This window comes from Tomitella biformata AHU 1821, assembly GCF_000524475.1.
GTDB lineage: Bacteria > Actinomycetota > Actinomycetes > Mycobacteriales > Mycobacteriaceae > Tomitella > Tomitella biformata.
The window spans coordinates 1-57,234 of sequence record NZ_BAVQ01000005.1; the positions used below are offsets into that span (position 1 = coordinate 1).

Here is a 57,234-nt window from a genome sequence, read left to right on the forward strand (position 1 = left end):
ATTGCCTACGAGGTAGCGTCAGTCGCAGTCGCTTCTGCGGCATAACCCCGTCCACTTTTCCGGGGGAACCTCACACCTCCGCCGCCGCGTTCAGGCGGGCCCGCAACCCGAGGCGGTTCGCCAGGACGAGTCCGGCCACGGTCGCCATCGTCATGATGCCGAACCCGCCGACCTGGATCAGGCCCAGGATGATCGCCTGGCCCAGACCGGACCAGTGGGTGGCGGTGTCCACGACGATGAGACCGGTCAGGCACATTGAGGAGGTCGCGGTGAATAGCGCGTCGAGCACGCTCGTGTCCGACCCCGGCAGGCTGGCGGCGGGGAGGAGGAGCAGTCCGGTCCCGATCAGGATGGCGGCCGCGAACCCCAGCGCGACCATGCGCACCGGTGTCAGCGCCGCGCCTCGCCGCCAGGGCTCTGGCCGCGGGGCGAGGGGAGGCGTCACCGCTCAAACAGTAGTGGCCGCAGTTCGTCGGCCCGGCTATTCACGGCCCGGCGCGTCCACCCGGACCGCGAAGCGGGACTCTCGCTCAAATCCCGAGCGAGCGCGCCAGGGTGGGCCAGGACTTCGGCAGCTCGTCGCGCCAGTATGCCCAGGTGTGCACGCCCGAATCGTTGTAGACGAAGGTGGCCGGGATGGACAGGGACGAGAGTCTGGCGTCGAGGTTGCGCGTGCACGCATAGGACACCGCCTCGAGGGGGCCGCCGACCGCGACGAGCTCGAGCAGGTCGGGGTTGTCCAGCGTCTCGTTATAGCCGGGCAGGCCGGTGGCCGTCGAGACGTAGATGTCCATGCCGCGGAGCTGCTCGGCGTGCCGGAACACGTCATGCGCGGCCCAGTCCGGGTCGCCCAGCGGACCCCACATGTTGTGGATGTTGCCGTCGTAGCTGTCGATGATCAGCCCCATCTGCGCGAAGCCGATGGGGTTGTCTGTCTCATAGCAGCCGCTGAACGCCGCGACGCCCGAGTACAGCTCCGGGTTGCGGAACGCCAGCATCATCGCGGAGTGCGCGCCCATCGACAGGCCCACGAGGGACTGCGCCCCGTTGCCGTTGAAGCGCGCGTCGATCAGGGGCGGCAGCTCCTGGGTGAGGAACGTTTCCCACTTCATGTGCCCCAGCACGGGGTCGGTCTGCTGCCAGTCGGTGTAGTAGCTGGCGCGCCCGCCGGTGGTGATCACGGCGTTGACGGGCTTGTCTTCGAAGAACTCGACGGCTTCGCCCTGCTCGATCCAGTTGTTGGTGCCCGGGGTCGCGGAGCGGCCGTCGAGCAGGTAAACGGTGGGGCGCGCGGTGGTGGCGTCGCGGGGGAGCAGCACCTGCACCTGGACCTCGCCCTGCATGGCGGGGGAGTCGATGAACACGCGCACCTGGCGGTCGGTGATGGGCTCGACGCGGGTGATCACCGCGGTAGAGGTTTGGGCGGTGGCCGGCGACGCGACGGCTGTCGGACCAGCTGCGAGCAGCGAGCCGAGAACGACGGCGGCCAGCGCGGTGGCGCGCAGGCGGCGACGGAACTGTAGGGCCTCGGACCTCATAGTGGAGCTCACTTTCAACCAAAGGGCCGGAGACAGGGAGTCGTCACTGACAGCCACAATGGATGATAGCCGACGGATGCTGGCTGCCACTGTGGGATGGCTGAATCAGAATCGGGTGGCGAGCGCGCGCACTCCCGGGCTGGCGACACGCCGGACGAAGGGGGTGTCTGCGAGCTGGTCCGCAGCGCCCAGCCTGACCATCAGATCCACGGACTCCGCCAGCCGGTAGGGGCGGCTCTCGACGACCCCGCCGAGCGTGCGGCGCAGCCGGGAGATCTCCGCGCGGACGGTGACGACGTGGTCGGGGTCCCCGTAGATGGCCTGGCTGAGCTCCGCCGCGGTGAGGCCCGCCGTGCCGCGCACATGCAGTAGGACCAGCAGCTCCGCGTGCCGGGTGGGCAGAGCGCTGCGCCACGACGCGTCCGCCCCGGACACCTCGATCGCCGGCTCCCCCGAGAGGTCCAGCGTGAGCAGGAATCTGGTGGCGTCGCCGGTGGCGCGGATCAGCCAGCCGTCGGTGATCGGCTCGGGCATGCACAGGCCGAGGCCGGGGATCTGCAGGGCGCGGCCGAGCCGGGGCACGGCGATGCGATCCGCCGCGGAGACGCCGGTGGCGTGCGCTACCCAGCCGTGCTCGTCGACCAGCAGCACGGGGCCGCGGGTGGAGGCGAGAGCCGGGGCGGAGGCGGTGCGCAGGCGCTCGAGCCGCTGCTCGTGGTGGCGCCACAGTTGCGACTCGGCCATCCGCACGGCGGTCTCGACCAGCGCGTTGATCATCGGGTGGAGGGTGAGGGCGGGCCCGCTCACGTCGACGACGCCCAGCAGCTCGCCGGTGCGCGGGTCGTGGATGGGGGAGGCGGTGCAGTACCACGGGTGCTGGGATTGCTCGAAGTGCTCGGCGGAGAACAGCTGCACCGGCGCGGCCTCGGCGAGCGCGGTGCCGATGGCGTTGGTGCCCACCCGCTGCTCGGTCCACTCGCTGCCCTCCAAGAATCCCAGCTGGTCGGCGCGCTGGCGGATCCGCGCGGAGCCCATTCGCCACAGAATGATGCCGTCGGCGTCGGCGACGACCATGAGCAGGTGCGACGCGTCGGCGATGGCCGCGATGACCTGTCCCAACTCATCCACGACCAGTGCCAAGGGGCTCTCGCGGCGGCGGCGCTCGATCTCGGTCAGAGGCAGCGGGTGGCGGGCATTCTCCGCACCGGGCGCCAGCCCTGAGGCGAGCACCCGGGACCAGGAGCGGGAGACCACCGGTCGCGGCGCGGACCCGGCGGTGCTGCCGCCCAGGACCGCGTCATGGACCCGGGCCAGCTCGCGGGCGTATTGCGGCAGGTCGACGCCAGCCGCTATCGCACTGAAGCCGCTTCGCCCGTGTCCCACACCACAGTTCTACTCGACGGGGCCCGCGGGGTCGAGTCCGATGCAACGCGATGCAACCATTGTCGTCCTCCGTGATCGGGTGTGTGCTCTGTGTCACAACAGCGATCAAGGAGTTGCCATGACCGAGATGCTCACCAGGCCCGACACGCAATTCACGGAGCCCCAGTCCATCGAGCACAGCCCGCAGGCCCGCGTCGACGCGTGGTTGGCCGAGTTCGAATCCGCGCTCGCCGCCCGCGACATCCAGCGTGCTGCCGGACTGTTCGCCGTCGACAGCTACTGGCGAGACCTCGTCGCCTTCACCTGGAACCTCAAGACCGTCGAGGGGCGTGCGCAGGTCGCGGACATGCTGTCCGACAGGTTGGCCGATGCGAACCCGTCGGGCTTCAGCGCCACGGCGACACCGGACGAGGCCGACGGTGTCGTCAGCGCGTGGATCGCGTTCGAGACTGCGACCGGCCGCGGCGAAGGGCATCTGCGGCTGAAGGCTGCCGAGTCGGGAGATGGCGCCGGGGATCAAGCATGGACCCTGTTGACCACGCTGCAGGAGCTCAAGGGTTTCGAGGAGTCGCGGCCGCGCGGCGCCAAACACGGCGCGGACAAGGCCCGCATCACGTGGGCGGAGGAGAAGGAGATCGAGGAACGCGAGCTCGGTCGCACCACCCAGCCGTACGTCGTGATCGTCGGCGGGGGGCAGGGCGGCATCGCGCTCGGCGCCCGCATGCGCCAGCTCGGCGTGCCGGCCATCGTGATCGACAGCCACGCCCGCCCCGGCGACCAGTGGCGCGGTCGATATAAGTCCCTGTGCCTGCACGATCCCGTCTGGTACGACCACCTCCCGTACCTGCCGTTCCCCTCCAACTGGCCGGTGTTCGCGCCGAAGGACAAGATCGGCGACTGGCTCGAGATGTACACCAAGGTCATGGAGGTCCCGTACTGGAGCTCGACCACGTGCACCTCCGCCTCCTATGACGAGGACTCCCAGGAGTGGACCGTCCAGGTGAACCGCGACGGCGAGGAGCTGACGCTGCGACCCAAGCAGCTCGTCATGGCCACGGGCATGTCCGGCAAGGCCAACGTGCCGGTGTTCACGGGCGCGGACATCTTCGAGGGCGATCAGCACCACTCCAGCAAGCATCCCGGGCCCGATAAGTATGTCGGCAAGAAGGTCGTCGTCATCGGCGCCAACAACTCCGCGCATGACATCTGCGGGGCGCTGTGGGAGAACGGCGTCGACGTGACGATGGTGCAGCGCTCGTCCACCCACATCGTGAAGTCCGACTCGCTGATGGACCTGGGCCTGGGCGACCTCTACTCCGAGCGCGCGCTGGCCGCCGGCATGACCACGCACAAGGCGGACCTGACGTTCGGCTCGCTGCCCTACCGGATCATGCACGAGTTCCAAATTCCGGTGTACGACGCGATCCGCGAGCGGGACAAGGACTTCTACGACCGGCTCGAGGCCGCGGGCTTCGACCACGACTGGGGCGACGATGGCTCCGGGCTGTTCATGAAGTACCTGCGGCGCGGCTCGGGCTACTACATCGATGTTGGCGCGGCGGAGCTCGTGGCCAACGGCGACATCAAGCTGGCGCACGGCAACATCCGCGAATTGACCGTGAACTCCGTCATTCTGGAGGACGGGACCGAGCTGGCGGCGGACGTCGTCGTCTACGCCACCGGCTTCGGCTCGATGAACGGCTGGGTGGCGGACCTCATCGGCCAGGACGTCGCGGACAAGGTCGGCAAGGTGTGGGGCCTGGGCTCGGACACCACCAAGGACCCCGGGCCGTGGGAGGGCGAGCAGCGCAACATGTGGAAGCCCACCCAGCAGGAGGCGCTGTGGTTCCACGGCGGCAACCTGCACCAGTCCCGGCACTACTCGCTCTACCTCGCGCTGCAGCTCAAGGCCCGATACGAGGGGCTGGCAACCCCCGTCTACGGGCTGCAGGAGGTGCACCACCTGAGTTGAGGCCCAGCCCCAGTGAGTGTGGAGCGAACTGTACGGCTTTCCCGCGTACAGCTCGCTCCACACTTCTCGCATTTCTGGCCGTGGCGCTTACCGCCCCAGCGCCTGGCGCAGCGAGACCTTGCTGCCGGTCTGCAGGACGGAGCGCTGGTAGATCTTGGCGGCCACGATCGACAGCGCGAAGCAGGCGGCGATCATCAGCAGCACGGTCACCACGATCTGCACGGGGTCGGCCAGCCCGGCGGCGATCCGCATCGGCATCACCGTCGCGGAGAACGGCGGGATCCAGCTCATCACGGTCATGAACGTGCTGTCGAGGCTGTTGATACCGAAGAACGCGACGTAGACCATCGCCATGACCAGCAGGGTGATCGGCATCGTCGTGGAGTTGACCTCCTCCTGGCGGGAGACCATCGAGCCGCCGGCGGCGTAGAGCACCGCGAAGAAGATGAAGCCCAGGACGTACCAGACGAGTACCGCGATCAGCACTGCCGTGGCCGTGCCGGTCACCGTGATGAGCCCGGTGGCCAGGCCGGTGACGAGGCCCGCGACGCTGACGAGCGCAACCTGCAGCAGGCCGATCGCGCCGAGCCCGAAGATCTTGCCCCACAGCAGGTGCAGCGGCTTGATGGTGGAGAGCAGCACCTCCACAACGCGGCTGCTCTTCTCCTCGACCACGCCGACGCCGACCGCGACGCCATAGACCGTGATGCCCATGAACAGCAGGCCCGCGCCGATCGCGGCGAGGATCAGCCGCTGGCCCTCGTCGGCGTTCGGCGGGTTGATCGCCTCGACGGTGACGACCGCGCCCTCGGTGTCGGACTGCAGCTTGGCCTGGTCGACGTTCTGCGCTGTCAGCGCCGCGTCGGTGGCCTGAGCGCGGACGACGCCGTCCAGCAGCGAGTGCAGGTCGGTGTCGAGGGACTTGTCGGTCAGCGCGGTGACAGCGCCGTCGTCGGCCGACACCAGAGCGACCGCGACAGTCTCGTCCCCGGCCTGCGTGCGGGCCTCCTCCGCGGAGAGGTCCACAGTCTGGATGTCAAGGCCCAGTGCGGGTCCGGCGGCGGTGAGGGCGGGGCCGAACTGCTGGGCGCTGCCGACGAGGCCCACCTTGGTCACGTCAGGCTTGCTGTCCCCGCCGACGAAGATGGAGGTGACGATGAGGCCGCCGATCATCAGCGCCAGGATGAGGGCGTTGCTGATGAGGAAGGACTTCGTGCGGGCCCGGGTGGTGAACTCGCGCTGGGAGACCAGGGCGATGGTGCGCAGCGCGCTGGTGTTCAGGGTGTTGGGGGTGCTCATGCGGACACGACCTCTCGGAACAGTTCAGTCAGGGACGGGCGGCGCGCGGCGAAGTGGCGGACAGGGCCGGTGGCGAGCGCGGCGGCGAGGACGGCCTGGTCGTCGGCCTGCGATTCGAGCTGCACGACGGTCACGCCGCCGTCGTCGCCTTCGCTGAGCACGGTGACGCCGGCGAGCTGATCGGCCCAGCCCCGCGGGGCCGCCGTGGCCTGAATCTCGAGCTGGCGCGGGCCCTTGGCGCGCAGTGCGTCGACCTCGCCGATGTCCGCCATCGTGCCGGCGCTGACGATGCCGACGCGGTGGCACAGGCGCTCGACGAGCTCGAGCTGGTGGCTCGAGAAGATCACGGGCACACCGGTTTTGGCCTTCTCGACCAGCACCTCGCTCATGACGTCCACGGCCACGGGGTCGAGCCCGGAGAAGGGCTCGTCGAGGACCAGCACGGCCGGATCGTGCACCAGGGCGGCGGCGAGCTGCACCCGCTGCTGGTTGCCCAGGCTCAGGTCGTTGACCATGTCGCCGGCGCGGTGGTCGATGCCGAGCCGCTCGGTCCAGCGCCGCACGGAGGCGTCGGCGTCTGGCTTGCTCATGCCATGCAACCGCGCCAGATATGAGAGTTGTTGTCCCACCTTCATTTTCGGATAGAGCCCGCGCTCCTCGGGCATGTATCCGATGGTGCGGCGCACGTCGAGGTCCACCGGCTTGCCGCCCAGGCGGACCTCGCCGGAGTCGGCGGAGAGGACGCCGAGCGCGATGCGCATGGTGGTGGTCTTGCCCGCGCCGTTGCTGCCGACGAAGCCGAAGATCTCGCCGGGGCGGACCTCGAAGCTCATGTTGTCCAGCGCTTGCACCGCGCCGTAGCGCTTGGAGACCTTGTCGATGGTGAGGGTGTTGTCGGTCATGGTCATGCCGCTTCCGTGAGGTAGTCGTCGGGTTCGGGGTCGGTTCGGGTCCAGGCCAGGATCATTGCCGGCGTGCAGGCTCCGATGATGAGAGCGGTCAGCACGAACATGCCTGCCGAGTAGGTGGGGAACGTGATGGCGCCGTCGCTGGAACCGGCGACGATCAGCGCGAAGGCCGGGACCATGGCAAGGCACTGGGTGACGGTCAGCCCGATGGAGCGGGCGCTGTCACGCTGGCGCAACTCGCGTTCATCGAGGGCGTCGCGCGGTGCGTCGCTCTGCCGGCCGGAGACCACTTGAAGGGTCGTCCACACCGGCAGGAACACGACGACCACCGGTAGCCACAGCACCGCGCCGAGCATGTTCACCAGGCAGATCGCGGCGACGACGATCATGCAGGCGAACGTCGCGCACAGCGTCACCACCAGCGCGCGACGGCGTTTCTGGATGCGCCAGCCGGGCAGCCAGTGCTGGAATTTCTCCTCGTTCCTCAGGAACCGCCGGGTGCGGAAGTCTTGGTATCGGTCGATGACGTCAGGCATCGGTCTCTCCAGACGGGAGGGTTGGCGGGTACAGGGGCCCGAACTCGGACCGGGCGAACACAGCCTCGACGGGTAGGCCGAAGACCTCGCAGACGCGCAGCGCCAGGTCCAGGCTGGGGGAGTGGTCGCCGCGTTCCATCGCCCCTATCGTCTGCGGGTTGACGCCGACGATCTCCGCGAGTTGGGCCCTCGACATCTTCCGGTCCGCGCGCAGCACGCCGACACGGTTGAAGAGGGGAAGCTTCTGCCCCTTACGGGCTGTGTTCATGTGTTGAAGTGTTGTGTAAACACAACGGTTTGTCAAAATATGGCAACAGGATGAGTTCATCCTCTGTGATGGCGATCGTGTGCTCGCTATGCGACGTCCGCGATCCCATTTGCGGACAGGATGGCCTCCCGCGTCGACCTTCGCGACGCCAGCCATCGCGACGGTGGCCGGGCAGGCTCGAGGCATCTCCGGCTTCGGCCGCTCCGGAGGCCGCGATGGGGAGCCTGTGCGGCCCCTACGTTCCGCGGGCACCAGGCGCCCGCTTTGGTCGGGAATCTAGGTGATGGGGACGGGGTTCTGCCCGCTGGTGCGGTCAGAGACGGTCCGTGTTCGCTGCGACCTGGGCAAACGGCCCAATGGTGTGGTCAGGATTTTGACCAGCGGGCACCTGGCCTGCGATTGTTGTGAAGGAACGGCCCAGATCCCCCCGTTGGTGAAGGCTGACCAGCCGCCACCACCCGGTCGACCTGGGCCTTTCCCGCAGCACTCGATTCGAGGCTCGTCCACCGGGGGATTTTCGGTGTCTGATGCTCCCGATCGAGGTGATACGGGCACCATCTACCCGCGCAACGTAGGCCCGCGGCAGGACTATCCGCAGAGCTGCACGCCGAGCGACAGCCTCTGCAGCGGTGGCACAGAGAATTCGGTGCCACCGCTGCAGAGGATGCTCGGTCGAACTGATCGCTTAGGCGTCGGCTCCCACGGGCTCGGCCAGCGGATCGTCCTCGTCAGCCGACGCATCTGGGGCCGGAGCCGCCTGCCGCGAGACCTGTAGCACCCGCAGCGAGGCGATCAGCCCCAGGATCAGGAACGCGAGCCCGCCCATCAGCGCCCACTGGGTCGCAGAGGCGAACGCCTCGGACAGATCTCGGATGACGCCTTCGGGGCCGTGGCTATCGCGCAGTCCGGCGATCGCGCCGCCCGCGGACTGGCGGGTCGCATCGGAGAACTGCTCCGCGGGGCCGGTCATCTTACCGAGGTAGTGCGCCAGCCCGACCGACAGCACCGCGCCGACGACAGCGGAGCCGAGTGCCGAGCCGATCTGCCGCACGGTGCTCTCGGTCGCGGAGCCCTGTCCGGACAGCGCCACGGGGAGGTCTTCGAGCACCGTGCTGGTCAGCTGCGCCGCGGCGAGGCCGAGGCCGACGCCGTAGATGATGAGCACCCCGCCGATGGTGATAGGGGAGGCATCCGCGCTGACGACGAACGCCAGCGTGATCACGCCGATGATCTCCAGGGACACGCCGACAACCACGGTGCCCGCCGCGCCGATCAGCGCGGCCAGATGCCGGGCCATCGCGCCGGAGATGAAGGCGCCGGCGGCCATCGTCGCGAGCACGAAGCCCGCGCCGAGCGTGCCGAGGCCGATGGCGTTGATCAGGAACAGCGGCAGCACGAAGATCAGGCCGAACTCACCGACCGCGATCATCATCGCCGCGACATTGCCCCAGCTGAACGTGGGGGTGAAGAACATGTGCAGATCCAGCAGCGCGGACCGCTTGACCTTGGCGCGGTGCTTCTCCCCGAACACGAACAGAGTCAACGCGACAGCGGCGACGACGAGCAGGATCGGGACGATCGAGATGGCCATGTCGGTGCCCCAGGTCAGGCCGAACAGGCGCAGCTCCGCGATCGGCTTCCACCAGCCGATGGATGCGCCTTCGATGATCGCGAAGACCAGCGCGCCGAAGCCGACGGCGCTGAGCAGCAGCCCGTCGATGTCGAAGCCTGGACTCTTGTCGCCGGAGCGGGTCTCGGGCATGGCGATCAGCGCGGCGACGATGAGGAGCAGGCCGACGGGGATATTGACGTAGAAGATCCACTGCCAGCTGAACGAGCTGGTCAGCCAGCCGCCGAGGAGTGGGCCGAGCGCGGCCGCGCCGGACATCACCGCGCCCCACACGCCGAACGCCGCCGCGCGGTCCTTGCCGCGGAAGACCGCGTTCACCGTGGAGAGCGTCGAGGGCAGGATGCACGCGCCGCCGATGCCCTGCAGGGCGCGGGCGGAGATCAGCATCTCCGCGCTGTTCGAGCGTGCCGCCCAGAGGCTGCCAGCGAGGAAGATCAGGATGCCGATGATGAAGATGTTCCGCCGGCCCAAGCGGTCGCCGAGGTTTCCGGTGGTCAGCAGCAGCGCGGCGAACACGATCGAGTAGAGCGAGTTCACCCACTGCGCGTCGGTGATGTCTAGATGCAGGTCGTTGATGATCGTCGGCAGCGAGACGGCGACGATCGTGCCATCCATCACGATCATGGCTAGGCCCAAGGCGACTACAACGAGTCCCCACCACTTGGACACGCGTGGGGCAGGGGAGAGCTCTGAGGACACCGGGGTTTCAGTCACAGTGGTGACCATATGGCACACGGTGGACGGCCCGCATCAATCTTAAGTTGTACGTCCAGTTCAGTTTAGAAGCGCACGACCATTTTTCCGATGTTCTTGCCGTCCATCATCTGGAGCAACGCGTCGACGGCCGAGTCGACGCCGCCGTCGACGAACGTCTCCCGATACTGGACCTGCCCGGACTTGAGGTAGCCGCCGACCTCCTGCGCGAACTGCCCTTTCAGGTGCGGGAAGTTGCGGACGAGGAAGCCCTGGATGCGCAGCTGGCTGGCCACCACCAGCCACATGTTGCGCGGCCCCACCGCGGGCACAGTCGAGTTGTACTGGGAGATGGCCCCGCACACGGCGATTCGGCCCCCGACGTTGAGCGTGCCGATCGCGGCCTCGAGGTGCTCGCCGCCGACGTTGTCGAAGTACACGTCGATGCCGTCGGGCGCGGCCTGAGCCAACTGCTCGGCGATGGGGCCGTCCTTATAGTTGAAGGCGGCGTCGAAGCCGAGCTCGTCCACCAGATAGCGGACCTTCTCCGCGCTGCCGGCGGAGCCGATGACCCGCGCCGCGCCGCGGGCCTTGGCGAGCTGCCCGACGAGCGAGCCGACGGCGCCGGCCGCGCCCGAGACGAACACGGCGTCGCCCTCCTTGAACGACGCGGACTCGGTGAGCCCGCCGAACGCAGTCAGCCCCGTCATGCCCAGCACGCCCAAGTAGGCGGTGGCCGGGGCCAGGTCGGTGTCGATGATCTGGGCGGAGCGGGCGGGCAGGACCGCGTGGTCGCGCCAGCCGAGGCCGTGCAGCACCATCGCGCCGACGGGCAGCTCGACATCGGGCCCGACCGCGATCACCTCGCCCACCGCCCCGCCGTCCATCGGCTTGTTCAACTCGAAGGGCGGGACATAGGACTTGCGGTCGTCCATCCGCCCGCGCATGTAGGGGTCCACGCTCATCGCCACGTTGCGGACCGTGATCTCGCCGGGGCCGGGCACCCGCAGCTCCTCCTCGACGATCGCGAAGTCGCCGGGAGTGGGCGCGCCGTGGGGGCGGGCGACCAGGTGGACGGAGCGGGCGGTGGCGAATGGCGTCATGGGGCCACTATGCCTGACTAGTCCGACGGCGGGAAAGACTCATGCAGCTGGCCATCCGCGATCTCCCAGCGGGCCGTGGCGCGCACGGTGGCGAGCATCCGCCGGTCGTGTGTGACCAGCAGCAACGTGCCCTCGTAGGACTCCATCGCCTGCTCCAACTGCTCGATGGCGGGCAGGTCGAGGTGGTTGGTCGGCTCGTCGAGGACCAGCAGGTTCACCTCGCGGGCCTGCAGCAGCGCGAGCGCCGCGCGGGTGCGCTCGCCGGGGGACAGGGACGACGCGGGCCGGCCGACATGCGCGCCGCGCAGCCCGAACTTCGCCAGCAGCGTGCGCACGTCCGCGTCCGGCCAGTCCGGCACGGCCGCCCCGAACGCGACGGCCAGGGGCTCCTCACCGAGGAACAGCCCGCGGGCCTGGTCGACCTCGCCGAGCGCGACGCCCGAGCCCAGCGACGCGGTGCCCTCGTCGGGTGTGAGCTTGCCGAGCAGCAGCGCCAGCAGCGTGGACTTACCCGCTCCGTTCTCGCCGGTGATCACGATGCGGTCGCCCCAATTGACCTGCGCGGTAATGGGTCCCAGGGCGAACTCGCCGCGGCGGATGACAGCCTGGCCGAGCGTGGCGACGATGCTGCCGCTACGCGGGGCCGCGGCGATCTCCATCCGCAGCTCCCACTCCTTGCGTGGCTCCTCGACCACCTCGAGGCGTTCGATCCGCTTCTGCGTCTGCCGGGCCTTTGCCGCCTGCTTCTCCGACGCATCGGCGCGGAACTTGCGGCTGGCCTTGTCGCTGTCCTTGCCCGCCTTCCGCCGAGCGTTGCGGACGCCGTCGGAGAGCCAGTTGCGCTGCATCTGCGCCCGGCCCTCCAGCGATGCCTTGGTGTCCGCGTACTCTTCGAAGTTCTCACGGTCGTGGCGGCGGGCGACCTCGCGCTCCGCCAGATACGACTCGTAGCCGCCGTTGTAGATGTCCACGCGCTGCTGCGCCAGATCCAGCTCCACGATCCCGGTCACGGTGCGCGCCAAGAACTCTCGGTCATGGCTGACCACCACGAGCCCCACGCGCGTCTCGGTCACGAACTCCTCCAGCCGCTCGAGTCCGGCGAGGTCGAGATCGTTGGTTGGCTCGTCGAGCAGCAGCACGTCGTAGCGGGAGAGCAGCAGCGAGGCCAAAGCCGCGCGGGCCGCCTGCCCACCGGAGAGCGCGGTCATCTTGGTGCCCAGATCCACGCCCAGACCCAGCTCCGCCGCGACCTGCTCGGCGCGCTCGGCGAGGTCCGCCCCGCCCAGCGCCAGCCACTTCTCCAGGGCCGGGGTGTAAATATCCTCGGCCGCGTCGGGGTCCGAGAGCGACTCCGCCGCGGCATTCATCTGCGCCTCGGCCTCAGTCACGCCGGTGCGCCGGCCGAGGAAGTCCAGGATGGTCTCGCCTGCGCGGCGGTCCGGCTCCTGGGCGAGGTGCCCGACGGTGGCGTCGGGCGGGCTGAGCGAGACCGTGCCGTCCGCATCAGCCGTCGACTCCCCGGCAAGCCTGCGCAGTAGTGTCGACTTGCCGGCTCCGTTGACGCCGACCAGCCCGATCACGTCGCCCGGGGCGACCACAAGGTCGAGGTCGGAGAACAGGGTGCGTTCCCCGTGCCCCGCGGAAAGTCCACTGGCCTGCAAAATTGCGCTCACAGGCTCCAGTATGACGGAGCGGCCGCGCTGCGAAGAACGCTGCACGCCCCGCCAAGCGCCCCGCTCGCCCTGCCAAGATCGCCGCGGCTTCGTGGAGCGGCCGTGGTTGCAACGACGGTGCGGCTACGAAGCCGCGGCGAAATCGGCGGGGACGCGAGCCGGTGGTGACTAGACCCCGCTGAGGCCTGCAAGGCTGATGCTGATGCTCGGGGCGAAGCTGGAGCCCAGTTCCAGGGCGGGGGCGAAGTCCAGGACGGGGGAGATGACGGGGGCGAAATCGCGCATCTCGGTGACGTTCTCGAACATTGTGTCCTCCAGGGCTTTTCGTGTTGCGGGCGGTCGCTCGCCCACCAATAATGAGGTAAGCCTTACCTATTTAGCAAGCGTGCAGCCGGGTGATGATAAACACAATGTTTCTGATTTGAATGACGATCATCGTCGGGGGATGCTTGAGCGTTACAGGTGGTGCTCAGCTGCCGCCCGCGTAGCCGTGCTGGCGCCAGGCCTCGTAGCAGGCGACGGCCGCAGAATTGGACAGGTTCATCGAGCGTCGACCGGGCAGCATGGGGATGCGGACTTGGCCGGTGATGTGGGCGTCGGCCAGCACCTCGTCCGGCAGTCCGGTGGGCTCGGAGCCGAACATGAGCACGTCGCCCGGCTGGTAGGCGACGTCGGCGAAGGACCGCGTCGCCTGCGTGGTGAACGCGTAGACCCGCTCGGGCTCGATGGCCTCCCAGGCGGCTTCCAGGCTCTCATGCACAACGACGGTCGCCAGGTCGTGATAGTCGAGCCCCGCCCGACGCAACTTGGACTCGGACAGGTCGAAGCCCAGTGGGCCCACCAGGTGCAGCTCGGCCCCGGTGCCGGCGACCATGCGGATCGCGTTGCCGGTGTTGGGTGGGATCAGGGGCTGGTGGAACATCACTTTGAACACAGCACACGGTAGCAACGCCGGGACGGTCTTAGTCGCGGACTGGCGCTGACATCCGCCTCGGTATCACGAGGCCTGAGCCCGGCCAGCTCCATGACGCGGAGCCCCGTCTGTGTCGACACATTCTCGTTTGTAGGTGCTGCCTGGAGCTAGCAGTACAGGTCACGGCAACCCGAGGTGTGTGCCAGGTCTCTATTTGGGAGGCGAGTCGATTCGCGTCACGAAAAGCGGGACAATGTCAGGCGACTGAAAATTTCGATAGTTCCACAAGAACAACGATAAGAATGAGGTTGCCACCGATGGCCTCCAAAGACCAGACGATCATCTACACCCTGACCGACGAGGCGCCCCGCCTCGCCACCACCTCGTTCCTGCCGATTATTCGCACCTTCACGGAGCCGGCCGGAATCGACATCCAGACCCGGGACATCTCCGTCGCCACCCGCATCCTGGCCACGTTCCCGGACTACCTGACTGAAGACCAGCGCGTCCCGGACACCCTGGCCGAACTGGGCGCGAGCACGCAGGATCCGACGACCAACATCGTCAAGCTCCCGAACATCTCCGCTTCGGTCCCACAGCTGAACGCCGCGATCCGCGAACTGCAGGAGAAGGGCTACGCGATCCCGGACTGCCCCCAGGATCCGAAGACCCCCGAAGAAAAAGAGATCGCACTCCGCTACGGGACCTGCCTTGGCAGCGCCGTGAACCCGGTGCTCCGCGAGGGCAACTCCGACCGCCGGGCGCCGAAGGCGGTCAAGGAGTACGCGCGCAAGCACCCGCACAGCATGGGCAAGTGGTCGATGGCGTCGCGCTCGCACGTTGCGCACATGAAGCACGGCGACTTCTACGCCGGCGAGAAGTCGATGGTCGTCGACCACGACTGCGACACCCGCATGGAGATCATCACCAAGAGCGGCGAGACCATCGTCCTCAAGGAGAAGGTCAGCCTCGACGCCGGCGACGTCATTGACAGCATGTTTATGAGCAAGAAGGCGCTCCTCGAGTTCTACGAGGAGGAGCTCAACGACGCCCGCGACACCGGCGTCATGTTCTCCCTGCACGTCAAGGCGACGATGATGAAGGTCTCGCACCCGATCGTCTTCGGGCACGCGGTCCGCGTCTTCTACAAGGATGCCTTCGCCAAGTACCACGAACTGTTCGAAGAGCTGGGCGTCAACGTCAACAACGGCCTCGTCGACCTGTACGACAAGATCGACAAGCTGCCGTCGTCGACCCGCGATGAGGTCCGCCGGGACCTGCTCGCCTGCCACGAGAACCGTCCCGAGCTGGCGATGGTCGACTCGGACAACGGCATCAGCAACTTCTATTCGCCGAGCGATGTGATCGTCGACGCGTCGATGCCCGCGATGATCCGCTCGAGCGGCAAGATGTACGGTGCCGACGGCCGCCTGAAGGACACCAAGGCAGTGATGCCGGAGTCGACCTTCGCCCGTATCTACCAGGAGATCATCAGCTTCTGCAAGACCAACGGCGCGTTCGACCCGACCACCATGGGCACCGTGCCGAATGTCGGACTGATGGCTCAGAAGGCCGAGGAGTACGGTTCGCACGATAAGACCTTCGAGGTCCCCGAGGCCGGCATCGCCAACATTGTCGACGTCTCCACCGGTGAGGTCCTGCTGTCGCAGGACGTCGAGGAGGGCGACATCTGGCGCATGTGCACCGTCAAGGACGCGCCGATCCGCGACTGGGTGAAGCTGGCGGTGGAGCGCTCGCGCGAGTCGGGCATGCCCGCGTTGTTCTGGCTCGACCCGTACCGCCCCCACGAGAACGTGCTCATCGGCAAGGTCCGCGAGTACCTCAAGGACCACGACACCGAGGGCCTCGACATCCAGATCATGTCGCAGGTGCGCGCCATGCGGTACACCCTCGAGCGCCTGATCCGCGGTCTCGACACGATCTCCGTCACCGGCAATATCCTGCGCGACTACCTGACCGACCTGTTCCCGATTCTGGAACTCGGCACCAGCGCCAAGATGCTGTCGGTTGTCCCGCTGATGGCGGGCGGCGGCCTCTATGAGACCGGTGCCGGCGGCTCCGCGCCGAAGCATGTCACGCAGCTCGCCGAGGAGGACCACCTGCGTTGGGACTCGCTCGGCGAGTTCCTGGCTCTCGCGGTCAGCGTCGACGACCTCGGCCGCAAGGCCAACAACCCGAAGGCGCGGGTCCTGGCCAAGGCCCTCGACGCGGCCACCGGCACGCTACTCGACAACAGTAAGTCCCCGTCGCGCAAGACCGGTGAGCTCGACAACCGCGGCAGCCAGTACTACCTGGCCCTGTACTGGGCACGGGAGCTCGCCGCGCAGACCGAGGACGCCGAGCTGGCAGCTCACTTCGCTCCGCTGGCAGAGTCGCTGGGGTCGCAGGAGGAGAAGATCATCGCCGAGCTGGCAGAGGTCCAGGGTCACCCCGTCGACCTCGGTGGCTACTACCTGGCCGACGCCGACAAGCTGGACGCTGCGATGCGCCCGAGCAAGACGCTCAACGCGGCTCTCGCCGCGTCACGCGGCAAGTAACTGCTCGCTGAATAGAACACCGAACGCCCGGCCTGCCCAGCGCAGGTCGGGCGTTCGGCGTTGTCCGCGCGCCGGTGTACCGTCGCCGCATGGGAATTCGCGTGGCAATCGTGTGTGCAATCGTCTCGGCGGCGCTCGTCGGCTGTGCCAGCAGCGGGGGCGGCACAGACCCGGCGATGACCACTGAGGCAAGCGTGCTGAGCCCGTCCTCGACAGTCGCGCCGCACTCCGCCGCGACCCCGAGCCAGACTGAGGCATCCGCAGCCAGCGCCAGCACGGCCGCGCCCACAGAGTCTGCGGGCGTTCCGGCGACGTCGTCGGACATGGGGGCCAGTGCCGTAGGGGGCCCGGCGACGGCTGCACTGCAGGCCCGTGCGACCGAGCTGAGCCAGCGGCTCAACGCGAACGACGCCGCCGGCGCCTGGACCTACTATTCCCCCCGCTGCCAGGAACTGGTCGGCGATGTTGACGTGTACTCGCAGCTCATGGCTGCCAACTACGACGGCCGCACCCCGCAGATCACCTCGATCACCGCGACAGTCGACGGCGCCCGCGGCGAGGTTGTGACCATCGACGAGGACCCGAATGTGTCGGCGGCCTCCGCGGACCCCCGCATATGGACGCTCGCCGGCGGTGTGTGGCAGTTCGATAATTGCTGACGGGGAAGGGGGGCGCACAGCGCGCGGGGAGGCCACCTGAGAGAATGGGGAGCGTGACTGCGACGATCCTCGACGGCAAACTGACCCGCGACGAAATCTTCGTCGACCTCAAGACCCGAGTGGCCGCGCTGGCCGCGCAGGGCATCGTCCCGGGACTGGCGACGATCCTGGTGGGCGACGACCCCGGCTCCCGCTCCTACGTGCGCGGCAAGCACCTCGACTGCGCGAAGGTCGGCATCACGTCGATCCGCCGCGACCTGCCCGCGGACGTCTCCCAGGCCGAGCTCGACGCCACTATCGACGAGCTCAACGCGAACCCGGACTGCACCGGCTACATCGTGCAGCTGCCCCTGCCCAAGCACCTGGACGAGAACGCCGCGCTCGAGCGCATCGACCCGGACAAGGACGCCGACGGCCTGCACCCGGTCAACCTCGGCCGCCTCGTGCTCGGCAAGGAGGCGACGCTGCCCTGCACCCCGCGCGGCGTCGTGCACCTGCTGCGCCGCTACAACGTGCCGATCGACGGCGCGCACGTGACCGTCGTCGGCCGCGGCGTCACCATCGGCCGTCCGATCGGCCTGCTGCTGACCCGCCGCAGCGAGAACGCCACCGTCACCCTCTGCCACACCGGCACCAAGGATCTGGCCGCCGAGGTGCGCCGCGCTGACATCGTCGTCGCCGCTGCCGGCGTCGCGGGCCTGATCACCGCAGACATGGTCAAGCCTGGTGCCGCGGTGCTCGACGTCGGCGTCAGCCGTACCCCCGACGGACTGCGCGGGGACGTCGCCGACGACGTCCGCGAGGTTGCCGGCTTCATCTCCCCGAATCCCGGCGGCGTGGGGCCGCTGACCCGCGCGTTCCTCCTGCAGAACGTGGTGGAGCGCGCCGAGCAGCTGGCGCGCGCGTAGCGGCCATGACCGATCCCGCGGACGCGCGAGCGGACTGGCCGGTGGACCGGGCCGGGCCGGTCCACATCCTGCCGCCCGCCGGCCCGCCGACCACGCTGCTGCACCGGCTCTACACGATCCACCTGCCGCTGATCCTGATCGGGCTGGGTCTGTTCGTCGCAGTCGTGCTGGTGGCGATGGACCGCTGGCGGCGCGGCACCCTGGTGTTCGGCATCGTCACTGTTGGCGCCGCCGCGATCCGACTGGTGCTCTCGGAGGACCGCGTCGGTGTGCTCGCGGTGCGCAGCCGCCTGTTCGACGTCGCGACGCTCGCCACGTTCGGCGGCCTGGTGATCTGGTTGGGCGCGTCGATCGAGTCGCTCGGCACGGGCTAAGCCCAAGCCCAGCCCAGCCAGTTTCGCTTTGCGCCCGTTGTGCGGCCGTGCGTACCCTGCGGCATGCGTAAAGCCACGTTTGAGGCGCAAAGTTCCGAGCAAAAGGCGCAAAAGGCCAGCCACCCCGAGCAGGGGTGGCCGGCCTTTTCAGTGTTATGAGCGGGCCGCCCGGGCCAGCGCCATCGTCTCGGTCATCAGCTTGCCGACGGCCTCGAATTCGGTGAGGAACGCGTCGTGCCCGGCGCTGGTCTCGATGATCCGCAGTCCGGCGCAGTTCGGCAGTCCGTGGGCCAACTCCTCCTGGAGCCGGATGGGGTAGAGCCTGTCCGTGTCGAAGCCGGCGACGATAGTCGGCACCGTACAGCTCCCCAACGCCGCCTCGATCCCGCCGCGGTCGTAGCCCACGTCGTGGCGGTTCAGCGAGTCCGTGAGGACGACATAGCTGCCGGCGTCGAAGCGCGCGACCAGTTTGTTGGCCTGATGCTCCAGGTAGCTTTGCACCGCGTACCGGCCGCCGGCTCGCGGGTCCTCGCCGCCCTGCCCGTCATTGCGGAAGCGGTTGTCCAACTCCAGCTCGGCGCGGTAGGCCAGGTGCGCGAAGCGCCGGGCCAGGCCGAGGCCGGAGGTGGGGAAGGAGCCGGTCTCGTAGTAGTCGCCGCCCTGCCAGTTGGGGTCGGCCAGAATCGCCTGGATCTGGCTGGACTGGGTGCCGATCTGGTCGGCCGTGGCGCGCGCGCCGACGGCCAGCACCAGGGCCGAGTCCACGCGGTCGGGGTGGGTGATGGCCCACTCCAGCGCGCGGGCGCCGCCCATCGAGCCGCCCATGACGGACGCGACGGAGCGCACACCGAGCAGATCTAACGCCCGGGCCTCGGCCGCGACCTGGTCGCGGATGGAGACGTACGGGAAGCGCGAGCCATACGGCTTGCCGTCGGGCGCGATCGAGGACGGCCCCGTGGTGCCGCCGCAGCCGCCGAGCGCGTTGGTGGAGATGACGCACCACTCGTTGGTGTCGAGGGCCTGCCCCGGCCCGACGAGCCCGTCCCACCAGCCCGCATTGGTGTGGTCCGCGTCCGGCGGGCCGGCGACGTGAGTGTCCCCGGTCAGCGCGTGCAGCACCAGCACCACGTTGTCACGAGATTCGGACAGCTCGCCCCAGCGCTGAATCGCGATGGTGACGTCGGCCAGCTCGGCCCCGCTCTCCAGAGTCATGGGGCCGATCTCGACCGTGCCGAGCTGCCCGTCCGGCGACGGCAACCGCGCCGGACGGGCAGCCTGAACAGGACTCACTGTCAAGATGCCGCCGCCACGAAACCGCTGCGCAGGTCGGCGAGGATATCCTCGATGCCCTCCAGGCCGACGGCGAGGCGGACCTGGCCGGGGGCGGTGCCCGCGGAGCGACGCTCGGCCTCGGAAAGCTGCGAATGCGTGGTGGTCCAGGGGTGGATCACCAGCGAGCGCACATCCCCGATGTTGGCGACGTGGCTGTGCAGCGTCAGCGCGTCGATGAACTTGCGCGCGGCGGCCTCGCCGCCAGCGATCTCGAACGTGAGGACCGCGCCGGTGCCACGCGGGGCCAGCTTGCGGCCCCGGTCGTACCACTTGGACGACTTCAGGCCGGCGAAGGACACGGACTCGACCGCGGGCTCGGACTCGAGGAACTCCGCAACGGCCTGCGCGTTGGACACATGCCGCTCGATGCGCAGGCTCAGCGTCTCCAGGCCCTGCGCGATGAGGAAGGCGTTGAACGGGGCCGGGGCCGCGCCGATGTCGCGCAGCAGCTGCACGCGGGCCTTGAGGGCGTAGGCGGGCGCGCCCAGGTCCGCGAACACGACGCCGTGGTAGCTGGCGTCGGGCTCGGTGAAGCCCGGGTAGCGCGACGCGCCGTCGGCATCGGTGACGGTCCAGTCGAAGTTGCCGCCGTCGACGAGGACGCCGGCGATCGCCGTGCCGTGGCCGCCGATGTACTTGGTGGCCGAGTGGACCACGATGTTCGCGCCGTGCGCGAGGGGGTTGAGCAGGTACGGCGTGGCGATGGTGTTGTCCACGATCAGCGCGATGCCGCTGTCCTTGGCGATGGCGGCGATGCCGGGGATGTCGAGCACGTCGCCGCGGGGGTTGCCGATGGTCTCGCCGAAGAACGCCTTCGTGTTCGGGCGGACGGCCGCGCGCCACTGGTCAAGGTTGTCGGGGTCCTCGACGAACGTGACGTCGATACCGAGCTTGCGCAGCGTGTAGTGGAACAGGTTGAACGTCCCGCCGTACAGGTGCGGGCTGGACACGATGTGGTCGCCGGCGGCCGCGAGATTCAACAGCGCGAACGTGGTGGCGGACTGACCCGAGGCCAGCAGCAGCGCCGCGACGCCGCCCTCGAGCGCGGCGATCCGCTGCTCGACGGTGTCCACGGTGGGGTTCATGATGCGGGTGTAGATGTTGCCCGGCTCCGCCAGCGCGAACAGGTTCTCGGCGTGCTGGGTGTCGTTGAACGTGTACGACGTCGTCTGGTAGATCGGCAGCGCCCGCGCGTTGGTCGCCGAGTCGGGGGACTGGCCCGAGTGGATCTGCTTCGTCTCGAAGGTCCAGTTGGCCGTCGGGTCTGTGACGTTCTCAGTCATTGATGCGCTCCATCAGCAAAGAAATGTGAGTTGACGGCCAGCCCGCACGGTGGGGGCTGCGGCCGGCACGGCAAAAGGCAAGGGGGCCAGTAACTCTGGCGAGTGGATAGGGTGCGTCAGCTCGAGCAACACATCATCAAAAACCTCCGTTGGGGATTAGCCCAGTTCTGTGGGCCCGCCCCAGCGGGCCCGCGCTTGCCATCCGACTGCGGACAACCTGGTCATCACCCGGGGCACCCCACCGCGGTTGGAGGGTTGCCGGCCAGCGAGCCGGGGCTTGTCGCTGACGCTCATGACCTACTGCGATCTTAGACGTACCTATGCGGGGATGATCAAGTGGTGGTTTCCGGCGACGTCCGCGTGGCCTGTTCAGGCATGGCGAGAGGAGTCCAACCGCGTCCCGGCGATTGGGATCGGGACGGATAATTATCACCACCTGGGCTGGGTGGCGCGCTCGCGTATTACCCTCGTCAAAGAAGACTGGGTTAGGTCCGGGCTGTTCACAAGGCACATCGGACTACACGAGTTGATAAGGCTTGTCTAGGAGGACGCGGACCACATGTCCAAGATTAAGGTCGAGGGAACCGTCGTCGAACTTGATGGCGACGAGATGACTCGAATTATTTGGCAGTTCATCAAGGACAAGCTCATCCATCCTTACTTGGATGTGAACCTTGAGTACTACGACCTGGGTATCGAGGAGCGCGATCGCACCGATGACCAGATCACCATTGACTCCGCGAACGCCATCAAGAAGCACGGTGTGGGCGTCAAATGCGCCACGATCACCCCAGACGAGCAGAGGGTCGAGGAGTTCGGCCTGAAGAAGATGTGGCGGTCGCCCAACGGCACCATCCGCAACATCCTGGGCGGCACGATCTTCCGTGCGCCCATCATCATCTCGAACGTGCCGCGCCTGGTGCCGGGCTGGACCAAGCCCGTCGTCGTCGGCCGGCACGCGTTCGGCGACCAGTATCGCGCCACGGACTTCAAGGTCGATCGCCCCGGCACCGTCACCATCAGCTTCACCCCGGATGACGGCAGCGCGCCGATCGAGCACGAGGTGTGCCAGATGCCGGAAGACGGCGGCGTCGTGATGGGCATGTACAACTACAAGAAGTCCATCGAGGACTTCGCGCGCGCATCGCTGGCATACGGGCTGCAGCAGAACTATCCCGTGTACCTGTCGACGAAGAACACCATCCTCAAGGCCTACGACGGCATGTTCAAGGATGAGTTCCAGCGGGTCTTCGAGGAGGAGTTCAAGGCGGAGTTCGACGCCGCGGGCCTGACTTACGAGCACCGCCTGATCGACGACATGGTGGCTTCCTCTCTCAAGTGGGAGGGCGGCTACGTCTGGGCGTGCAAGAACTACGACGGCGACGTGCAGTCGGACACCGTCGCGCAGGGCTACGGCTCGCTCGGTCTCATGACGTCCGTGCTGATGACACCGGACGGCAAGACGGTCGAGGCGGAGGCCGCGCACGGCACCGTCACCCGGCACTACCGCCAGCACCAGCAGGGCAAGCCGACGTCCACGAACCCCATCGCGTCGATCTTCGCGTGGACCCGTGGACTCGAGCACCGCGGCAAGCTCGACAGCACCCCCGACGTGGTGGGCTTCGCGCACCTGCTCGAGGACGTCGTCATCAAGACGGTCGAGTCCGGCCAGATGACGAAGGACCTCGCGTCGCTCGTCGGACCGGAGCAGGCCTACCTGACCACCGAGGAGTTTCTCGGCGCGCTCGATGACAACCTCAAGGCCGCCAACGCCTGAGTCAGCGTCTCTAGGGGACGCCTAGGGCCCTCGAAGATGACGAAGTTGACGTTATTTGACAACGAATGCGTCAACTTCGTCACTTTCGCGGACGCGTACCGCCCCACTGAGACCTCCGTCTCCCACGGCGCGATCTGGGAAGACTCTGGCCCGGCCCGCCGTTGCTCGAGGGGTGAGCACCACTGCGATATCCACCACGGGGAGATCCACGACCCTGCCTATGCTGGCGCTGTCGATGGGCGGTTTCGGGATCGGCACCACCGAGTTCGTCGCGATGGGCCTGCTGCCGGAGATCGCCCACGGCTTCGACGTCACCGAGCCGGTCGCCGGCCACGTGATCTCCGCCTACGCGCTCGGCGTCGTGATCGGCGCGCCGACCATCGCCGCGCTCAGCGCCCGCGTGCCCCGCAAGACCCTGCTGATCGCCCTCATGATCGCGTTCACCCTCGGCAACGCGCTCGCGGTGTTCGCGCCCACCTACGAGATCCTCATCGCCGCGCGGTTTGTCGCTGGCCTGCCGCATGGCGCCTACTTCGGCGTCGCCGCGCTGGTGGCCGCGGAGCTGGCCCCGGCTGGCAAGCGCGCGAAGGCCGTCGCGCAGGTCATGCTGGGCCTTTCCGTCGCCAACGTGGTCGGGGTGCCCCTCGCCTCGGTCGTCGGGCAGCACTTTGGCTGGCGCAGCGCCTTCGCGATTGTCACGGTCCTCGGCGCGTGCACCATCGCCGCGCTGGCCCGCTGGCTGCCCGTGATGCGCTCGATGCCCGCCTCGAGCCCGCGCGCCGAACTCGGCGCGCTGCGGCGCTCCCAAGTGTGGCTGACCCTGGCCGTCGGGATGGTCGGCTTCGGCGGGATGTTCGCGGTGTACACCTACATCAGCACGACGCTCACCGACGTCGCCGGACTGCCGGTGTTGCTCGTCCCACTGGGGCTGATGGTCTACGGCATCGGCATGGTGGTCGGCAACCTCGTCGGCGGCCGCATCGCGGACCGCGCGCTGATCCCCGGCATGTTCGCCATGCTCGCCGCCGTCGCCGTCGTGATGGCGCTGTTCGTGGTGGCCGTGCGCAACCCGTACAGCGCGATGGTGCTGGTGTTCCTGGTTGGCGCGTCGGGCGCGGCCCTGGTCCCGGCGCTGCAGACCCGGCTGATGGATGTGGCCGAGGGTGCGCAGAATCTCGCCGCGTCGCTGAACCATGCCGCCCTGAACGTCGCCAACGCGGGCGGCGCGTGGCTGGGCGGGCTGGTTATCGCGGCGGGCTTCGGCTACACGGCCCCCGCGGCGGTGGGCGCGCTGCTGGCCATCGCCGGGCTCGCGATCTTCGGGGTGGCGATGCTGCTGCAGCGGCGCACGACGGCAGAAGAGCGGGTTGTCGTGGCTGTGCACTAGCCTGCTCGATGTGTCGACCATTATCACCACCGTCAATGTCAATGGCATCCGTGCCGCCGCTAAGAAGGAACACGGCATCCTGGCCTGGTTGGCCAGCACCGCGTCCCAGATCGTGTGCCTGCAGGAGGTGCGCGCGGATGACAAGCAGCTGCACGCCTCGCTGGCGCCAGCGCTCGAGGCCGGTTGGCACCTGGTGTCCGCCGAGCCCGAGGTCAAGGGCCGCAACGGCGTCGCCATCCTCTCCCGCACGCCTGCCGACGCGCACCGCATCGGCTTCGGCGACCCCGAGTTCGAGGGCTCCGGCCGGTACCTGGAGGCCGACTTCGGCGACCTGACCGTCGGCAGCCTCTATCTGCCGTCGGGGGAGACGGGCACCCCGAAGCAGGAGGAGAAGGAGCGCTTCATGGCGACCTTCGGCGAGTACCTCGGCAAGGCTGCCGCGGGCGGTCGGGACACCGTGGTGGTGGGTGACTGGAATATCGCCCACACCGAGCTGGACATCAAGAACTGGAAGGGCAACAAGAAGAGCTCCGGCTTCCTGCCCAACGAGCGCGCCTGGCTCGACGAGCTATTCGCCGACGGCCGCTGGGTCGACGTGCCCCGCAAGCTGCACCCCGAGGTGGAGGGGCCGTACAGCTGGTGGTCCTACCGCGGGCAGGCCTTCGACAACGACGCCGGCTGGCGCATCGACTACCAGCTGGCCACCGCCGACCTCGCAGAGCGCGCGGTGTCCTCGGTGGTCGAGCGCGCCGTCAGCTATGACCTGCGCTGGTCCGACCACGCGCCGGTCACGGTCGAGTACCAGTGAAGGACATGTCCGCGCGCTCGAAGCTGATCATGAGCGTGCTTGTGCTGGTGGTCGTGGGGCTCGGGAGCCTGCTCGGGTTCGAGAGCTTCGGCGGGTCTGATACGCAGTCCACCACCACGGCCTCCCCGTCTTCGTCCTCCACCGCCGTCGCTGAGACGGTCGCACCGAGGGGAGTGACGGCTGTCCCGATCCCGCAGCAGGCGTTCGACACGCTCCAAGAGATCGACAACGGCGGCTGGCCGGACTCCGCCAACGCACCCGGCACCAAGGGTGGCCTGACGTGGCAGAACCGCGGCGGGGACCTGGCCAAGACGACGGCGGACGGCACGCGGATCACCTACCAGGAGTGGGACGTCAACCCGAAGGAACGCGGCCAAGGCCGCGACGCCGAGCGCATCGTCACCGGCAGCGACGGCAGCGCCTGGTACACCGGCGACCACTACACCAGCTTCATCAAGATGCGCTGATGACGACGCTGCGAGAGTTCTACTCCGACGCTGGCCCCGTCGCCGGCCTCCTCCCCGGTAGCCCGCACGACGCGGCCGCGGTCGGCTACACACGGCCGCAGGGCTTCACGCTGCGCGCGGTGCGGGGCTCGCGGATGCCCACCGTGGCCGGGGTTTTCGACGAGTTCGCGGCCGCACTGCAGTTCCCCTACTACTTCGGGGCGAACAAGGACGCATTCGACGAGTGCATGCGCGAGCTCGACGAGACCCTTGGCTCGGCCGTCGGCTATGTGCTGCTGGTGCGCGACGCTGACCTGCTGCTGTGTGACGAGCCCGGGGAGTTGGCGTGGTTCGCCGAGGCGATGGCGTTCTACGCGGAGCACTGGGCGGCGCGGGGCGTGGCGTTCAAGGTGCTGCTGCAAGCCGCGGAGCCAGCCGTCGTCGCGCGGTCGTGGCGAAAGGCGGGCCTTGCCCCGGGCATGATCGGCGCGTAGGTCTGTTAGGCGGGTACGTCCGCCGATCACAGGTTGCCACCGGCTGGGCCAACGAGCCATTCCGGGACCATCGTGAAAGTATGGGTAACCATGTCCAGCCCTGTCTCCGCACCGACGGCCGCCAAGCCCCGGGTGCTCTCCGGAATCCAGCCCACCGCCGACTCGTTCCACCTCGGCAATTATCTCGGGGCGCTGCGCCAATGGGTGCCGCTGCAGGACGAGCATGACGCGTTCTACTTCATCCCGGACCTGCATGCGATCACCGCTCCGCAGGATCCCAAGACGCTGCGCAAGCGCACAAAGCTGTCGGTGGCGCAGCTGCTGGCGATCGGGATCGACCCGGAGCGCTCGACATTGTTCGTGCAGAGCCAGGTCCCCGAGCACGCGCAGCTGGCGTGGGTGCTGAACACGATCACGGGCTTCGGCGAGGCCAGCCGCATGACGCAGTTCAAGGACAAGTCCGCGCGGCAGGGCAACGAGCACGCCGGCGTCGGCCTGTTCACCTACCCGATGCTGATGGCTGCCGACATCCTCCTCTACCGCTCGACGCTGGTGCCCGTCGGCGAGGACCAGCGCCAGCACCTCGAGCTCACGCGGGATCTGGCCGAGCGGTTCAACTCCCGCTTCGGCAAGACGTTCGTGGTGCCGGAGGCGACCATTGTCAAGGAGTTCGCCAAGGTCTACGACCTGCAGAACCCGACCTCGAAGATGAGCAAGTCCGGGGACAACCCCAACGGGCTGATCAACCTGCTCGACGACCCGAAGGTCTCGGCCAAGCGCATCAAGTCCGCGGTCACAGACACGGAGCGCGAGATCCGTTTCGACCGCGAGGCCAAGCCCGGCGTGTCCAACCTGCTGACGATCAACTCGGCGCTCTCCGGCCGCAGCGTCGCGGACCTGGAGAAGCACTTCGAGGGCAAGGGCTACGGCGATCTGAAGTCGGAGACGGCGGACGTGCTCACCGAGTTCGTGACGCCGCTGCGGGCCAAGGTCGACAGCTTCCTGGCCGATCCTGCCGAGCTCGACGGCATCCTCGCCCGCGGCGCCGAGCATGCGCGGGAGGTCGCCGCAAACACGCTGGCCCGAGTCTATGACCGGATGGGCTTTCTCGCGGCGAAGGGCTGAAGTGGGCATGAAACTACGTTTGCGACGGAAGGCCGAGCAGGGGCCAGCCAAGGAGAAGGGCCCGAGCTTTTTAGAGCGACAGCGGGCGGCGCGACCCTGGCTGGATCACCTGGTCCGCACGGGCGTGCGCTACCAGGGCCAGCGCGGCGATTTCTACGCCGCCGGCATCACCTACTTCACGGTCCTGGCGATCTTCCCGCTGCTGATGGTCGCCTTCTCGGTGGCCGGTTTCGTACTGGTCCGAGATCCGCAGTTGCTCGATCGGATTCGCGATGAGATCACCGGATCCCTCCCGGACTCGATGGCGTCGACGGTGAAGGACCTCATCGACACCGCCATCAACTCGCGCGCGACGGTCGGTGTGATCGGGCTGCTTGGCGCCGCATATTCCGGGCTGGGCTGGATGGCCAACCTGCGGGCGGCACTCACTGAGCAGTGGGAGCAGAAGAGCTCCAAGTCGAACTTCCTGCTGACGAAGGTGCATGACCTCGGGGCGCTGCTGGGCCTGACCCTGGCGATGATGGTCTCGTTGGGCATCTCGGTGCTGGGGTCCGGTTCGCTGGGCCAGCGGGTGATCGGCTGGCTGGGGCTTTCCGATCTGCCGGGCATAGGCGCGGCGCTGACGGCCATCACCGTGCTGGCGGGGATCGGGGCGTCCTGGGCGGTGTTCGTCTGGGTGATCGCGCGGCTCCCGCGGGAGTCGGTGGGCCTCCGCAGCGCGATGCGTGGCGCGCTCATCGCGGCGGTGGCGTTCGAGATCTTCAAGCGGGTCGCGGTGCTGTACCTGGAGAAGGTGATGTCGGGGCCCGCGGGGGTGGCGTTCGGTCCGATCATCGGCCTGATGGTGTTCGCCAATATCACCGCGCGGATCGTGCTGCTCGCGACGGCGTTCGCGGCCACCAGCAAGGAGTCGCTGGCCCTCGCGACGGTGCCCGCGCCGGATCCGGTGATCATCGAGCAGCGGGTCCAGGTCCGCGAGGGCAGCGGTCCGGCCGGCGTGGCCTTCGGCTTGCTGCTTGGCGCGTTGGCGGTGCTGGGGCTCGGCCGCCTGGCCGAGCGGCTCAGGAGGAGCTGACTATCGGCGGGAGAGTTGCAGCGTGACCTGGTGGGCGGTCTTGGCCACCAGGGGTGCGAGGCGCTCGAGTGACCCGGGGCTGCCGACCGTCTGGTCCGAGCCCGCGACGGGGCACAGGCTGATGGAGGCCACGGTGTGCGGCACGGCGCGGAAGGCCACGGAGACCGACGAGTACCAGATGGGCGGGTTGGCGCGGCGGTCGATGACGACGCCGCGGCTGCGCCGGATCCGGTCGAGGTCACGATGCAGGCTTGGCAGATTCCAGCCGAGGGATTGCTCTGGATCGTCAAGCCGCCCGGCCAGCAATCCGTTGATCTGCTCGGTGGGCAAGAAGGAGAGCATCGCGCGGGCCGCCGGGGTCTGATGCGAGGGCAGGCGGCCGCCGACGGTGGTTGCCAGATCCTCGCGGTCACGGCCGCCGAGCTTGTCCAAGAAGACTTGGTCGGCGCCGTCGAGGACGGACAGGTGCACGATCATGCCGGTCCGCATATGCAGCTGGTGCAGGCCCTCGGCGGCGGCGCCTCGGATGTCCTCGTGGGTGCGGTCGAAACCGTCCGGGGTGCGCATGCGGTCTCCGGCGTGGTAGCCCAGCGGGGTCTGTTCCACCCAGCCGAGCTTGGCCAACTGCCCCAGCAGACGGTGGGCGGTCGATCGGGGGAGTTGGGTGGCGCGTGCGACCTCTTCGAGGGTCAGCCGTCGCGACGGACGGTCGAAAACGTCGAGGATCACGGTGATGCGGCCGAGCATCGACACCGGCATTTCGGTGTCTCTGCGGGGGTCTGTGAGTGTCAACGGCACCTCCGAGATGGGGCTCGTGGTCGTGGTGTCGTGGGACCGCGACCCGACCGGTAAGTGGCACAACAGTCCCACTGTGATGGTGGGCACAGGTTAGCACGGGCTTTTCTGTCGACTTCCACGGCCAGCGGGATAGAGTCGGCGGGGGAGGCTGCCATGGATTTCGACAGCGTCACATTGGTGGCGAAACTACGCGCGCACGTGGCGGGCGAGGTGCTGGCCGATGCCGGCTCCCGCGCGATCTACAGCGCTGACGCCTCGAACTACCGGCACGTGCCCCAGGCCATCGTGCTGCCCCGCACCGCCGACGATGTGGCCGCCGCACTGGCGCTGTGCCGCGAGCATGGCGCGCCGCTGACGATGCGTGGCGCGGGCACCTCGATTGCGGGCAACGCGATCGGGACCGGGGTGGTGCTGGACACCTCGCGGCACCTGGGCCAAATCCTGGCGGTCGACGAGTCTGCCGCGACGGCGGTCGTGCAGCCAGGGGTGATCGGCGGTCACCTGCGGGCCCGGCTGGCGCCGCTCGGGCTGGCCTTCGCACCCGACCCGTCGACGGTGAACCGCTGCACTATCGGCGGGATGCTCGGCAACAACTCTTGCGGATCGCACTCGGTGGCGTGGGGCAAGACCTCCGACAACGTGCGCGAGTTGGACGTGCTGCTCGCCGACGGCACCCGCATGACACTCGGCCCCCAGGATCTGGAGGCCTTCGCCGCCAATGTCGCTCGGCCGGGTCGGGTTGGGGAGGTCTATCGCGGCCTGGAACAGCTGGCGCAGGAGAATCTCGGCCCGCTGCGCACGGAGCTCGGCCAGTTCCCCCGCCACCTCAGCGGCTATGCGCTCCACCAACTGCTGCCGGACCACCACCGCAACCTCGCCCGGGCCGTGATCGGCAGCGAGGGCACGTGCGCCATCGTGCTGGGCGCGACATTGGACCTGGTGCGACCGCCCGCCCACCGCGCGCTGCTGGTGCTCGGTTTCGATGACGAGGTGCGCTCTGCGGAGGCGGTCCCGGAGCTGTTGACCTGCCAGCCGCTGACGATCGAGGGCATGAGCCGCGCGATGTTCGAGGGGGTGCGCCTGCACGGCGAACGGGCGCGTATCATCTCCGCGCTGCCGCAGACGCCGGACTGGCTGTTTGTGGAGGCCGGCGGCGAGAGCCCGGCAGGGGCGGAGGCGGCTGCGAATGCCATTGCCCGGCAACTAGGTTCGACCCGCCACGTCGTGTTCACAGACCCGCGGACCCAACTCCTGCTGTGGGGTCTGCGCTCGGACGGCAGCGGCCTGGCCACACGCACCGTCGACGGGCGCGCGGCCTACCCCGGCTTCGAGGATGCCGCGGTGCCGCCCGAGCGGCTCGCCGGCTACCTCCGCGATTTCCGCGAGCTGCTGGCCGAGCACGGGCTGTTTGGCATCTCCTACGGGCACTTCGGGGACGGCTGTATCCACATCCGACTGGACGCGGACCTCTCCAGTGCGGGCGGCGTTGCCGGCTACCGGAAGTTCCTGGAGTCGGCGGCGGACCTGGTCGCCGCACACGGGGGCTCCATCTCCGGTGAGCACGGCGATGGGCAGGCGCGCTCAGAGCTGTTGGCGCGCACCTACTCCCCGCATGTGATCGGGCTCTTCGAGCGGTTCAAGGGCATCTGGGACCCGGAGAATGTGCTCAATCCCGGCATCCTCGCGGCGCCCCGCAAGCTCGACGCGAATGTGCGCTGGCTCGAGCTCGGCACGCGGGAAGTCCAGGTCGAGTACGCGTATCCCGACGACGAGGGCAGCTTCCCGCATGCCGTCAGCCGCTGTGTGGGCGTCGGCAAATGCCGGGTGGACCATAGCGCGGCGATGTGCCCTAGCTACCAGGTCACGCGCGACGAGCAGCACTCCACCCGCGGCCGCGCCCGCCTGCTGTTCGAGATGCTGGAGGGCTCCACAATCACCGACGGCTGGCGTTCCACCGAGGTGCTCGAGGCCTTGGACCTGTGCTTGAGCTGCAAGGCCTGCAAGGTCGAGTGCCCCGTCAACGTGGACATGGCGACCTATAAGTCCGAGTTCCTATTCCACCACTACGAGGGCCGCATCCGGCCGCGCGCGCATTATGCGCTGGGCCGGCTCCCACAGTGGGCGCGGCTGGCCGCGCTGGCGCCGGCACTGGTCAACCGGGCGACGGCGAACCCGGCGCTGGCCCGGCTCGGCAAGGCCGCGGCCGGTGTCGACCAGCGACGGGACCTGCCCGCTTTCGCACCGGCCACGCTCCGCAAACTCGCCCGGGCACGCACTCCAGGCCCTGGTGGACGGGGCCAGGTGCTGCTGTGGCCCGACACGTTCACCAACCACCTGTCCCCGCAGGTCGGCATCGCCGCGATGGACGTGCTCGAGGACGCCGGCTTCGAGGTCTTGTTGCCCGGCAAGCCGGTGTGCTGCGGGCTGACCGCCATCAGCACCGGCCAGCTGCCGCTTGCCCGCCGGGTCGCCCGGCGCAGCCTCAAGTTGCTGGAACCGTATCTGGCGCAGGGCATTCCGGTCATCGGCCTCGAGCCCAGCTGCACCGCCGTGTTGCGCACCGAGTTGCCCCGCCTGCTGCCGGACGATTCCCGCGCCCGCCAACTGGCCGACGCCACCCGCACCTTCGCCGAGCAGCTGCACGAGCACACGGAGGGCTGGACGCCGCCACGCGTGGACGCCGATGCCGTCGTGCAGACCCACTGCCACCAATACGCGGACCTGGGCGATGACGCGGACCAAAAGTTGATGGGCCAGGCGGGGATTCGGCCCGCGGAGATGGCGCCGGGCTGCTGCGGGCTGGCGGGGAACTTCGGCTTCGAGGACGGGCACTACGACGTGTCGATGGCGGTGGCGGAGCAGAGCCTGCTGCCCGCGATCCGCGCGGCTGGTCCGGATGCGAACGTGATCGCCGATGGCTTCAGCTGCCGCACCCAGGTCCGCGACGGCGCGGGGCTGGGCGCTCGGCATCTGGCGGAGGTGCTGGCAGACGCGCTTAACCAGGTGTCACCGAGGCGGTGAGCAGGCGGTCTCGTGCGCGCTTGTCGCCCAGCTCCGGCCGGTGCTCGACGAAATCCACCTTGAGGTGCAGCACGCGGCCGCAACGTCGTGCCGTGGCGGGGGAGGAACATATCAGAGGTGCTAGCGCCTGCGCCGCAGTTTCGCCGCGCCGAGCAGCAGCGCCAGCGCGAGCGCCCCCGAGATCCCGATGACGGCGTACCGCATGGCCGAGCTGCCCGCGTCAACCGATCCGCCGGCGTTGAGGTTGGCGGCGGTCCCGGTCAGGGATAGATCGCCGTCGCCCTCGGTGAAGGCGCCGTCGGCCGCGACCTCGCCGGGGGCGACGAGCGTGCCCACCGACTTCCCGGCCGGCAACGCGAAGCCGTAGTCCAGGAGCGAGGCGGCCTGCTCCCACGGCGAGACGGGGATGCGCGTGCCCTGGAGGAGGGTCACCACGAGGCGGCGGCCGTTGCGCTCGGCGGCGCCGATGTAGGTGTGGCCGGCATCGTCGGTGAAGCCGGTCTTGCCGCCGATAGCGCCCGGGTAGTTCGCCAAGAGCGCGTTGTCGTTCGCGACCCAGAAGCTGGCGTGCTCGGTGGGGACGGGCTCGATCGCCGGTGGCTCTGGCGCACCAGCGTTGACCGCCTGGGGGCGCTCACTGGCGATGGCCCGCGCGTAGGAGATCTCCTCCTCGGTCATGGGATAGCCCGGGAACTCGATGGGGCCGTGCGAGACGAGGTCCGTGAATACGGGGTCGGCCATCGCGTCGCGGAAGATCAGCGCCAGATCGTAGGCGGAGGTCGCCATCCCCGGGCCGTCCAAGCCCGACGGCGTCGCGGCCCGAGTGTCCAGGGCCCCGAGCTGGGCGGCCAGGAGGTTCATCTTCACAACGGTGGCGTCGACGCCGCCCAACTGCCCGGCCAGCGCGTGCGCGGCGTCATTGCCGGAGTTCATCATGAGCCCGCGCAGCAGAGTATGGATCGAATACTGGCCGCCGGGGCCGATGCCGACGCTGCTGCCCTCAGCCCACGCGTCCTCCTCGGTGGCGGTGACGACGGTGTCGAGGTCGAGCTTCTGGATTGCCAATGCGGCCAGCAGCACCTTGATGGTGCTGGCGGGTCGGTGGCGGCCGTGGGGGTCCCGCGCGGCGAGCACCTCGCCGGTGTCCAGGTCGGCGATGACCCACGCGGCCGAGGTCGCTTCGAGGGGTAGCGGCGGGGAGCCTTGGGGCTGGATGTCGCCGCACGCCCGCAGCTTGTCGCCGCCGACTGGATGCGCTGGCACCGGCAGCGGGGCCGGCGACGTCTTGCCGGGGGCCGGCGCCTCGGAGGCGTCGACCGGCGGCGCGGGCAACGAACGGTACGGGCAGGTGCCCGTGTCCGCGGCGGCGGCCGGGTCGGCGTGCCCGAGAGCGGCGCCGACGGGGGAGATCGCGATTAGCGAGACGCTCAGGAGACCCAGCATCAGCCGGCGAAGTGATTTCATATCTCGCACAGAATAGACCGTGGCCCGGACGATCAGGCCTCGGCAGGCTCGGATTGGTTGGCGGCGTGGTGATCGACGAATTCTCGAATCACTCGCGCGACCAGAACGGGGTCCTCCACCATCGGCACATGTCCGACTTCCGGCAGGATAATCCGTCGGGTGCTCGCGGGCAGTTCATCGATGAACATTTGTCCGTAGAGCCGCCAGGGAATGACCCGGTCCTTATCGCAGAGCAGCAGTTGGGTGGGCGTCTGCGTGTCTTTGAGTCCCTTGATGCCGTCGTCCCACGCGGCTGCCCACAGAATGGGCAGGATCGAGTTGCACTGCACAGCCGCCCACATGGCGCGCTCGGCCACCGCCGGCGGCACCGCGGCCGGGTTGGCCGCCACCATCGACATCGCGGCCTTCTGGAGCCGTCGGACTCCGGCCGCCCAGCCGACGAACGGCTTGGCCAGCACCATCACCGGCGCCAACGCCAGAAATGTGATGCCCAGCCGGATCGCGGGCACGGAGATCGAGGTCCATCCGCCGGCGGGCGCGATCGCGGTGACGCTGCGGGCCCGCCCACGGCGCTCCAGCTCGAATGCCACCCAGCCGCCGAGGGAGTTGCCCACGACGTGGCAGGTGTCCCAGCCGTGCTGGTCGAGGACCTGCTCCAGCCCATCGGCCATGTCCGAGATGCCCATGTGGTTCCATGCCGCATCGGGCCCACCCCAGTGTCCGGGGAGGGTCACGGCCAACACCTCATGGTCGGGGGCCAGCCGCTGCGCCACCTCGGACCACACCTCGTGGGTCATGAGGAAGGGGTGGATAAGCAAAACGGGTTCGCCCGCGCCGATATGCAGAAAAGGCCCGGGGGCATTGCGCTTAGTGCTCATGGCTTCACTCTCAGTCTCTTGTGCATGACCGACACTTATATAACGTCAACTCGGCCCAAGGCTATTTCACAGTAGCGGGCGCCGCCGAAATAGGAGATTCGCAGGTAGTCCCATGGTGTTGTTGTAGCGTTCTTGCGGGATCGCCCGGGGGCGGCGGTTGGGGACCGGAGGGGAATTATGCGGACTTTGTTGACGGCCGAGCAGTTTCGGCACATTTGGCGGCGCGCCGGCGGTGACACCATCCACCTGCCCATCCAGGCGCCCAGCCGGGGGCGGATGGTCAGTGACCGTGACCGCATCGGGGCCGAGCTGAACGCATGGTGGGACGCGAATGAGGATCCGGACCTCTACGCGGCCGTCCGCGGCCTGCGGCAGAGCCCGTCCTGGCTGCAACTGGCGGGTTTCCCCGTCGGCGGCAAGCCGATTCGGGCGTTGCTCGGCGCGGGCGGCGGCGAGGGCGGGGTGGGGAGCGCGGTGCTGGCTGTGCAGGACGCGACGCAGGCCGTGCGCGACGGCGACAACCCGGACTGGTATACGGACACCGCGGTCGATTCCGCAGGCTGGTCGCTCGAGCGCGGCGGAGATATTCGGCTCGGCGTGGGCCACCCGGCAACCCTGGTCGGCGAGATGATGGCCGTGGTGCCCGAGTTCCAGGAGGGCACGTCCCCGGCGCTGCGCGCAGACTCACCCGGCCCTGACGCGGCGTACACCACTCGGGCCAGCACAACCTCGCGGTCGGAGCGGATCGCGGGGTTGCTCGGCAGGCGCCGGACGCAGCACGGAATCCTCTCCGCCAGCGTGGCGGACGGCGCGGGCCTGCGGGAGATCGCCCGCGTCAGCTGGGTCGACGTGGCGGGGGACGGTGGCTACCTGGTGCATGAGGACGGGCCGCTCAGCCTCAAGCCGGCCGCACATCGTGAGTTGGTGGCGGCCGCGCGCGAGCTGCTCGCGTCAGTGGAAGCGGTGCCGGGCGTCGTCTAGCAGGGCCATTGTCGCCACCGAGTCCGCGAGGCTGGTGGGCATCGGCCGGCCCGCGCGGACCAATTCGGCGAAGCGGCGCAGCTGGTGTTGATAGGTGCTGACGGCGTCGAACTCCGTCACCGACCGGCGCCCGTCGGCGCGTAGGACGGTCAGGGCCCCGCCCAGGTGCGGGAGCACGAAGCCGGCCACGTCGAGCACGCCGCCCTCGCACTCGATGCGCAGGCTGTGCGGAGCGGGGTCCGCGGCGACCATCGACGCGTGCACGGTGCCGGTGGCGCCACTGGGAAACACCAGCCGCACCGTCGACCGGCTATCGACCCCGTCCCGCAGCTCGGCGGCGGCGGCGACCACTTCGGGCCCACCGCCGGCCCAGCGGCCCAGCCAACCTAGGACCTGCAGGCCGTAGCAGCCGAGGTCCATGAGCGCGCCACCGCCGAGCCCGGCGGACCAGCGGGGGTCCTCCGGGGGCGGCGGACGCATCGTGATCTGCGCCGCGGCGTGCCGCACCTTGCCGAGGCCGTCGAGCTCCCGCGCCAACGCCGTGTACAGCGGGTGGCACAGCTGGTGGGCGGCCTCGTGCACATGGACGCCGGCGGCGGCCGCGGCGGCGCGGACCGCGCGGGCCTCCTCGGCGGTGGCGGCGAGGGGCTTCTCGCACAGCACGTGCTTGCCGGCCGCGATGGCGGCCAGGGTCCAGCGCGCGTGCAGGGCGTTGGGCAGGGGGAGGTAGACGACGTCGACCTCGGGGTCGGCGAGCAGCGCCTCGTAGCTGGGGGCGACCCGCTCCACCGCACACAGGTCCGCGAAGAACTGGGCGCGCGCCGGGTCCCGCGACGCGACGGCCACCAACCGATGCCCGAGCGCCCGGGCCGGCAGGACCACGGCGTCCCCGCTGATCCTGGCGACGCCGAGGATGCCGATCCGCAGTTCAGGTGCGGAGGTCACGGCGCCAGGCTCTGGGCCGGCTCGGCCCCGCGGCCCAGCACCAGCGTCAGCCACAGGTGCCGGATCATCGCCACGAAGACCGCGGTCCACGCCAGCATCGCGAACCAGGCCTCGGCGTCGCCGATGGCCCGCACTATCGGCAGGTGGTCGGCCACCCCCAGATAGTGGCTGGCCGCGGCATACATGCCGAGCGGGAAGATGATGCTCCACAGGGTCGCGTCATAGCGCAGCGGCCACTTGTGGATGATATGGCGCCAGATGCCGGCGGCGATCAGGATCGGGATCAGCCAGGTGCCGAACGCCCAGAACACCACGGAGCACCCCGCGATCAGCCCGCGGGTGGCCTCGATCATAGGCGTGTCCGCCATCTCCACGATCTGGGAGCCGGCGAGCACGGTGATGGCGGTCGCGCCCATGGAGACCCAGTAGGCGGGCAGTAGGTCGGCAGGCCGCTGGGGGTAGAGCATCAGCCGGGCAGCCACGAGCACGGCCACACCCGCATAGAGGAACGCGCCCACGGACCAGCAGAACACCGCGAGCATCGCCAACTCCCGGCGGCCGAGACCGTCGTTCGGCTGCAGGATCGCGGCGAGCACCGCCACCGATTGGCTGGCGACGACCCACATGAACCAGGTCCCATTCGCCCCGGAGAGGGTGGACCGGGAGGACGAGTGCAACACCGCGGTCCAGGGCACGAGGTAGCCGAGGAGGAACCAGCTCGCCGCGGCGACCGCCAACAGGCCGGCGGCGAGCGGCCACGACTGCTCCGCCAGCCTCGCGCCCAGGACCCCGGTGGCCGCGGTGAACGTGAAGAAGCCGAATCCACGGCCCGGGTCGGTGAAATCGGCGCGGAACCGCGCCCAGTGCCGCAGGATCCGCCAGCCGGTCAACAGCACCAGCAGCACCCAGGATCCCGCGGTGATCGCCAGCAGGATGGCGGAGACGATGTCGAGGCCCTTGAAATCCATCGCTACCGACAAGATCCCCGTGGCCATCACCAGTGCGAAATAGCCGGGATTGAGCGTCTCGACCGCGCCTGTCACACGCGCTCGATAGCCAGGTTCGGGTGCCAGCTGGTAATTCACCTCTAGAAATCTACTGGCAGCCTAGGCTCGCGGTTTCGCCACGGTCAGCAGGAACGCGGAATCCTCCAGGGCGTCGACGCTATGGCGCTCGTTGGGCACGATCAGGAGGTCTCCCCGCCGGCCCTCCCACGAGTCGGTGGCGGTGATTAGGCTGATGCGCCCGTCGAGCACCTGGACGGTGGCCTCTCCGGGGCCCTCGTGCTCCGCGAGCTGGCCACCCGCGGCGATCACCACGAGCGTTTGGCGCAGCGTCTTCTCGTGCCCGCCGAACACCGTCTGCGACGCGACCTGCCGGGTGGTGCCCGCCACCTTGGCGCGCAGCTCGCGAACCAAGGCGTCCAGCGACATCTTCTGCATCACGCCGCCAGCTGGCGTAGGACGTACTGGAGGATGCCGCCGTGCCGGTAGTACTCGGCCTCCGCGGGGGTGTCGACGCGGACCGTGGCGGTGAAGGAGACATCTCCCGCCTGCACCTGCACAGTGGTGGGGAACGCCCCGGCGTCGGCGCCCTCGATGCCGGTGACCGCGAACTCTTCCTCACCAGTCAGGCCCAGGCTCTCGGCAGACTGGCCGTCGGGGAACTGCAGGGGTAGCACGCCCATCCCGATGAGGTTGGAGCGGTGGATGCGCTCATAGGACTGGGCGATCACGGCCTTGACTCCGAGGAGCAGCGTGCCCTTCGCGGCCCAGTCGCGGGACGATCCAGAGCCGTATTCCGCGCCGGCGAGGATCACCAGCGGGGTGCCGTCGGCAATGTAGAGCTGGGCTGCGTCGTAGATGCTCAGCTGCTCGCCAGTCGGCAGGTGGCGGGTGAAGCCGCCCTCGACGCCGGGGACGAGGAGGTTCCGCAGCCGGATGTTGGCGAAGGTGCCGCGGATCATCACCTCGTGGTTGCCGCGTCGCGAGCCGTAGGAGTTGAAGTTCCGGGGCTCGACGCCATGGCTCTGCAGGTAGGCGCCCGCGGGGCCGTCGCGGCGGATGGAGCCGGCGGGGGAGATGTGGTCGGTGGTCACGGAGTCCCCGAGCAGTGCGAGCACCCGCGCCCCGGCGATGTCCTGGATGGGCTGCGGATCGCGCGTCATGCCCTCGAAGTACGGGGGCTGTCGCACATAGGTGGAGTCCTCCTTCCACTCGAAGACCTCGCCGGTGGACACGTCGAGGCTGCGCCAGTTGTCATCGCCCGCGTACACGTCGGAGTAGCCCTCGGTGAACATCTCGGACTTCACGCACTCGTCGATCACGGCCTGGACCTCCTCCTCCGAGGGCCAGATCTCGCTGAGGTACACCGGCTTCCCGTCGGTCCCCGTGCCCAGGGAGTCCGTGAGGATGTCGGTGAGCATGGTGCCGGCGAGGGAGTACGCGATCACCAGCGGCGGAGACGCGAGGAAGTTCATCTGCGTCTGCGGGTGGATGCGGCCCTCGAAGTTGCGGTTGCCGGAGAGCACCGCGGACACGTTCAGCCCCGCGGAGTCGATGGCCGCGGCGATCTCCGGCAGCAGCGGGCCGGAGTTGCCAATGCAGGTGGTGCAGCCGTAGCCGACGAGGTTGAAGCCCAGCTTGTCCAGATACGGGGTGAGCCCGGAGCGGTTGTAGTAGTCGGTGACCACCCGCGAGCCCGGCGCGAGGGAGGTCTTGACCCACGGTTTGCGGGTGAGCCCCCGCTCGACGGCCTTCTTGGCCAGCAGCGCCGCGCCGATCATGACCGACGGGTTCGACGTGTTGGTGCAGGACGTGATCGCCGCGATGACGACGTGCCCGTGGTCGACGCTGGTCTGCGTGCCGTCCGCCAAGGTGACGGGCGTGGGGGTGGACGGGTAGGCGGCGTCCGGACCGTCCGCGTCGACCTCCCGGGGGGGCGACACGCGGTGGTCGGCGACGATCGCGACGGGGTCGCTGGCCGGGAACGACTCGTACGACGCCTCGTCAAGTCCCACATTGAGGCTGCTGATCTGCGCCTTGTCGACCACGTCCGCGACGGCGGCGCCGGCGAGCAGCTCCTTGACGGCGTGCGAGGCGACGGCCACCGGGATGCGGTCCTGGGGGCGCTTCGGCCCGGCGATGGACGGGCGCACCGAGCCCAGGTCCAGCTCGACGGTGCTGCTGAAGGCGGGCTCATGGTCGGCGTCGTGCCACATGCCCTGCGTTTTCGCGTAGGCCTCGACGAGCTTGACGTTGTGCTCTGGGCGGCCGGTCAGGCGCAGGTACTTCAGCGTCTCCTCGTCGATGGGGAAGATCGAGATCGTGGAGCCATACTCTGGGCTCATGTTGCCGAGCGTCGCGCGGTTCGCGAGGGGCACGTTCGCGACGCCGGGGCCGTAGAACTCCACGAACTTGCCGACGACGCCCGTCTTGCGGAGCGTCTCGGCGACGGTGAGCACAAGGTCCGTCGCCGTGGTGCCGGGGCTGAGCTTGCCGGTCAGCTTCATGCCGACAACCTGGGGGATGAGCATCGACGCGGGCTGGCCCAGCATGGCCGCCTCCGCCTCGATGCCGCCGACGCCCCAGCCGACGACTCCGAGGCCGTTGATCATGGGGGTGTGCGAGTCGGTGCCCACGAGGGAGTCGGGGTAGGCGAGCGTCGTTCCCGTTGTCGGGTCGGGCCGGGTGAAGACGGTCCGCGCCAGGTACTCGAGGTTGACCTGGTGGCAGATGCCGGTGTCGGGTGGGACCACGAGGAAGTCGTCGAACGTGCCCTGGCCCCAGCGCAGCAGCTCGTAGCGCTCGCGATTGCGGGCGAACTCCAGCTCGGAGTTGATGCTGGCGCTATCGGCCATCGCGAAGGAGTCCGCGATCACGGAGTGGTCGATCACGAGCTCGGTGGGGATCAGCGGGTTGATTTTCTTGGGGTCCCCGCCCAGCGCGGTCATGGCGTCGCGCATCGCGACGAGGTCGACCACGCAGGGCACGCCGGTGAAGTCCTGCATCAGCACGCGAGCAGGGGAGAACTGGATCTCGGGGTTCGACGTGGAGGTGGGATCCCAGTCCGCGACGGCCTGGACCTGCGCGCGGGTCACAAGATGGCCGTCCTCGTTGCGCAGCAGGTTCTCCAGCAGCACCTTCAGGCTGTACGGCAGCCGCTCGGAGCCGGGGATCTTGTCGAGCCGGAAGATGTCATAGGTGGCGCCGTCCACCTCCAACTGCGCGCGGGCGTCGAAGCTGTTCTCGCTCATTGCCGTTCACACTCCTCGCAGACCGGGCCAAGGGAGCGGGCTGGATGGTCCGCCCCGAAGAGCAGTCGCGATGGGGTGCAGTATGGGTGAATGCGCCGCCGTCACGCGCTCTGATCTGTAAAGCCACCATAGCCCCGACGGCCGACGCCCGACCATGTTCGCGAAATGCCGAAGGGGCACCCGCGAGAATGCGGGGACCCCTTCGGCATGGTTCGGACGGTCTAGCGGGCGAACAGTAGCGCGCGCTTGACCTCGGCGATGGCCTTCGTGATCTGGATGCCACGGGGGCAGGCGTCGGTGCAGTTGAAGGTGGTTCGGCAGCGCCACACGCCGTCGACGTCGTTGAGGATGTCGAGACGCTCGGCGGCGCCCTCGTCCCGGCTGTCGAAGATGAACCGGTGCGCGTTGACGAATGCCGCGGGGCCGAAGTACGAGCCCTCGTTCCAGTACACGGGGCACGAGCTGGTGCAGCACGCGCACAGGATGCACTTGGTGGTGTCGTCGAAGCGGGCGCGGTCGGAGGCCGACTGGATGCGCTCACCCGTGGGCTCGTGGCCCGACGTCATCAAGTAGGGCTTGATCGCACGGAACGCGTCGAAGAACGGCTCCATGTCCACGATCAGGTCCTTCTCGACCGGCAGGCCCTTGAGAGCCTCGACGGTGATCGTCAGCGGCTTGCCGTCCTTGGGCAGCATGTCCTTCATCAGGAGCTTGCAGGCCAGGCGGTTGACGCCGTTGATGCGCATCGCGTCCGAGCCGCAGACGCCGTGGGCGCAGGAGCGCCGGAACGTCAGCGAGCCGTCGAGGTAGCCCTTGATGTAGAGCAGCAGGTTCAGCAGGCGGTCTGACGGGAGGGCCGGCACCTCGAACGTGTCCCAGTGCGCGCCCTTGCCGTCCTCAGGGTTGAAGCGCGCGATCTTGACGGTGACGATGACCGAGCCCTCGGGGGGCGTCGGCAGCGCCGCGCTGCCCGCCTCGGGACCGGAGATAACGGTGGTGGTGGCCATCAGTACTTACGCTCCATCGGCTCGTAGCGGGTCTGAATAACCGGTTTGGTGTCCAGCCTGATGTCGGAGAGCAGACCCTCGCCCTCCTTGTAGGCCATGGTGTGGGACATGTACTTCTCGTCATCACGATCCGGGAAGTCCTCGCGGGCGTGGCCGCCGCGGGTCTCCTTGCGGTTGAGCGCGCCGACGACGGTGACCTCGGCCAGCTCGAGCAGGAAGCCCAGCTCGATGGCCTCGAGCAGGTCGCTGTTGAAGCGCTTGCCCTTGTCATGCACGACGATGTGGTTGTAACGCTCCTTGAGCGCCCGCACGTCCGAGAGCGCCTGGTTCAGGGTGTCCTCGGTGCGGAAGACCTGCGCGTTGTTGTCCATCGTGACCTGGAGCTCGGTGCGGATGTCCGCGACGCGCTCGTGGCCATGGTCGGACAGCACCAGCTCGAGCCACCCGTCGACCATCTTGGTGGGGTTCTCGGGGAGGTCCACGAAGTCGGTCGAGTTGGCGTACTCGGCGGCGGCGATGCCGGCGCGACGGCCGAACACGTTGATGTCCAGCAGCGAGTTGGTGCCCAGGCGGTTCGCGCCGTGCACGGACACGCAGGCGCACTCGCCGGCGGCGTACAGGCCCTTGACCACGTCCGTGTTGTTGCGCAGCACCTCACCCTGAACGTTGGTGGGGATGCCGCCCATGACGTAGTGGCAGGTGGGGTAGACCGGCACCAGGTCGGTGACGGGGTCCACGCCCAGGTAGGTGCGGGAGAACTCCGTGATGTCCGGGAGCTTCTCCTCGAGCACGTCCGCGCCGAGGTGCGTCACGTCGAGGTAGACGTAGTCCTTGTGGGGGCCGGCGCCGCGGCCCTCCATGACCTCGAGAACCATCGAGCGGGCGACGATGTCACGCGGCGCGAGGTCCTTGATCGTGGGGGCGTAGCGCTCCATGAAGCGCTCGCCGTCGGCGTTGCGGAGGATACCGCCCTCGCCTCGGACGGCCTCGGAGATGAGGATGCCGAGACCGGCCAGGCCGGTCGGGTGGAACTGGTGGAACTCCATGTCCTCAAGGGGCAGGCCCTTGCGGAAGATGATGCCCATGCCGTCACCGGTGAGGGTGTGCGCGTTGGACGTCGTCTTGTACATGCGGCCCGAGCCGCCTGTGGCGAAGATGATCGACTTCGCGTGGAACAGGTGGATCTCGCCGGTGGAGAGCTCGTACGCCACGATGCCGGTGGCGACGGGGCCGTCCTCGGTCTCCGTCAGGCACACGTCCAGCGCATAGAACTCGTTGTAGAACTCCACGTCGTGCTTGACGCAGTTCTGGTACAGCGTCTGCAAGATCATGTGGCCGGTGCGGTCCGCGGCGTAGCAGGCGCGGCGAACCGGCGCCTTGCCGTGGTCGCGGGTGTGGCCGCCGAAGCGACGCTGGTCGATCTTGCCCTCGGGGGTGCGGTTGAACGGCAGCCCCATCTTCTCGAGGTCCATAACCGCGTCGATGGCCTCTTTGGCCATGATCTCCGCGGCATCCTGGTCAACCAGGTAGTCGCCACCCTTGACGGTGTCGAAGGTGTGCCACTCCCAGTTGTCCTCTTCGACGTTGGCGAGTGCCGCGCACATGCCGCCCTGGGCCGCGCCGGTGTGGCTGCGGGTGGGGTACAGCTTGGTCAGCACCGCGGTGCGGGCGCGGGGGGCAGCCTCGATGGCCGCTCGCATGCCCGCGCCGCCGGCGCCCACGATGAGGACGTCGTAACGATGTTCTTGCATGAAGTCTCTGCTCCCTTGATGCTTTAGGTGCGCAAGTCAGTGAAAGTGAAGATGGTGTACGTGCCGACCACCATGACGATGATCATCGAGATCACCAGCAGCGTCGTGAGCCAGAAGCGCGTGGTGTCCTTGCGGGAGTAGTCCGCGATGACCGTGCGCAAGCCGTTGCCGCCGTGTAGCTGGGCGAGCCACAGCATCGACAGATCCCAGATCTGCCAGAACGGGCTGGTCCAGCGATCAGCGACGAAGCCGAAGTTGATGCGGTGCACGCCGTCGTCGACCATCAGCATGATCGTCAGGTGCGTGAGCACCAAGATCAGGAGCGCGACGCCCGAGAGACGCATGAACACCCATGCCATCATCTCGAAGTTGCCGCGGCGAGGGCGGCGCGGCGAGCGGGGATTGTCCAGGCTCGCGGGTCGGTCGTAGTAGCGACCGAGTGACTTCGCTTCAGTGCTCATTTATGACAGCCCCTTCAGAACCTGCTGGATGATCCGGAAGGTGGCGGGGATCATCACGACAATCCAGATGGTCGCGACAGCCCAGAGCATCTGCTTCTGGTACTGGCAGCCCTTCGCCCAGAAGTCGACGGCGATGATGCGCAGGCCGTTGAGCCCGTGGTAGAGCACCACAGCGACCAGACCCAGCTCCATCAGAGCCACGAGGGGGTTCTGGTAGGTGCCAATGACTGCGTTGTACGAGTCCACGCTGACCCGCATCAGGGCGGTGTCCAACACATGGACGAATAGGAAGAAGAATGTGGCGACGCCCGTAATCCGGTGCAGGGCCCAAGACCACATGCCGGGGTCTCCCCGGTAGATCGATCGGGTGCGCTCTCGCGTGAGAGCGACTTCTGGCGTACTGGTCATCGAGCGCTATGCCTCCAACGTCTGTGGTGATTCGACAAGCCGGAGACGATAGGGCCAGGTGGGGTGGTGTTGCTATCCGCCTGGCGGGGCCTCGGGTCTCGGCGAGAACCTGAACCGACAGATGAACTGTAGTCCCACGATAGAGCGGCAACTAATTGGATATGGCCGGAACGGGAAACGCACACGGCAAGTAAGTGCAGCCTAACCAAACGATTTTCGTGTATACGTCGCGCCTCTCCGCCGGAGAATGTGATGGGTGGCACGATGGGTCGTGTGAGTGATATCGATTGGGAAAACCTTCGGAGCTGCGCTTTCGCCGCCTCAGCAGGCGCCTATGCGCCCTATTCCGGCTTCCGGGTGGGTGCGGCGGCCGTCACCGCGGATGGTCAGGTCGTGCGCGGATGCAATGTGGAGAATGTCTCACTCGGCCTGACGCTCTGCGCCGAGACCGTACTGGTGGGTAACTTATTCGCGGCCGGTGGGGGCCGGTTGCGGGCCCTCGTCTGCTGCGACGCGGACGGCGCCCCGTTGATGCCGTGCGGACGCTGTCGACAGGTCCTTTTCGAGCACGGCGGCCCCGAACTCCTAGTCGACGCGGCCGGCGGCCCGCTGACGATGGGGGAGTTGCTGCCGCACGCGTTCGGGCCGGATCAGTGGGCTTCGGGACAGTTAGGTTCAGCCCATGAGTGAAATCGTCCCCATCATCACCGCCAAGCGCGACGGCGGAGAGCTCACCGACGCGCAGGTTGACTGGGTGGTGCGCGCCTACACCGCGGGGCAGGTGTCCGAGCCGCAGATGGCCGCGCTCCTGATGGCCATCGTGCTGCGCGGCATGACGCGTGCCGAGACCGCCCGCTGGACCACGGCGATGATCGACTCCGGCACGCGGATGGACCTGTCGGCGATCACGCGCCCCACCGTCGACAAGCACTCCACCGGCGGCGTCGGCGACAAGATCACCCTGCCCCTCGCGCCGCTCGTCGCGGCCTGCGGGGCGGCCGTGCCCCAGCTCTCCGGCCGCGGGCTCGGCCACACCGGCGGCACCCTCGACAAGCTCGAGGCGATCCCCGGCTGGCGCGCCGACGTGCCGCTGCCCGCGATGCTCCGCCAACTGGAGGATGTGGGGGCCGTCGTCTGCGCCGCGGGGCCCGATCTGGCCCCCGCCGATCGGAAGATGTACGCGCTGCGCGACGTCACGGGGACCGTCGAGTCGATCCCCCTGATCGCCAGCTCGATCATGAGCAAGAAGATCGCCGAGGGGGCGGGCGGGCTGGTCCTCGACGTGAAGGTCGGCGGGGGCGCGTTCATGAAGACGCTGCCCGACGCGCGCGCCCTCGCCCGCGCCATGGTGGACCTGGGCGCGGACGCCGGGCTGCCGACCGTCGCGCTGCTGACTGGGATGGACACCCCGCTGGGCATGATGGTGGGCAACGCGCTCGAGGTCGAGGAGTCCGTGGCCGTCCTCGCCGGCGGCGGGCCCGCGGATGTGCGGGACCTGACCCTTGTCCTGGCCCGCGAGATGCTCGACGCGGCGGGCCTGCCCGACGCGGACCCGGCGGCAAGATTGGCCGACGGCTCCGCGATGGACCACTGGCGTCGGATGATCCGCGCGCAGGGCGGGGATCCCCATGCGGCACTGCCGCGCGCTGTCGAGACGGAAACCCTGCGGGCGCACGAGGGCGGAGTGGTCGAGCGGGTCGACGCGCTGGCCGTCGGGCTGGCGGTGTGGCGCCTGGGCGCGGGCCGGTCCGCGCCGGGGCAGTCGGTGCAGGCGGGCGCGGGGATCGAGCTGCACGTGCGGCCCGGTGACCCGGTGCGAGCCGGGGACGCGCTCGCCACGCTGCACTCGGACACCCCGGAGCGGTTCGAGCCGGCCCTGGCAGGACTGCGCGACGGCATAGTGGTCGGCTCGGCGGTGGCGGACACACTGGTCGGGGTGCTGGACCGGATCGGCGGCTAGCGTCACCAGGTTTCTTTGCCGGGGTGCGCCGTCTGGCAGTGTGGACGGGCGTCTATTCGCTAACCTACGAGGTGAGCGGCGGATCCGGCAGGCCGGGCCGACCAGGGAAGAGGCGCTGGATGCAGCATTGGTTCGATTCGGCGATTGTCCAGACAGGCCGACTTCCGCTGTTTATTTTGCTCGTCGCGTTCCTCGCGGCCTTCCTGTTCATCCGGCTCAGCGTGCGGATGATCCGGGCGGAAGTGCGCTGGTGGCCCGGCAACATCCAGCCCGGCGGCCTGCACGTGCACCACGTCATCTTCGGTCTCGTCGCCATGCTGATCTCCGGGTTGGGCATGATCACGCTGGCGAACTACTCGACACCCGTCGCGAACGCGGTGCTGGCTGGACTCTTCGGCATCGGTGCGGCCCTCGTCCTCGACGAGTTCGCGCTGGTGCTCTATCTGGACGATGTGTATTGGCTGGAGCGCGGCCGGGCCTCCATCGACGCGATCTTCGTCGCCGTCGCCGTGATGGGGCTGTTCGTCATCGGATACCGCCCGCTGGGCTTCGACGGAACCCTCGACGAGCTTCTCAACGACCAGGACCTGGCCACGCTCATCGCGACCGCGATCCTGCTCGCCGCGTTGGCAGGGTTGGCGGTCATCACCTTTCTCAAGGGCAAGCTGTGGACGGGCATGCTCGGATTGTTCCTGCCGCCCCTGCTGCTGGTCGGCGCATGGCGCCTGGGCCGGCCGGGCGCGCCGTGGGCACGCTGGTTCTATGGGACGCGCCCGATGAAGCAGTCGCGGGCGGCGAGCCGGGAGGAGCGGTACCGGCAGCCGGTGGTCCGGGCGAAGATCGCAGTCCAGGAGGCGGTGTCCGGCCGCTTCGGCGAGCCGCTCGTCTCGCCCGCGTCGCCGGCGGAGGTCCGCACCGCCGCACCCGAGGTCCCAGCCCCGGCCGCGCGCCGAGTCCAGGGGGCGGGGGAGCGCCTCGCGAACGCGATCCGCTGGCGGCGCACCCGCCGCCGCCTGCGCCGAGCGCCGCTGTGGCGATTGCCGATGGTGCTGGTGTCGGTATCGGTCCTGCTGGCGTTGGCGATGACCACCTTCGACGGGGAGCTGGTGGATGAGAATGGCCAGATCCTCTCCGGCATGGACACCGGTTCGACGGCGACCCTCCTGAGCGTGATCGCGGGCGGCATGATCACCCTCGCCGGTTTGGTTTTCACCGCGCTCACGCTGGCAATGCAGTTCGGGGCCTCGCAGTTGTCGATCCGCGTGGTGCCGCTGCTGCAGCAGTCGCCGATCATGCGCTGGTCCATCGGCATGTTCCTAGCGACATTCACCTTCGCGTTGATCACCGCCTTCGACCTGGCGACTACGACGGAGGCGGTGCCCCTGTTCTCCACCGTCATCGCCCTGATGATGGCGGTGGTCAGCACGCTGGTGCTCATCGGGCTGGTCACCCAGGTCTCGAATGTGCTCAACCCCGGGAAGCTGCTGGGCCAGATCGCGGACAGCGGTCGCGTCGCCGTGCACCGGATGTTCCCCTCGGACGCGGCAGCGGTCCCTGTGCTTCCCGCCGGGCCCGTGCTGGCGGACGGGCCCACCCGCGTCATCGCGCTGCGGAACACCAGCCCCGACGGCCGGGTGCTGCTGGTGGTCAACAGCATTCGGATCACGCGGCTGGCACGACGGTGGGGGGTGAGCATCGTCGTCGAGCCCGCGGTCGGGGACTTCGTGTCCGTCGGCTCGCCGCTGTTCACCGTGCGCGGGCCGCAGCAGCGAGTCCGGCCCGCGCTATTGCGTCGGAATTTGGTGTTCGGGGAGAGCCACAGCCCGGATGTGAGCCCCGCCGCCGCCATCCAGTCGATTGTCGATATCGCCCTGAAAGCATTGTCCCCGGCGATCAATGATCCGAGCCGGGCGGTGCAGGCGATCGACTTCCTCGAGGATCTGCTGATGCTGCTCGCGTCGAAGGCCCCGGCGACGACGATCGACGAGGTTGGCGAGGTGCGCACCCGCGTTTTTGTGTGGGAGAGCTATGTGGCGATGGCGGTGGACGAGATTCGCAATTTCAGCCCGGACTCGCTGATGGTCCAGCGGCGGTTGCGGGCGCTTCTGGTGAATCTGCTGGCGGTGTGCTCCGAGGATCATCGGGCGCCGGTCGAGGAGCGGTTGGTGGCGCTCAACGACATGGCGGCGCGGCGCTGGCACAGCGACCTCGACACCCGGCTCTCGCAGACGCCGGACATGCAGGGCTTCGGCCGGTCCGCGGGCCTGGATCCCGAGATCGACTGACAGAAATTGTGCGGGGCCGTGAATCGCCACGGAGAAGGCGCCACCTCGGCTAGCGTTTCGCGAAGGCGACTAAAAGTCCTTCGGAGGTGTTCGGGTTGAGCGAGACTCTGGGTGCAGGGGGAGGCAGTGCGGTGCAGGGCTGGCTCGCCCGGCAGGGGCAGGTGCTGTGGCGCGGATTGGTCCGGGTTCCGTTCGCCGCGGCGATCACCACGCTGTTGCTCATCTCCGGGTTCGCGTCCGCCGGCTTCTGGCAACGGGTCGACGAACGCGGGTGGTACGAGTCCATCGCCTATGGGGTGCCGGCAATGCGGGAGGGCCACTGGTGGTCGCTTGTCAGCGGCATGCCGTTTGGCTTACACCCCGCGGTCTTCGTACTGCTGGTGGTGCTGGCCCCGATCGTCCTGGGCTGGACCGAGATACGCCTGGGCACCGCCAGGACGGCGCTGGTGTTCCTCGCGGGGCAGGTGCTGTCGGTCGCGGGCGCGACGGGGCTCCTGTTGCTCGCGGACCAGACGGACTGGCGCTGGGCCAACGAGCAGGCGACGGTGTGGGATGTGGGACTGACCACCGGCCTGGTCGCGGTGCTCGCCGTCTTGACCGCCACCTTCCGCTCGCCCTGGCGGCTGCGGGCACGCGTCCTGCTGTCCGCGTATGTGGCGGTGAGCTTCCTCTTCCTGGGGCGCTTCGCGGACGTGACGCACATCCTCGCGGTGCTGGTGTTCCTGCCGGTGGGGAACAGGTGGCTCTCGGGAGTCGAGCGGGGCTACCGGCCGCGGACCCGCAGGGAGACGCGGCTGCTCGCCTTCGTCGGGCTGCTCGTGATCGCGGCGGTGGAGGTGCTGGTGTACTTCGTGCCCAGCGACGGCCCCTTCGGCCCGACAGAGGCCGACTCGTCGTCGCTGTGGTCGATGCTGCTGTCGGTGGCGATCGTCGCGGCGGTCGCCGACCAGCTGCGACGCGGGCGGCGTTGGGCCTGGTGGGTGACGGTGGTGTACGCCGCGCTGCTCGTCGGCATGACGATAGTGGTGCTGGCGTTCGTCGTCATCACCGACTATGAGTCCATCGGCCTTGTCTCGGTGGGAGTTGGACTGCTGTGGGGCATCGAGCTGTTCCTGCTGGTGATCGGCCGGGCGGCCTTCCATGTGCCCGCGCGCGGCCGCGCCATCGGGGACACCGGTTCGGCGGCGCCGGTGGACCGGGCGCGGGAGTCCCTGGCCGAGCTGGGCGGGGGCACCATGTCCTGGATGATCACGTGGCCGGGCAATGACTACCTGTTCGCCGGGGACGGTGTCATTGGTTTCCAGCGGCATGCCGGGGTCCTCCTCGAGCTGACCGACCCGGTGTGCGCGCCGGGCGAGGTGGGCGAGGCGGTCGCGCGGTTCGAGGAGGTCGCCGAGGGCAACGGCGCGATCCCCTGCCTGTTCTCTGTCTCCGGCGCGACGGCCGACGCGGCCCGCGCACGTGGCTGGCGGTGTCTGCAGATCGCGGAGGACGCGGTGCTGGACTTGCCGGAGCTGGAGTTCCGCGGCAAGAAGTGGCAGAACGTCCGCTCGGCGCTGAACAAGGCCGAGCGGGGCGGCATGGAGTTCGCCATGGTGACCTTGCGGGAGCAGTCTGCCGCGGTGCTCTCGCAGGTGCGGGAGATCTCGGAGCAGTGGGTTGGGGAGAAGGACCTCCCGGAGATGGGGTTCACGCTCGGCACGGTGGAGGAGGCGCTCGACCCGCAAGTGCGGGTGGCGCTGGCGACCGACTCGGCCGGACAGGTCCAGGGGGTGCTGTCGTGGCTGCCGGTGTTCGCGCCGGGGGGCGGGCACCGCGGCTGGACTCTAGATGTGATGCGCAAGCGGGACGGCGAGGGCGCCAATAATGTGATGGAGTTCCTCATTGCGCGCTCGGCCCAGTTGTTCAAAGAGGAGGGGGCGGAGTTCCTCTCGCTCTCGGGCGCGCCGCTGGCACGTGCCGACGCGGACGGCGACGTCACCGGGATGGACCGCGCGTTGGATCTGCTGGGCTCCGCGATCGAGCCGTTCTACGGGTTCCGGTCGCTGCACCAGTTCAAGTCCAAGTTCAACCCCCGGTACGAGCCGGTGTATCTGTGCTGCCGCGACGAGGCGGACCTGCCGCGGATCGCCATCGCGATCGGCCGGGCCTACCTGCCCACGGCGACGCCGCGGCAGCTGCTGGCGATGGCGCGGCAGGGCTAGCTGTGATGGGCACCTCCTCGGACTCAGTGGATTAGCGGGGGCGCCTGCGGGCGTGGCAGGGTTTCAACCCCCAGCAATAGGAGCTCAGATGGCCGAGTCCAATCAGATCGAGAACAGCCGCGTCGAGATCGTGTGGACCGAGGCCGACGCGGCGCAGTCCGCCCACTGGCGCTCCGAGAACGGGATGAACGTGCCCAAGCGGGTGGTCGTCGCCGACGACACGATGCGCGCCGACGACGCCTACCGGCTGGCCTGCGAGGGCACCGGCATCCTGTGGCGCGGCGACTTCCAGAACGCCCGCCAGCTGGTGCAGGCGATGGCTCGGCGCTCGGACCGCAAGCAGCCGCCGCTGGGCGCGACCCCCGCCGAGACCTTCCATCTGCAGCGCCGTGCGAAGGGTCTGCGGGCGCGCACGTTGAGCATGGTGCTGATCGAGGTCGGCGCGGACTTCGGCATCGGGCTGCGCCGCGCGCCGAACCTCGCGCTGGCCTGCGAGCAGGCCTACGGGAAGGTCGACGCGCCGTTCGTGACCTCCCTGCGCGAGCTGCTGGGTGTGGCGAGCGCGCAGCAGTGGCGGCTCAAGGGGGTGGAGGTGACAGCGCTGGGCAGGTCGTCGTCGGGCATGGCCCGGCGCGTGTTCCCGCACTACGGCGTTTTCTCGCCGGTGCGCGGCGAGTACGTGGACCTCGTCGCGCAGGCCCCGCTGCCGGGTCGTCCGGGCAGCGAGTCGAGCCTGACCGCGCTGGACCTGGGCACCGGCACCGGCGTGCTGGCGGCGGTGCTCGCCCAGCGCGGCGTCGGCTCCGTGGTGGGCACCGAGTCCAACGTCCGCGCAATCGACTGCGCCCGCGAGAACATCGACCGGCTCGGCCTCGCCAGCCAGGTCGCCGTGGTCGAGGGTGATGTCTTCCCGCCGACCGACACGCGGGCGGACATCGTCGTCTGCAACCCGCCGTGGATCCCCGCGCGGCCGACCGCGCTGATTGAGCAGGGCGTCTACGACCCCGAGAGCCGGATGCTGCGCCGCTTCCTCGCGGGCCTGCCCGACCGCCTCGCCGACGGTGGCGAGGGCTGGCTGATCCTGTCCGACCTCGCCGAGCGGCTGGGCCTGCGCGCCGAGTCCGACCTCCCCGACATGATCGATGCGGCCGGCCTGAGCGTGCTGGAGAAGCTGGACACCGCGCCCCGGCACCCGCGCGCCGACGACAGCTCGGACCCGCTGCACGCGCAGCGCTCCGCCGAGGTCACGTCGCTGTATCGGCTGGTGGTGGCGCTCTAGGCTTCGATTCGGGGTACGGCGGCGTGCTCCGAACGCGTCAGCACGAGTGGCGGGCCGTCGGTGATGGCGATGGTGTGCTCGCTGTGGGCGGTACGAGATCCGTCGGCGGAGCGGATGGTCCACCCGTCATCGTCGTGGATGACCCTGTCGGTGGTGCGGTGATCGCAGCACGGCCGGATCGTGTCAGACGATCGTCCGGCAGTCTGCCTGAATCCGGCTCCAGACGGGGCACAGATGCGTAGGCTCGGATGTGACGGGCATCTCACGCCGCATCTGTGGAGGATTCATCATGACCACGTTCACGCCGACGACCACCAGCTATGCCGCCAGGACAGGCTTCAGCACGCTGCGGGAGGGCGGGCTGAACTGGAACTCCTTCCCACTACGACTGTTCGCCAAGGGCAACGACCATTTCTGGGATCCGCGCCGGATCGACTTCAGCCAGGATGCCGCGGACTGGGCGGGGATGACCTCCGAGCAACGCCGCAGCGCCACCTATCTGTGCGCCCAGTTCATCGCGGGCGAGGAGGCCGTCACCCAGGACATCCAGCCGTTCATGCGGGCAATGGCGCTCGAGGGCCGCTTCGGCGACGAGATGTACCTGACGCAGTTCTGCTTCGAGGAGGCCAAGCACGCGCAGGGCTTCCGGCTCTGGATGGATGCGGTGGGGATGACGGCGGACGTCCACTCCTATGTGGCCGACAACCCGCACTACCGGCACCTGTTCTATAACGAGTTGCCGGAGTCGATGCGGATCCTCGAGAGCGACCCCAGCCCCGAGAACCAGGTTCGCGCCAGCGTCACCTACAACCACGTCATCGAGGGCAGCCTGGCGCTGACCGGCTATCACGCCTGGCAGAAGGTGTGCCGTGAGCAGCAGATCCTGCCCGGCATGCAGGAGCTGATCACCAAGATCAGCCTCGACGAGCGCCGCCACATGGCGTGGGGCACGTTCACCTGCCGACGCCACGTCGCGGCCGATGACCGGCTGTGGGGCGTCGTCACCGACCGGATGGGAGAGCTGCTCCCGCACGCGCTGAACATGATCAACTGGGTCAACGAGCAGTTCGACGAGCTGCCCTTCGGCTTCGACCCAGACGAGTTCACGCAGTATGCGGCGGACAAGGCCAGCCGTCGGCTCTCCGCGATCGAGTCCGCGCGCGGCCGGCCGGTCGCCGAGATCGACCTGGACCACTCGCCGGAGGTGCTCGAGGACCAGTTCGCTGCGGAGGATGCGGCGGCGGCGCAGGGCTGAGGCCTTTCCCACACCGCGTATCCACACCGCCTGGCCCCCGTATCTTGACCTCGCTGACGCTGCAACAGGGGTGCGGTCATGAAACGGGGGCGAGCTCGCGGAGGGGTGGTGGGCACTACGGTGGACGGCATGGCAGCGACAGGCCCCACACCGATTGACGACCGCGCGCTGCGCACTGCCCCCAAGGTGCTGCTCCACGACCACCTCGATGGGGGCCTCCGCCCGCAGACCGTCCTCGACCTCGCGCGCAAGCACGGCTACCGCGACCTGCCGTGCGATGACGGTCCCGCACTCGCGGCATGGTTCCGCACGGCCGCCGACAGCGGCTCGCTCGAGAAGTACCTGGAGACCTTCGCGCACACCGTCGGAGTAATGCAGCACCGCGATGCGCTGATTCGGGTGGCCCGCGAGTGCGCCCTCGACCTCGCCGCCGACGGGGTGGTCTACGCGGAGGTCCGCTTCGCGCCCGAGCTGCACATCCGGGCTGGTCTTGAGCTCGACGAGGTGATCGAGGCCGTGCTTGAGGGCTTCGAGCAGGGGTGTGCCGAGGCCGCGATCCCCAGCGCGCCGGGACACCAGAGCCCGGGACACCCGAGCCCCGGACTGCCGGGTCGCAGGCTGCGCGTCGGCGCCCTGCTCACCGCCATGCGGCAGGCCGCGCGCTCGCGGGAGATCGCCGAGCTGGCGGTGCGCTACCGCGACCGGGGCGTCGTCGGCTTCGACATCGCCGGCGCCGAGGCCGGGCACCCGCCCACCCGCCACCTCGACGCGTTCGAGTACATGCGACAGGCCAACGCGCACTTCACCATCCACGCTGGCGAGGCGTTCGGGCTGCCATCGATCCACGAGGCCATCGCGTTCTGCGGCGCCGACCGCCTGGGCCACGGTGTGCGGATCACCGACGATATCGCGGTGCCGGACCTGTTGGACTGGCATGCGGACGCGCCGCCGGAGCATCGTCCGGTGTTGGGCCTCGTCGCGAACTACGTGCGGGACAAGCGGATTCCCCTCGAGCTATGCCCCAGCTCGAATGTGCAGACCGGCGCGGCGCCCAGCCTGGACAAGCACCCCTTCGATCTGCTGGCGCGGCTGCGCTTCCGCGTGACTGTCAACACCGACAACCGGCTGATGAGCGACACCACCATGAGCCGGGAGATGGCGAAGCTGGTTGACACGTTCGGCTATGACTGGCTGGATCTGCGGCGGTTCACCGTCAACGCGGCGAAATCGGCGTTCATCCCCTTCGACCAGAGGCTGGCGCTGATCGACGACATCATCAACCCCGGGTACGAAGTCTTGTTCGGATAGCCTGCCCTCAGATTTTGTGTTTCGCCTGGTAGTGCAGCCTTTCCTTGCTAGAGGTTGCCAGCGTTCCGGCCTAGATTAGAGGCATGGACACACTTGAGAGAAGTGCCCAGTCTCGGGGCCACGGGTCAGAGCCGCACTCCGGTGCGATCGCGTCTCGGCTGAACTGGCTGCGGGCCGGCGTGCTCGGGGCGAACGACGGCATCGTCTCGATCGCCGGACTCGTCGTGGGCGTCGCGGCGGCGGGCGCGGCGACGGAGCCGATCCTGGTCGCCGGCGTCGCCGGTCTGTTGGCGGGCGCGGCATCGATGGCGATGGGCGAGTATGTCTCCGTCAGCACCCAGCGCGACACGGAGAAGGCGCTGCTGGCGAAGGAGGAGTGGGAGCTCAAGGAGTTCCCCGAGGAGGAGTTGCGCGAGCTCGCCGGGCTGTTCCGCGCCAAGGGGCTGAGCAAGGGCACCGCGCACCAGGTGGCGGTGGAGCTGACCGAGCACGACGCCCTAGCGGCGCACGCGGACGTCGAGCTGGGCATCGACCCCGACGAGCTGGCGTCGCCCTGGCACGCCGCGATCTCCTCGGCGATCGCCTTCGTGCTCGGCGCAATACTGCCGCTGCTGGCGATCGTGCTGCCGCCCGAGCAGTGGCGGATCCCCATCACGTTCGGCGCCGTGCTGATCGCGCTGGCCCTGACCGGCACCATCAGCGCCCGGCTCGGCGGGGCTAACCGCCGCCATGCAGTGCGCCGCGTGGTGCTCGGCGGCGCGCTCGCGATGGCCGCCACGTTCGCCATCGGCGAGCTCGTGGGGCTGGTGCTGTAGTACCCCGGGCTAGCGCCCTAGAGCACCACGAGACGCGTCTCGAAGGCCTGCTCCAGCTCCTGCCACGCCGCGGCCTCGCGGGCAAACGGCGGGTTGGGCGTGGGCCGGGCGGGGTCCGGGCGTCGGATCAACGAGAGCAGCCAGCCCAGCTCAGTGCTGGTCGCGAGGGCGTCGGCCACCGCGTCGTCGTCGGCGAAATCGGCGGCATCCTCGAACAGCTCGAGCGCCAACTCCAACTGCTCGTCGTCCACGGCGTGGGGGCCCTCGAGGATGTCCTCGGCGAGGCCGGGCAGCACGTACACGTTGTCATCGGAGATCTCGATCTCCAGGGAGCCGTCGGTGGCGGCCTCCGCGACCTCCGAGTACGTGCTCACCAGCGCGAGCTCGTGGTCGTGGTGGTCGGCGAGGTAGCGGGCCAGCCCGCGCTCGGTCGCGAAGACGTTGATCTGCCCGCGTCGGCCCAGGAAGACCGGGGCGTCCCCGAGGTAGCAGCGCAGGGTGTAAAACGCGCCAGCACGGGTGACGATCCGGATGGGGTCGATGCCGACATCGGTCCAGAAGTCGTCAAGCTCGTCATCCAGGTCCTCATCCTCCTCATCTTCGTCATCGTCGTCTTCGTCATCGTCATCGAGGTTGTTCGGGAGGTCCTCGCCGTAGATGTTCAGCTCGTCCGCCGACTCGAGCTCGTCGTCGGACTCCACGTCATTCTCGTCCACCGCGAGCAGCTCTGCCTCGGCGATCACGAGGGCTTCGGCGTCCACGTCGGGGGTGGCCACCAGCTCATCGAGGGCTTCGAGGACCTGGCCCCAGCCGTCGTCGATGGCCGTCCGGATGGCGGACCAGGTCTTCGCGCCGGCGCGGCCGTGGAACGCGCCCATGCCGTTGGCAAGCTGGTCGAACTCGATGTGGTCGTCGATGAAGTCCGTCAGCACGTCGAGCCCGCACACCTCGCCGATGGCGTAGGCCAGCGTCAGGCACGCGTCGAGGTCGCGGATGCTCGCGGAGTTCGGCTCGGCGGCAACGAGTTTCGGCAGGGCCGCGAGGTTGAACCGGTTCTCGTCCTCCGGCGTCAGCGCCTCCGCGGACAACGCGACGACGATGCGCCACGACGGATGGTCATGCAGATCATGGTCGTCATCCGTGCGGATGAACGCCGCCAACTCGGCGACGGAGTCGAAGACGTAGAGATCGTCGTCGAGGCCGAGGAACGCCTCCCACTCGTCATCGTCCTCTCGCCAGCGCGGTGCCCAGAGAGTGACGACGTTGCCGCCGGTCAGACCGAGCTCGATTGGGACGATATCTCCTGCCATGGCGCGAAGCCTAGCGACATTCTTCCCCGCACGGAAAGGGGGTGTGGTCAGCCGACTCCGCTCTGGTGTGTGGAGGGGCCGCGCGGAGCGCCTATTGTTCGCCTTATGGATATCCACCTCATCGATCATCCGCTGGCCGCGGCACGCATGACGACGCTCCGGGACGAGCGCAGCGACAACGCGCGGTTCCGGGCCGTGCTGCGGGAGCTCACCACGATATTGGTCTACGAGGCCTGCCGCGACATGCCCGTCGAGCAGATCCCGGTGACCACCCCGGTGACGGAGACGACGGGCGTGCGCCTGGCGAACCCGCCGCTGCTGGTGCCGGTGCTGCGCGCGGGCCTGGGCATGGTCGATCAGGCGCAGGCGATGCTGCCGGAGGCCGACCTGGGCCTGGTGGGCCTGGCACGCGACGAGGAGACCCTGGAGCCCAAGCCCTACCTGGAGTCGCTGCCCGAGGACCTGAGCGGGCGCCCGGTGTTCATCCTGGACCCCATGCTGGCCACCGGCGGCTCCATGGTCCACACGATCGAGCTGCTGGTCGCCCGCGGCGCCGACGACATCACGGCGATCTGCGTGGTCGCCGCGCCGCAGGGCGTCGAGGCGCTGCGCGAGTCGGGCCTGCCGGTGCGCCTGGTGGTCGTGGCGGTGGACCAGGGGCTCAACGCCGACGCGTACATCGTGCCAGGGCTGGGGGATGCGGGCGA

Annotated in this window: 48 protein-coding genes, 2 pseudogenes and 1 riboswitch (1 of these 51 only partly in view); of the genes and pseudogenes, 23 read left to right on the forward strand and 27 right to left on the reverse strand. The window is 68.7% G+C overall.

Annotated elements, in window-relative coordinates:
* Nucleotides 1–73 precede the first annotated feature (73 nt).
* From TBIF_RS03190 to TBIF_RS03200, 3 genes and pseudogenes are all read right to left on the reverse strand, one after another.
* Nucleotides 74–379 (reverse strand): annotated as a pseudogene (locus tag TBIF_RS03190) (TrkH family potassium uptake protein); the annotation flags it as partial.
* Between the two features lie 151 nt (nt 380–530).
* Complete coding sequence (locus TBIF_RS03195; RefSeq protein WP_024793421.1) at nt 531–1,538, reverse strand: alpha/beta hydrolase; 1,008 nt, start codon at nt 1,536–1,538, stop codon at nt 531–533.
* Between the two features lie 105 nt (nt 1,539–1,643).
* Nucleotides 1,644–2,921, reverse strand: a complete 1,278-nt coding sequence (locus TBIF_RS03200; protein WP_024793422.1) for a GAF domain-containing protein — start codon at nt 2,919–2,921, stop codon at nt 1,644–1,646.
* Between the two features lie 118 nt (nt 2,922–3,039).
* Here TBIF_RS03200 and TBIF_RS03205 point away from each other — a divergent pair, with 118 nt between their 5' ends.
* Complete coding sequence (locus TBIF_RS03205; protein WP_024793423.1) at nt 3,040–4,893, forward strand: NAD(P)-binding domain-containing protein; 1,854 nt, start codon at nt 3,040–3,042, stop codon at nt 4,891–4,893.
* An 87-nt stretch (nt 4,894–4,980) separates the two neighbouring features.
* Here TBIF_RS03205 and TBIF_RS03210 read toward each other — a convergent pair whose 3' ends face one another.
* From TBIF_RS03210 to TBIF_RS03250, 9 genes are all read right to left on the reverse strand, one after another.
* On the reverse strand, nt 4,981–6,192 hold the full coding sequence (locus TBIF_RS03210) for an ABC transporter permease (RefSeq protein ID WP_024793424.1): 1,212 nt from the start codon (nt 6,190–6,192) through the stop codon (nt 4,981–4,983).
* Nucleotides 6,189–7,094, reverse strand: a complete 906-nt coding sequence (locus TBIF_RS03215) for an ABC transporter ATP-binding protein (protein WP_024793425.1) — start codon at nt 7,092–7,094, stop codon at nt 6,189–6,191. The genes TBIF_RS03210 and TBIF_RS03215 overlap by 4 nt, the downstream gene beginning before the upstream one ends.
* Before the next feature lie 2 nt (nt 7,095–7,096).
* Nucleotides 7,097–7,636 (reverse strand): hypothetical protein, encoded by a 540-nt coding sequence (locus TBIF_RS03220; RefSeq protein ID WP_024793426.1) that lies wholly within the window; start codon nt 7,634–7,636, stop codon nt 7,097–7,099.
* Nucleotides 7,629–7,904, reverse strand: coding sequence for a helix-turn-helix transcriptional regulator (locus TBIF_RS22780; protein ID WP_051461331.1), 276 nt, complete (start codon nt 7,902–7,904; stop codon nt 7,629–7,631). The genes TBIF_RS03220 and TBIF_RS22780 overlap by 8 nt, the downstream gene beginning before the upstream one ends.
* A 685-nt stretch (nt 7,905–8,589) precedes the next feature.
* The gene (locus TBIF_RS03230; RefSeq protein ID WP_051461332.1) at nt 8,590–10,260 is read right to left on the reverse strand and encodes a DHA2 family efflux MFS transporter permease subunit; all 1,671 of its coding nucleotides are present in this window, start codon (nt 10,258–10,260) and stop codon (nt 8,590–8,592) included.
* Nucleotides 10,261–10,313: 53 nt separating this feature from the next.
* Complete coding sequence (locus tag TBIF_RS03235; protein ID WP_024793428.1) at nt 10,314–11,330, reverse strand: NADP-dependent oxidoreductase; 1,017 nt, start codon at nt 11,328–11,330, stop codon at nt 10,314–10,316.
* A 17-nt stretch (nt 11,331–11,347) separates the two neighbouring features.
* The gene (locus TBIF_RS03240) at nt 11,348–13,003 is read right to left on the reverse strand and encodes an ABC-F family ATP-binding cassette domain-containing protein (protein ID WP_024793429.1); all 1,656 of its coding nucleotides are present in this window, start codon (nt 13,001–13,003) and stop codon (nt 11,348–11,350) included.
* Nucleotides 13,004–13,171: 168 nt separating this feature from the next.
* Complete coding sequence (locus TBIF_RS25605; RefSeq protein ID WP_158506308.1) at nt 13,172–13,309, reverse strand: hypothetical protein; 138 nt, start codon at nt 13,307–13,309, stop codon at nt 13,172–13,174.
* 163 nt (nt 13,310–13,472) lie between these two features.
* Nucleotides 13,473–13,937, reverse strand: coding sequence for a tRNA (cytidine(34)-2'-O)-methyltransferase (locus TBIF_RS03250; RefSeq protein WP_024793430.1), 465 nt, complete (start codon nt 13,935–13,937; stop codon nt 13,473–13,475).
* Nucleotides 13,938–14,233: 296 nt separating this feature from the next.
* On the opposite strand from TBIF_RS03250, the gene TBIF_RS03255 reads away from it, so the two are divergent.
* The 4 genes from TBIF_RS03255 to TBIF_RS22785 all read left to right on the forward strand — a co-directional run bounded on the left by TBIF_RS03255 (nt 14,234) and on the right by TBIF_RS22785 (nt 18,415).
* Nucleotides 14,234–16,474 carry an NADP-dependent isocitrate dehydrogenase gene (locus TBIF_RS03255; RefSeq protein WP_024793431.1) on the forward strand — a complete coding sequence of 747 codons (2,241 nt, stop codon included), beginning with the start codon at nt 14,234–14,236 and terminating at the stop codon, nt 16,472–16,474.
* Nucleotides 16,475–16,563: 89 nt separating this feature from the next.
* Entirely contained in the window at nt 16,564–17,133 is a 570-nt protein-coding gene (locus TBIF_RS03260) for a hypothetical protein (RefSeq protein WP_148302140.1), read from the forward strand.
* A 53-nt stretch (nt 17,134–17,186) separates the two neighbouring features.
* The gene (locus tag TBIF_RS03265; RefSeq protein ID WP_200182783.1) at nt 17,187–18,041 is read left to right on the forward strand and encodes a bifunctional methylenetetrahydrofolate dehydrogenase/methenyltetrahydrofolate cyclohydrolase; all 855 of its coding nucleotides are present in this window, start codon (nt 17,187–17,189) and stop codon (nt 18,039–18,041) included.
* A gap of 5 nt (nt 18,042–18,046) precedes the next feature.
* Nucleotides 18,047–18,415, forward strand: a complete 369-nt coding sequence (locus TBIF_RS22785) for a DUF3017 domain-containing protein (RefSeq protein ID WP_024793434.1) — start codon at nt 18,047–18,049, stop codon at nt 18,413–18,415.
* A gap of 153 nt (nt 18,416–18,568) precedes the next feature.
* Here the strand turns inward: TBIF_RS22785 and metX are convergent, their stop codons facing one another.
* Entirely contained in the window at nt 18,569–19,711 is a 1,143-nt protein-coding gene (gene metX, locus TBIF_RS03275) for a homoserine O-acetyltransferase MetX (protein WP_024793435.1), read from the reverse strand.
* Nucleotides 19,708–21,030: a bifunctional o-acetylhomoserine/o-acetylserine sulfhydrylase gene (locus tag TBIF_RS03280; protein WP_024793436.1), complete on the reverse strand. Its 1,323-nt coding sequence runs from the start codon at nt 21,028–21,030 to the stop codon at nt 19,708–19,710. Before TBIF_RS03280 ends, metX begins: the two co-directional genes overlap by 4 nt.
* 186 nt (nt 21,031–21,216) lie before the next feature.
* Nucleotides 21,217–21,328, reverse strand: a riboswitch (SAM riboswitch).
* Nucleotides 21,329–21,589: 261 nt separating this feature from the next.
* On the opposite strand from TBIF_RS03280, the gene TBIF_RS03290 reads away from it, so the two are divergent.
* The 7 genes from TBIF_RS03290 to yhjD all read left to right on the forward strand — a co-directional run bounded on the left by TBIF_RS03290 (nt 21,590) and on the right by yhjD (nt 28,142).
* Nucleotides 21,590–22,807 (forward strand): NADP-dependent isocitrate dehydrogenase, encoded by a 1,218-nt coding sequence (locus TBIF_RS03290; RefSeq protein WP_024793438.1) that lies wholly within the window; start codon nt 21,590–21,592, stop codon nt 22,805–22,807.
* Between the two features lie 220 nt (nt 22,808–23,027).
* A complete protein-coding gene (locus TBIF_RS03295; RefSeq protein WP_051461333.1) occupies nt 23,028–24,194 on the forward strand; it encodes an MFS transporter in 1,167 nt (388 codons plus the stop codon).
* Nucleotides 24,195–24,204: 10 nt separating this feature from the next.
* Entirely contained in the window at nt 24,205–25,002 is a 798-nt protein-coding gene (locus TBIF_RS03300; RefSeq protein ID WP_148302141.1) for an exodeoxyribonuclease III, read from the forward strand.
* 5 nt (nt 25,003–25,007) lie between these two features.
* Nucleotides 25,008–25,469: a guanyl-specific ribonuclease gene (locus tag TBIF_RS03305; protein WP_024793441.1), complete on the forward strand. Its 462-nt coding sequence runs from the start codon at nt 25,008–25,010 to the stop codon at nt 25,467–25,469.
* Entirely contained in the window at nt 25,469–25,942 is a 474-nt protein-coding gene (locus TBIF_RS03310) for a barstar family protein (RefSeq protein WP_024793442.1), read from the forward strand. The genes TBIF_RS03305 and TBIF_RS03310 overlap by 1 nt, the downstream gene beginning before the upstream one ends.
* 90 nt (nt 25,943–26,032) lie before the next feature.
* Nucleotides 26,033–27,067 carry a tryptophan--tRNA ligase gene (trpS, locus tag TBIF_RS03315; protein ID WP_024793443.1) on the forward strand — a complete coding sequence of 345 codons (1,035 nt, stop codon included), beginning with the start codon at nt 26,033–26,035 and terminating at the stop codon, nt 27,065–27,067.
* 7 nt (nt 27,068–27,074) lie between these two features.
* Complete coding sequence (gene yhjD, locus TBIF_RS03320) at nt 27,075–28,142, forward strand: inner membrane protein YhjD (protein WP_051461341.1); 1,068 nt, start codon at nt 27,075–27,077, stop codon at nt 28,140–28,142.
* Here the strand turns inward: yhjD and TBIF_RS03325 are convergent, their stop codons facing one another.
* Nucleotides 28,143–28,934, reverse strand: a complete 792-nt coding sequence (locus TBIF_RS03325; protein ID WP_148302142.1) for an IclR family transcriptional regulator — start codon at nt 28,932–28,934, stop codon at nt 28,143–28,145.
* A 159-nt stretch (nt 28,935–29,093) separates the two neighbouring features.
* On the opposite strand from TBIF_RS03325, the gene TBIF_RS03335 reads away from it, so the two are divergent.
* Nucleotides 29,094–31,961 (forward strand): FAD-binding and (Fe-S)-binding domain-containing protein, encoded by a 2,868-nt coding sequence (locus TBIF_RS03335; protein WP_024793446.1) that lies wholly within the window; start codon nt 29,094–29,096, stop codon nt 31,959–31,961.
* Between the two features lie 120 nt (nt 31,962–32,081).
* Here the strand turns inward: TBIF_RS03335 and TBIF_RS03340 are convergent, their stop codons facing one another.
* Nucleotides 32,082–33,425: a D-alanyl-D-alanine carboxypeptidase family protein gene (locus TBIF_RS03340; RefSeq protein ID WP_024793447.1), complete on the reverse strand. Its 1,344-nt coding sequence runs from the start codon at nt 33,423–33,425 to the stop codon at nt 32,082–32,084.
* A 32-nt stretch (nt 33,426–33,457) separates the two neighbouring features.
* Nucleotides 33,458–34,303, reverse strand: coding sequence for an epoxide hydrolase EphH (gene ephH / locus TBIF_RS03345; RefSeq protein WP_038169631.1), 846 nt, complete (start codon nt 34,301–34,303; stop codon nt 33,458–33,460).
* A gap of 177 nt (nt 34,304–34,480) precedes the next feature.
* Between ephH and TBIF_RS03350 the strand changes: the two genes are divergently transcribed.
* Entirely contained in the window at nt 34,481–35,284 is an 804-nt protein-coding gene (locus tag TBIF_RS03350; protein WP_024793449.1) for an ESX secretion-associated protein EspG, read from the forward strand.
* Here TBIF_RS03350 and TBIF_RS03355 read toward each other — a convergent pair.
* From TBIF_RS03355 to sdhC, 8 genes are all read right to left on the reverse strand, one after another.
* Nucleotides 35,255–36,229, reverse strand: coding sequence for a Gfo/Idh/MocA family protein (locus TBIF_RS03355; RefSeq protein ID WP_024793450.1), 975 nt, complete (start codon nt 36,227–36,229; stop codon nt 35,255–35,257). The two genes, TBIF_RS03350 and TBIF_RS03355, sit on opposite strands and share 30 nt — an antisense overlap.
* Nucleotides 36,226–37,272, reverse strand: coding sequence for a tellurite resistance/C4-dicarboxylate transporter family protein (locus tag TBIF_RS03360; RefSeq protein WP_024793451.1), 1,047 nt, complete (start codon nt 37,270–37,272; stop codon nt 36,226–36,228). The genes TBIF_RS03355 and TBIF_RS03360 overlap by 4 nt, the downstream gene beginning before the upstream one ends.
* Before the next feature lie 63 nt (nt 37,273–37,335).
* Nucleotides 37,336–37,671 carry a cupin domain-containing protein gene (locus TBIF_RS03365; RefSeq protein WP_024793452.1) on the reverse strand — a complete coding sequence of 112 codons (336 nt, stop codon included), beginning with the start codon at nt 37,669–37,671 and terminating at the stop codon, nt 37,336–37,338.
* Nucleotides 37,671–40,484, reverse strand: coding sequence for an aconitate hydratase (locus TBIF_RS03370; RefSeq protein WP_024793453.1), 2,814 nt, complete (start codon nt 40,482–40,484; stop codon nt 37,671–37,673). The genes TBIF_RS03365 and TBIF_RS03370 overlap by 1 nt, the downstream gene beginning before the upstream one ends.
* Nucleotides 40,485–40,705: 221 nt before the next feature.
* Nucleotides 40,706–41,491: a succinate dehydrogenase iron-sulfur subunit gene (locus tag TBIF_RS03375; protein ID WP_038169633.1), complete on the reverse strand. Its 786-nt coding sequence runs from the start codon at nt 41,489–41,491 to the stop codon at nt 40,706–40,708.
* Entirely contained in the window at nt 41,491–43,242 is a 1,752-nt protein-coding gene (gene sdhA / locus TBIF_RS03380) for a succinate dehydrogenase flavoprotein subunit (RefSeq protein ID WP_024793455.1), read from the reverse strand. The genes TBIF_RS03375 and sdhA overlap by 1 nt, the downstream gene beginning before the upstream one ends.
* A gap of 23 nt (nt 43,243–43,265) precedes the next feature.
* Nucleotides 43,266–43,703 (reverse strand): succinate dehydrogenase hydrophobic membrane anchor subunit, encoded by a 438-nt coding sequence (locus tag TBIF_RS03385; RefSeq protein ID WP_024793456.1) that lies wholly within the window; start codon nt 43,701–43,703, stop codon nt 43,266–43,268.
* Nucleotides 43,704–44,111 carry a succinate dehydrogenase, cytochrome b556 subunit gene (sdhC, locus tag TBIF_RS03390; RefSeq protein WP_084611518.1) on the reverse strand — a complete coding sequence of 136 codons (408 nt, stop codon included), beginning with the start codon at nt 44,109–44,111 and terminating at the stop codon, nt 43,704–43,706.
* Between the two features lie 273 nt (nt 44,112–44,384).
* On the opposite strand from sdhC, the gene TBIF_RS03395 reads away from it, so the two are divergent.
* The 5 genes from TBIF_RS03395 (at nt 44,385) to TBIF_RS03415 (ending at nt 51,839) form a co-directional block, all read left to right on the forward strand.
* Nucleotides 44,385–44,801: a cytidine deaminase gene (locus TBIF_RS03395; protein ID WP_024793458.1), complete on the forward strand. Its 417-nt coding sequence runs from the start codon at nt 44,385–44,387 to the stop codon at nt 44,799–44,801.
* Entirely contained in the window at nt 44,794–46,071 is a 1,278-nt protein-coding gene (locus tag TBIF_RS03400; protein WP_024793459.1) for a thymidine phosphorylase, read from the forward strand. The genes TBIF_RS03395 and TBIF_RS03400 overlap by 8 nt, the downstream gene beginning before the upstream one ends.
* 119 nt (nt 46,072–46,190) lie before the next feature.
* On the forward strand, nt 46,191–48,356 hold the full coding sequence (locus tag TBIF_RS03405; RefSeq protein ID WP_024793460.1) for a DUF2254 domain-containing protein: 2,166 nt from the start codon (nt 46,191–46,193) through the stop codon (nt 48,354–48,356).
* 95 nt (nt 48,357–48,451) lie between these two features.
* Complete coding sequence (locus tag TBIF_RS03410) at nt 48,452–50,560, forward strand: bifunctional lysylphosphatidylglycerol flippase/synthetase MprF (RefSeq protein WP_148302143.1); 2,109 nt, start codon at nt 48,452–48,454, stop codon at nt 50,558–50,560.
* Between the two features lie 88 nt (nt 50,561–50,648).
* The gene (locus tag TBIF_RS03415) at nt 50,649–51,839 is read left to right on the forward strand and encodes a methyltransferase (RefSeq protein WP_024793462.1); all 1,191 of its coding nucleotides are present in this window, start codon (nt 50,649–50,651) and stop codon (nt 51,837–51,839) included.
* Here TBIF_RS03415 and TBIF_RS26120 read toward each other — a convergent pair.
* Nucleotides 51,836–51,991 (reverse strand): annotated as a pseudogene (locus TBIF_RS26120) (type I methionyl aminopeptidase); the annotation flags it as partial. The gene TBIF_RS03415 and the pseudogene TBIF_RS26120 overlap by 4 nt on opposite strands.
* Before the next feature lie 137 nt (nt 51,992–52,128).
* Here TBIF_RS26120 and TBIF_RS03420 point away from each other — a divergent pair.
* From TBIF_RS03420 to TBIF_RS03430, 3 genes are all read left to right on the forward strand, one after another.
* Nucleotides 52,129–53,094 (forward strand): R2-like ligand-binding oxidase, encoded by a 966-nt coding sequence (locus TBIF_RS03420; protein WP_024793463.1) that lies wholly within the window; start codon nt 52,129–52,131, stop codon nt 53,092–53,094.
* A 129-nt stretch (nt 53,095–53,223) separates the two neighbouring features.
* Nucleotides 53,224–54,402: an adenosine deaminase gene (locus TBIF_RS03425; RefSeq protein ID WP_024793464.1), complete on the forward strand. Its 1,179-nt coding sequence runs from the start codon at nt 53,224–53,226 to the stop codon at nt 54,400–54,402.
* Between the two features lie 83 nt (nt 54,403–54,485).
* Nucleotides 54,486–55,217: a VIT1/CCC1 transporter family protein gene (locus TBIF_RS03430; RefSeq protein ID WP_024793465.1), complete on the forward strand. Its 732-nt coding sequence runs from the start codon at nt 54,486–54,488 to the stop codon at nt 55,215–55,217.
* A gap of 17 nt (nt 55,218–55,234) precedes the next feature.
* Here the strand turns inward: TBIF_RS03430 and TBIF_RS25835 are convergent, their stop codons facing one another.
* A complete protein-coding gene (locus TBIF_RS25835) occupies nt 55,235–56,527 on the reverse strand; it encodes a SatS C-terminal domain-containing protein (protein ID WP_024793466.1) in 1,293 nt (430 codons plus the stop codon).
* A gap of 105 nt (nt 56,528–56,632) precedes the next feature.
* Between TBIF_RS25835 and upp the strand changes: the two genes are divergently transcribed.
* Nucleotides 56,633–57,234: the 5' portion of a uracil phosphoribosyltransferase gene (gene upp / locus TBIF_RS03440; RefSeq protein WP_024793467.1), read on the forward strand. It continues 22 nt past the right edge of the window; only the first 602 of its 624 coding nucleotides appear in the window; it begins with the start codon at nt 56,633–56,635; its stop codon lies off the right edge, out of view.

What these genes read in the sequence shown, in the direction of transcription:
- TBIF_RS03385 (WP_024793456.1), bottom strand. Translation starts at nt 43,703, where the DNA reads ATGAGCACTGAAGCGAAGTCACTCGGTCGCTACTACGACCGACCCGCG.
- TBIF_RS03425 (WP_024793464.1), top strand. Translation starts at nt 53,224, where the DNA reads ATGGCAGCGACAGGCCCCACACCGATTGACGACCGCGCGCTGCGCACT.
- TBIF_RS03420 (WP_024793463.1), top strand. Translation starts at nt 52,129, where the DNA reads ATGACCACGTTCACGCCGACGACCACCAGCTATGCCGCCAGGACAGGC.
- TBIF_RS03305 (WP_024793441.1), top strand. Translation starts at nt 25,008, where the DNA reads ATGTCCGCGCGCTCGAAGCTGATCATGAGCGTGCTTGTGCTGGTGGTC.
- sdhC (WP_084611518.1), bottom strand. Translation starts at nt 44,111, where the DNA reads ATGACCAGTACGCCAGAAGTCGCTCTCACGCGAGAGCGCACCCGATCG.
- ephH (WP_038169631.1), bottom strand. Translation starts at nt 34,303, where the DNA reads ATGAGCACTAAGCGCAATGCCCCCGGGCCTTTTCTGCATATCGGCGCG.
- TBIF_RS03280 (WP_024793436.1), bottom strand. Translation starts at nt 21,030, where the DNA reads ATGACTGAGAACGTCACAGACCCGACGGCCAACTGGACCTTCGAGACG.
- TBIF_RS03205 (WP_024793423.1), top strand. Translation starts at nt 3,040, where the DNA reads ATGACCGAGATGCTCACCAGGCCCGACACGCAATTCACGGAGCCCCAG.
- TBIF_RS25835 (WP_024793466.1), bottom strand. Translation starts at nt 56,527, where the DNA reads ATGGCAGGAGATATCGTCCCAATCGAGCTCGGTCTGACCGGCGGCAAC.
- TBIF_RS03195 (WP_024793421.1), bottom strand. Translation starts at nt 1,538, where the DNA reads ATGAGGTCCGAGGCCCTACAGTTCCGTCGCCGCCTGCGCGCCACCGCG.
- TBIF_RS03215 (WP_024793425.1), bottom strand. Translation starts at nt 7,094, where the DNA reads ATGACCGACAACACCCTCACCATCGACAAGGTCTCCAAGCGCTACGGC.
- TBIF_RS03290 (WP_024793438.1), top strand. Translation starts at nt 21,590, where the DNA reads ATGTCCAAGATTAAGGTCGAGGGAACCGTCGTCGAACTTGATGGCGAC.
- TBIF_RS03295 (WP_051461333.1), top strand. Translation starts at nt 23,028, where the DNA reads ATGCTGGCGCTGTCGATGGGCGGTTTCGGGATCGGCACCACCGAGTTC.
- TBIF_RS03415 (WP_024793462.1), top strand. Translation starts at nt 50,649, where the DNA reads ATGGCCGAGTCCAATCAGATCGAGAACAGCCGCGTCGAGATCGTGTGG.
- TBIF_RS03375 (WP_038169633.1), bottom strand. Translation starts at nt 41,491, where the DNA reads ATGGCCACCACCACCGTTATCTCCGGTCCCGAGGCGGGCAGCGCGGCG.
- TBIF_RS25605 (WP_158506308.1), bottom strand. Translation starts at nt 13,309, where the DNA reads ATGTTCGAGAACGTCACCGAGATGCGCGATTTCGCCCCCGTCATCTCC.
- TBIF_RS03365 (WP_024793452.1), bottom strand. Translation starts at nt 37,671, where the DNA reads ATGCAGAAGATGTCGCTGGACGCCTTGGTTCGCGAGCTGCGCGCCAAG.
- TBIF_RS03335 (WP_024793446.1), top strand. Translation starts at nt 29,094, where the DNA reads ATGGATTTCGACAGCGTCACATTGGTGGCGAAACTACGCGCGCACGTG.
- TBIF_RS03430 (WP_024793465.1), top strand. Translation starts at nt 54,486, where the DNA reads ATGGACACACTTGAGAGAAGTGCCCAGTCTCGGGGCCACGGGTCAGAG.
- sdhA (WP_024793455.1), bottom strand. Translation starts at nt 43,242, where the DNA reads ATGCAAGAACATCGTTACGACGTCCTCATCGTGGGCGCCGGCGGCGCG.
- TBIF_RS03370 (WP_024793453.1), bottom strand. Translation starts at nt 40,484, where the DNA reads ATGAGCGAGAACAGCTTCGACGCCCGCGCGCAGTTGGAGGTGGACGGC.
- TBIF_RS03255 (WP_024793431.1), top strand. Translation starts at nt 14,234, where the DNA reads ATGGCCTCCAAAGACCAGACGATCATCTACACCCTGACCGACGAGGCG.
- yhjD (WP_051461341.1), top strand. Translation starts at nt 27,075, where the DNA reads ATGAAACTACGTTTGCGACGGAAGGCCGAGCAGGGGCCAGCCAAGGAG.
- TBIF_RS03350 (WP_024793449.1), top strand. Translation starts at nt 34,481, where the DNA reads ATGCGGACTTTGTTGACGGCCGAGCAGTTTCGGCACATTTGGCGGCGC.
- TBIF_RS03230 (WP_051461332.1), bottom strand. Translation starts at nt 10,260, where the DNA reads ATGGTCACCACTGTGACTGAAACCCCGGTGTCCTCAGAGCTCTCCCCT.
- TBIF_RS03220 (WP_024793426.1), bottom strand. Translation starts at nt 7,636, where the DNA reads ATGCCTGACGTCATCGACCGATACCAAGACTTCCGCACCCGGCGGTTC.
- trpS (WP_024793443.1), top strand. Translation starts at nt 26,033, where the DNA reads ATGTCCAGCCCTGTCTCCGCACCGACGGCCGCCAAGCCCCGGGTGCTC.
- TBIF_RS03310 (WP_024793442.1), top strand. Translation starts at nt 25,469, where the DNA reads ATGACGACGCTGCGAGAGTTCTACTCCGACGCTGGCCCCGTCGCCGGC.
- TBIF_RS03210 (WP_024793424.1), bottom strand. Translation starts at nt 6,192, where the DNA reads ATGAGCACCCCCAACACCCTGAACACCAGCGCGCTGCGCACCATCGCC.
- TBIF_RS22780 (WP_051461331.1), bottom strand. Translation starts at nt 7,904, where the DNA reads ATGAACACAGCCCGTAAGGGGCAGAAGCTTCCCCTCTTCAACCGTGTC.
- TBIF_RS22785 (WP_024793434.1), top strand. Translation starts at nt 18,047, where the DNA reads ATGACCGATCCCGCGGACGCGCGAGCGGACTGGCCGGTGGACCGGGCC.
- TBIF_RS03405 (WP_024793460.1), top strand. Translation starts at nt 46,191, where the DNA reads ATGCAGCATTGGTTCGATTCGGCGATTGTCCAGACAGGCCGACTTCCG.
- TBIF_RS03260 (WP_148302140.1), top strand. Translation starts at nt 16,564, where the DNA reads ATGGGAATTCGCGTGGCAATCGTGTGTGCAATCGTCTCGGCGGCGCTC.
- TBIF_RS03340 (WP_024793447.1), bottom strand. Translation starts at nt 33,425, where the DNA reads ATGAAATCACTTCGCCGGCTGATGCTGGGTCTCCTGAGCGTCTCGCTA.
- TBIF_RS03235 (WP_024793428.1), bottom strand. Translation starts at nt 11,330, where the DNA reads ATGACGCCATTCGCCACCGCCCGCTCCGTCCACCTGGTCGCCCGCCCC.
- TBIF_RS03400 (WP_024793459.1), top strand. Translation starts at nt 44,794, where the DNA reads ATGAGTGAAATCGTCCCCATCATCACCGCCAAGCGCGACGGCGGAGAG.